The sequence below is a fragment of the Roseomonas sp. USHLN139 genome (genome assembly GCF_037145735.1).
Classification (GTDB): Bacteria; Pseudomonadota; Alphaproteobacteria; order Acetobacterales; family Acetobacteraceae; genus Pseudoroseomonas.
This window is the reverse complement of record NZ_JBBCWY010000012.1, coordinates 1-57671: the sequence shown is the minus strand read 5'-3', so window position 1 is coordinate 57671 and position 57671 is coordinate 1. Positions and strand designations below refer to the sequence as shown.

Sequence of the window (57671 nt, the reverse complement as noted above, 5' to 3'; positions counted from 1 at the left end):
GCAGTTCACCCTATTTCGAGGATTCCATCTTGCCACTGACGCTGGTGCCTTGGCAGAGCTCCAGCAACAAAGTGCGGGCACACGGCCGGACCGAGTGGCGGGACTCGCGCCACGCGATGTGAAGATGGTCGAGCGCACTCTTCTGCCGTACCTCTGCCCATGACGCCAACGCCGCCGCAGTGGGACGCAGTTCCGGCTTCGCAGCGGCCAAGCGCTACGCAAACACATTGGCGACAACAGAATCATCCAAGATGCCTAGGTCTTCCTGCATTGCCTTACAGTGCTGCAGATAGTCTTCAACCTGATCCACCTTGATCAGTAGTGCCCGGATGTCCAGGGCATAGCCAACGCGCACAATTTGGAGCCTTCCTCGCGGCAGTCAGCTTGCTTAGACGGGGGCTTCTTGGAGCGGCACTCGCCTCGCTACGTTCAATCTGAACCGGAACTTCCAGGCCCAAGGCGCCTCACGCGCCCGATGGATATCGGCCACATGAGGCGCTCGGATCCGCCGTTAGTCGTTGTAGGTAATTCCCCGCAGCGAGCGCACGTTGTCGCGGGTCATGTCGATGGTGATGCGGCGCTCTCCCGGCGTCAGGCGAAGCTGGTTCAGGTCCACCGCCACATACTTATCGGTGAGGCCGAGACGGTTCTCCACCTCGATGACGACGCTGACGATGCGGCCATTCGCGGGGTCGATCACCAAGTCTTCGACCTCGCCGACCTCGGTGTTGTCGGTGGTGTAGACGTCGCGGTCCATCAGCTGCTTGGCACGGATTTGGTTGGCCTCGATCCGCAAGCCTGCCTGCGTACCGGCAGCAGGAGCGGTCTGGGCGGTGGCTGCCAGCGGGGTGGCAAGCAGGGCCACGCCGGTGATGGCGGTGAGCAGATGCATGCGCATGGTGGTGGTCCTCCAGGTTTGCTGACCTGCAACGCCCGCATGTGCCATTTGGTTCATAAGAAAGCCAACTGGTGCTTAGTAGAGGCAAGTACTCTCAATCGCCTACGTTCCGGAACGATTTTGTGACCAGACCGTTAGAAGCCGCATGACCAAGGGCACCTGGCTTCCTGAACCCTACATCTTAGCCTTCACCTGCTTCGGCATTCTTATCGCCCTCGTTGCCTGGCTGCCGCTCGTCCTGAGGCGCCTGCCACTTTCCCTGCCAATCATCTGCATCGGCCTGGGGGCTGGGCTTTTTTCCTTGCCGCAGGTGGCGCTGAATCCGTCGCCATTGGCTCACCCCGAGATCGCCGAGCGGTTCACCGAGTTCGTGGTGATCATCGCGTTGATGGGCGCGGGTCTGAAGCTCGACCGCGTCTTCAGCTGGCGCCGGTGGGCTGTGACATGGCGCTTGCTGGGAATTACCATGCCACTCGGCATCGGCCTCATCGTGATTCTGCTGGCATGGGGACAGGCCTATCCTTGGGTCGCAGCCCTGCTGATGGCGGCCAGCCTCGCGCCGACCGACCCGGTCCTTGCTTCCGACGTACAGGTAGGCCCGCCGAAGACAGGACAGGAGGACGAGGTACGCTTTGGCCTAACCTCCGAAGCCGGGCTTAACGATGGCCTCGCCTTTCCGTTTGTGCACCTCGCCATCGCTCTCGGCGCCGCGGCCAGCAGCGGCGAGCCCTGGTTCATCGATTGGATTACCTACCGGGTGCTGTGGGAAATCGGTGGCGGCGTGGTAGCCGGTTGGGTGATCGGCCGCGCCTTCGGCTGGCTCACCTTCCACGTTCCGGCCAAGACCAAGTTGGCCAGGACGGGCGACGGGCTCATTGCGCTCTCCGCCACCCTCGTCTCGTACGGTTTGACCGAGATCATCCACTGCTACGGCTTCCTGGCCGTCTTCGTGACGGCGCTGACCTTCCGCAGTACGCACAGGGACCACGACTTCCAGGTCCAGATGCATGAGATGACAGAGCAGATCGAGCGCATCGCCATGATGGTTCTGCTCCTGCTCTTCGGCGGCGCGTTGGTGCGAGGGCTGCTCGCACCGGTCACCTGGACCGACGTCATTGTGGCAGTCGTGATCCTGCTGGTCATCCGCCCGCTGACCGGCCTCGTCGGCTTGCTCGGCTTCAAGGCTGCCCGCACCGAGAAACTGACGCTCGCCTTCTTCGGCATCCGCGGCGTCGGCTCGCTGTACTACCTGGCCTACGGGCTCAACCACATGAAATTGGCTGACACGGAGCAGCTGTGGGGGCTGGTCGCACTGATCGTGCTGCTGTCGGTTCTGCTGCACGGGCTGACTGTCACGCCGATCATGCGGTTTCTGGATCGCGTGCAGGGCCGCAATCCAGATGCGGAGGAGGCGACGCCACCTCCCGGGCTGAAGGGGCCCGCCGGAGCTTCGAAGTAGGCAAGTCGACGCCTCTGCCAGTCCATGTGCGTCATGCGCGTCCTAGAGGCTGTTGTGAACCTGTGGCCAGTCCGCGGCTTGCTTGAGCATGAGGCAGGCGAAGGCGATCAGGTGGAGGTCAGCGAGAGTACTGGCATAGCGCTCGTAGTCCTTGACCAGGCGGCGGAAGCGGGTGGCCCAGGCGAAGGAGCGCTCGACCACCCAGCGCCGCGGCAGCAGCACGAAGCCACGCTTGGCTTCGGGAAGCTTCACCACCTCGAGTTCGATGCCATGCGCCTTCGCGGCAGCGGCAGCACGCGCGCCGGTGAAGCCCTTATCAACGTAAGCGAGGTCCACGCTCTTTCCCATGCAGGCCTCCAGGGGGGAAAGCGTCGACCTCGCCTATGTCAATCAGGGCTTCAACGATGCGGGCGGTGCGACGGGTCGGTGGAGGCGCATTGACGAGGCTAACCATTCGTCGTTATTGAGAATGGTTCGCATTTAAGAGTGCTGTCGATCCGGTCACCCTGCCCGATCGACGACCTGACCATCTCTCGGGCGATTGAATGGGCTGCACCTTGGCGTGGGACATCCAGGCTCTTTTCCGTCGACATTCACAGGAGCTGCTGCGCTTCCTGCGGGGCCGCGGCGTCGCGCCTGATGTCGCGGCGGATATCAGCCAGGATGTCTTCCTTCGCCTGCTGACTGCGGCCCCCCAAGGGACGGTCCAGGGGGACCATCACGGGCAGCAGCCGGACAATCCCCGTGCCTACCTGTTCCAAACCACCCGCAACCTGCTGATCGACCACCGCCGCAGGGAAAGGTCTAAACTAACCACGACCGGGGCGCCCGAGGCGCTGGTCATGGCCATCGCAGACCCGACCCCCTCGGCCGATACGCAGCTCTATGACCGCGAGCGGTTGGCGTTGATGGAGGCCGCTCTGGCCGAGCTGCCGGACCGCACCCGCCGCGCCTTCGAGCTGCACCGGATGGAGCAGCTGACCGTAGCCCAGGTCGGCGAGCGGCTGGGCCTGTCGACCACCCGCAGCTGGACGCTTATCCGCGACGCCTACGCGCATCTCCGCAAGCGGCTGCGGCATTCCTGACCCCAGGCCTGCCGCGGCAGGCGGGCCGGAAAAGCGTCGCCCGCCACCCGAGGAGGGGCTATCACCGCTGCCGATGACCCAGACCGCCGCCGATGAGGATCGCCTGTTCGAGGAAGCGGTGGACCTGCTGATCCGTCTGCATGGCGATCCGCGGAACCCGGTCGCGCAGGAGGTTGCCCGCAGCTGGCTGGCCCGCAGCCCGGCGCATCGCCGGGTTTGGGAAGAGGCGGCCGAAATCCACGGCATGGCAGGCGTAGTGCTGCGTCCGCCCCCGAAGCCCGGCGCTTCCCGCCGCAGCCTGGTGGCGCTCGGCGGCCTGGGGCTTGGCGGCGCTTTGGCCGCAGGCACGCTCGGACCCGGCCTGGTCCGGCGCGCCCAGGCGGATGTGGTGACCAGCACGGGCGAGGTCCGGACCCTGACCTTGCCTGACGGCAGCCGGGCGACGCTGGGGCCCGAGACCGCGCTGGCCATCGATATGGGGCCCGGCCGCCGTGGCCTGGAGCTGCTGCAGGGCATGGTGCTGCTCGACATCGCTCAAGCCGGACCGCAGCCGCTCCAGGCAAGCTGTTCTGGCCTGGTGGCGACGTCGCGCTACGCCACACTCGAGATATCGCTGGAGGCAGGCCGCATCCGGGTCGCCGCTGCCTCCGGCCTGGTGGAAGTGACACCGCCGGGCGGGCGCCCACCGTTGTCCCTGGCCGAGCGGCAATGGATGGCCTTCCTGCTCGACAGTGGCGCTGTGGTCACCGGCCGCGACCTGCCGGGTGCGCCAGCCGCTTGGCGCCAGGGACAGATGGTGGTCGAGCAGGAGCCGCTGGCCGCGGTCCTCGGCCGCATCGCCCGCTGGCACGCGGGCCGCTGGGTGATCACCAGCGAGGCCTTCGGCGCCCTGCCGGTCAGCGGCGTCTTCGACCTCGGCCGCCCGGAGCTGGCACTGGAGGCGGTGGTGCATCCGCTCGGCGGCCGTATCCGGCGCTGGACGCCCTACCTGACGCTGATCTCGCCGCCCTGACGCTGTCGCCGAAAAAAACAGGGAAAATCCGCGAGGTCGGTCCGTTTCCGCAGGCAGGGGGGTGCTTCGACCCTCCAGGCCTTGAGGGAAGCGGCGACGATGCGACGGACAGACAAGCGGGCCAGCGGCCTGATGGGCAGGACCCTGGCGGGGTTGATGGTGCTGCCGCCAGCGGCGCTGCTGGCCGGGCTCGCCCCCCTCCCCGTCCAGGCGCAGGAAGCCGCCACCGGCTTCGCCATCCCGGCCGGTCCGCTGAACGAGGCGCTGGCCGCCTTTGGCAGGCAATCCGGGCTGCAGGTCACCTACGGCCCGGCGCTCGCGGCCGGAAAGCGCTCGCCGGGCTTCACCGGCCAGGCCAGCGCGTCGGAGGCTCTGCGCGGCCTGCTGCAGGGCACCGGCCTCGGCCATCGCTTCATCAACCCGCGCACCGTGACGCTGGCCGCCCAGGCGGAGCCCGGCGCCCTGCTGCTGCCGGACGTCAATGTCGCGGCCGGGCTGCAGCGCGGCTGGTCGCCGGTGCCCGGCTTCGTCGCTGAGGTCAGCGGCGCCGCCACCAAGACCGACACCCCGCTGATCGAGACGCCGCAATCGATCAGCGTCATTCCGCGCCAGCAGATCGACGCCCAACAGGCGCAGAGCGTCGGCCAGGCGCTGCGCTACACCGCGGGCGTCACCGGCGAGCAGCGCGGCGCCTATGGCACCGGCTTCGACTTCGGCAAGGCGCGCGGCTTCACCCTCGACTACTATCTCGACGGGATGCGGATCCCGACCGACAACGGCCCAACCGCGCCGCAGATCGACGGCTTCCTGCTGGAGCGGGTCGAGGTGCTGCGCGGCCCCTCCTCGGTGCTCTACGGCCAGGGCAATCCCGGCGGCGTGGTCAACCTGGTCAGCCGCCGCCCTGGCGAGACGGTCAGTGGCGAGGCGCGGCTGCAGATCGGCAGCTATGGGCGCGTGGCCAGCGGCTTCGACAGCACCGGCCCGCTGAATGCCGAGGGCACGCTGCTCTACCGCATCACCGGCAGCGCCGCCCATTCCGGCTCGCAGGTCGAGGACACGCGGTACCAGCGGATCGCCGTGGCGCCCGCCGTGACCTGGAAGCCGGATGCCGCCACCAGCTGGACGCTGCTCGGCAACTACCAGAACGACCCTTATGGCGGCTACATGAACTATCTGCCCGCCATCGGCACTTTCCTGGCCAACCCGAACGGGCAGCTCGACACCGGCCGCAACTACGGCAATCCCGAAAGCTTCAAGAACAGCCGCCTGGCCTATTCGCTCACCTCGCTGTTCGAACACCGCTTCGACGAAACCTGGACCTTCCGGCAGAACGCCCGCTACGGGCATCGCCGCGCCAGCTATGACGGCGCCTATATCCTCGGCTTTGCCGCAGACCGGCGCAGCCTGACGGGCGCCTATCTGTCGGGCAGCACGCATGACGACACCTTCCTGGTCGACAACCAGGCCGAGGCGCGCTTCAGCACGGGCCCGCTGCACCACACCCTGCTGGCGGGCTTCGACTACCAGCACAGTCAGACCCAGACGATCGCCTATTCGGCGGCGATCACCCCCTTCGATCCCTTCGCCGCCGACTACCGCGTGCCGAACAGCCCGGCCTATCGCGCACCGAATTCCAGCAGCAGCCAGTCGCTCAGCCGCTATGGCCTGTATCTGCAGGACCAGATCGCGTGGGGCCGTTGGCGGCTGCTGCTGGGCGGGCGGCAGGACTGGGTCGGCACCGACACCCGCAACCGCCTGACCGGCACGACCGCCGACAAGGACGACCAGGCCTTCACCGGCCGCGCCGGGCTGGTCTATCTGTTCGACATGGGGCTGGCCCCCTATGTCAGCTATGCGGAATCCTTCAGCCCGACCAGCGGCACCGGCCGCCAGGGCAACGCCTTCCGCCCGACCCGCGGCGTGCAATATGAGGCGGGGGTCAAGTACCAGCCGCCGGGCAGCGGGCTGCTGCTCACCGCCGCGGTCTATCAGCTGACGCAGCAGAACGTGCTGACCACCGACCCGGTCAATCCGAGCTTCAGCGTGCAGACCGGCGAGGTCCGTTCCCGTGGCATCGAGCTCGAGGCGCGCGCCAGCCGGGGCCGTCACCTGAACCTGGTCGCGGGCTATGCCTATACCGATGCCGAGGTGACCAAGGCGAACAACGCCACCCAGGGCAAGGCGCCGATCGAGACGCCGCGACATTCGGCGACGCTCTGGGCCGACTGGCGCTTCGACGAAGGCACCCTGGCCGGGTTCCGCCTGGGCGGCGGGCTGCGCTATCTGGGCAGCACCTGGGCGGATGCACAAAATACCGGCCGCACGCCGAGCGCCACCCTGGTCGATGCCGCCATCAGCTATGAGCTCGGCACGCTGGCGCCGCAGTTGCAGGGCATGCGGCTGGCGGTCAACGCCACCAACCTGACCGACAAGGAATATGTCCAGGGCTGCTTTGCGCTGACCGGCTGCTACATTGGCCTGCGCCGCACGGTCCTCGGCACGCTGAGCTACAGCTGGTGACGCCGATGCGGCGTCGCGACCTGCTGACCCTGGGGGCGACGGGTTTGGCCGCGCCCGCCCTGGGCAGCTCGGCCGCGGCGGTCGACATGCTGGGCCAGGCGGTGGTGCTGACGCGGCCGCCGCGGCGCATCCTGCTGGCCGAGGCCTCCGACCTGATCCCGCTGGCGCTGGCGCATGAAGACCCGCTGGCGCTGATCGCCGGATGGTCGGCGGCCGAGCGGCTGGGCGGCAACGGCCTGCTGCAGGCGCTGCAGAGCCGCCATCCCGAGGCAGCGGCGATCCCGTGGGTCGGCGGCATGGCGGCCGACAGCTTCTCGCTGGAGCGCGCGCTCGACCTGCGCCCAGACCTGGTGGTGCTGACCGCCTACCAGGAGCCTGGCCTGGCCGACGGCCCGCTGACGCGCGCCTTCCGCCGCGCGGGTGCTGCCGTGGTCTTCAGCACCGCGCCCGGCGACGGCGATGCCGACCATGCCCGGCGGCTGCGGCTGTTCGGCGCCATCGCCGGGCGCCCTGACCGTGCCGAGGCCTTCCTGTCATTCTCCGCCGCGCGTCGGGCGGAGATCGGCGCGGCACTGCAGGGCGCGACGCCGACCTCCGTCTTCGTGCACTTCTACGCCGATCCGGGCGCGCCCTGCTGCATGACTACCGGCCTGCCGCGCTGGCAGCGATTCCTGCGCGCCACGGGCGGCATCGCTGTCCCGCCCTTGTCGAGCCTGGCCCAGATCGCCGTCAGCCCGGAAGACATCCTGCTGGTGCAGCCGGAGGTGGTCGTCGCCGCCCGCACCCTGATCCCGCCTGCCGACCGGGCGAGCGCCGACTCTTTCGCCCTGGCATCACTGCGGCAGCGGCCGGGACTGCAAGGCCTGCACGCCGTAGCTCGGCAGCGGTTGCACGGCGTCTGGGCGGGTCTCGGCGAGCAACCGATCGACCTGCTGCTGATCGCTGCCATGGCGCATTGGCTGCACCCTTCCCGCATCCCCGCCGCCTTACCGGGCGAGCTGCTGACGGTGCTCCGGCGCGACTTCATCGCCGTCCCGCTTGAAGGCCGTTTCTGGAGCGACCTGCATGGCTGAGCTGCGCAGCCGGACGCGGATCTCCTTGTCCGAGACCGAGGGGGTGATCGAGGAGCTGACCACGCTCTTCACCGGCCATCATGCCGTTGTGGAGCCGCATGACGGTGCCCATCGCGCCAGGATCGACGACGCCGCCATCGACTTCGAGCTCGAAGGGACTGCCTTGTCCATGGTGGTGGAGGCGGCCGATCCTGTCGCGCTGAACGCAGCGCGGCACCTGGCGACCTCGATGGCGGCCTTCGTCACACGTGCGCAGGCCCCGGCGATTGCCTGGGAAGGCATGACAGAAGGCGCCGCGACCCGCCCACCGGATCTCCGCATCCTGCGTCTCCTCAGCCACGAGAACCTCACGCCCAGGATGCGGCGCTTCGTCTTCACGGGCGAAGACCTGAATCGCTTTGACACGCCGCTGCATCTGCATGCGCGGCTGCTCTTCCCGCCGCCTGGCGGGGTCGATCCGCAATGGCCGCTGCTGGGCGCGCAGGGAGAGGTGATCTGGCCGCGCGGCCATGCCCTGGCGCAGCGGCTGTTCACCATCCGCTGGATCGACGCGGCCAGAGAGCGCCTCGCCTTCGATGTCTTCCAGCATGGCCAAGGTGGTCCGGCCGAAGCCTGGTTCCACGCCGCAAGGCCAGGCGACCAGTTGGCGATGGTGGGGCCTGGCGGCCATGGGATGCGTTCGGCCAAGTCGCATCTTCTCTTCGGCGACGAGACCTGCTTGCCCGGGATGGCGCGCATCCTGGAGGCGCTTCCAGCAGATGCGCAGGGTGTCGCGATCATCGAAGTGCGGGACGCTGCTGACCAGATGCCGCTTGCCCATCCGTCCGGGATCTTGCTGCGGTGGCTGCATCGCGGCTCGGTCCGGGCGCCATCGGGTCGCCTTCTGGCCGATGCCGTGCTTGCCGCGATCCCTCCTGACTTGTCGACATCCATCTTCGTCTGGGGTGGAGGCGACGCCGCGACCTATCTACTTGTCAGGCGGCACCTGCGCGAAACGCTGCGACTGCCGAAGGATGCCTACGTGCTCTATCCGTATTGGAAGGCCGGGCGCCGCGGCGACCAGCTTGGCGAAGAATGAGGCGCCTTCCTTGCGCCTCGTCACCGCGGGCCATGCCCTGTGCCGTCGCTCAATCGGCGGGCGGCGCCATCCGCATCGGCCGAGCCGATATCGTGCCCCCCCCCAAGCCCAGTCCGCGCCCCAGCAACGCGCCCTCGCCGAAGCTGTGTTTGAGCCAGAGCGGGACCGTCATCGCGGGCATAATGGCGTAGGGCCGGTTGTCCTGGTCGACGCTGTTGCTGCGCGTTGTCTCCACTCCGATGTCAGGGAAGGCGCTGCTCCGATGTGGGCCGCCGCAGTAGAAGGCCCACGACACTCAGGTCCGCGATAAGGCGACCGGCGAACGCCTCAAGCGCGCCCAGGGTGGCCACGCGTTGCTCAGCGGGGAAGACGCCCGGCGGGCGCAGGGCGGGCAGCAGGCGGGATGCGGTAGCGTCCGCCATGTCGATGAGAGCCGATCGCCCATTTGCCAGAAGGCCTGACTCGCTGAACCTAGAGAGCGCGGCGTGTAGCGGAGGAAGGAGGTCCGGCCAAAGCGCCAAGTGCCGATAGAGGCTGGGAACGGCCCTTGCGCCCTCCTCCCCGTGCAAGGCCGCCAGCTTCCGTACCATCTGGGAGGTCGCGGGCTCCAATCTATCGAGCCGAGGCATGCCTGGCACGGAAGCGAGTGGGGTAGGAGCGCCGGATTGGCCTTCCACCAAGCGGCCGCCACCAGCGGCCTCACCGGCCACGACCTTCTTCAAAGCCGTGAGCAGCTGCAGGTTAGCGGTGTTGCCACGGTTGTAGATGTCCACAACGGCGGCCTGGTCAGCGGTGAGAGTTGGGAGCGTGTGCCGCATGTCGCCCACTAGCCGCCAAACCCGCTGGCCAATCCTGTCCTGTCCCTGCTGGACTTCGAGCGAGCGCGTGACAGGCCGGACTGTGGCCCGGGCCCAGGGCAGCACACCCGGCAGGGCTGCGAAGTGCCGCCAGATAAGGTTGACCAAGGGAAGCCCGAGCTCCTGGCGGAGCTCCGCATAGATTGCAGCGGTGTCTCCTACGGCCTCCACTTCATGGACTTCGGCAATCGCCATCGTGGCTCCTCCCCGGGTGTTTTGATGGACGGCCCATGCTGGCGCGCTGCGTCGCCGATTAGATGGGTACGGCTATCCAGGCCATCCAATCTCGCTAGCAGGAGCTTCCACGCTTCCTAGATTCTATTCAAGATTCGGAGCTGATTCCGCGCTCAAAATCAATCGGTTACGAGGCTCTTCCCCTACGGATCGCGCGGAACTTCCCTACGGATCGCGCCCGGAATGGTCCGGTTTCGACAGCTCTGCCACGGGCACATCGGGCGGCGCCTGGTTGCCGACCAATGCTGCAGGTTTACCGTGGAACTCTACGCCACACGCCCAAGCCGTGCTGACCGTGGAACTCGAGGCTATCGGCATTTTCCCACAGCATCGCCGGGGTCCCCCGGCTGGCAGATCATGCTCCCGGCGGGGGAGCTGAGCGGGACACTAGCCTGGGGCTGCCCGACCAGCGCCTATTGCTCAAGCCCTCGACCTTCTCGCCTTTCCAGTCGTTCCGCCCACCGGACCAGGCCGTTCTGGAAGCGACGCGCTACCTGGTGGCTTTGGCTTCCTCTTGCGCCCAACCTTCCTAGTGGCAGCCGCATCTGAACCGGACGCAACAGCTTCCCTGAGGTTGCTTAACACCTCGACCGGCGGATCCGTGACCTCTGGCATCGGAAACTCCTGTGCCCACGGCTGCCAGGTATCCAGCGGGGGACAGATCGTTTCCAAGGGACCACCCTTCCCTCTCTCAATGAGGATGGTTGCCGCGACGAGCAGGGCATCCTCCGCGCTCTGCAGGGTGCAATCCTGCACTTTCCTGCTCCTGACGGGGCGTTCCTCAACAAGGCGCCAGCTGACAATTTGGGGCGCCACCTTGAAGCCAGTCTTCTTGCCGTCCTGGAGAACGTTCCCCGCCGCATCGGTGCTGAAGACCGAGTCAGCCAGGAGGATCGACCCCCGCTTTGGTCCTTCTGGAGGCTTTGGGGCAGCACGATGCTTGTGCATCTCAAGCACATAGGCCTTTGAGCGGGCCTCGAGGTACTCCAGTTCCGGAGCAAACGCAGGCTCGAGACGCCGGATCGCGTCCAACGTCAGCTTCTTGGTTCCCCAGAACATCCAACCCAGATGATGGTGATCACCTAGCCGCTCCACGGCCCAAATGGCGGATCGCAGCGCTCCCACCAACTCCCTCGTCTCTTCTTCCAGGCGCTCTCGATACTTTGCCGTCCGTTTCGCACTGCTCGCAGGTCCCGCTGAAGGGTCACTTGGTGGCCGCCCTCGCCGCTTGGGAGCGCTGTCCTTCGAAGGCGATGCCTCACTGAAGCGAGTTGGCTTCTCAGCTGACACACCAGCCACCACCGAAGCTCCGGCAGATTTCGTGACGTCACGGATTTCGGAGGTTTGGTCCTTGGAGGCGCGGCGTTGCTTGGAGCTGCTCCTCAAGCTGCGGTTCGACGCCATCCGTGTGACCTCAATCCAATCCGTGACGTCACAATAATATCGCAACCTATCGTTTGTCGACCCTTGATTCGTGACGTCACAATAATCCGGCGCTCCATGGCGCTGGTTGCTTTCTGTGACGTCACGTTATTCTGGTGCTCAAGGCTGCGTGAGGACCATCGGACCCCGCTTCCCGGCCTATCGGAGACCAGCTGAAAGGATGACCGCATCAGGCTGCGCAGTGGGCTGCCTTCACCGACAGCGAAGTTCGGGGGCGGATGCCGGGTCGTGGCGCAGCGCCCCATTCAAGGCCGAGCTTGGGCTGCCTAGCGCCAGTCCGTCCGACTGATCCGAGCGGCGGCGAGTTTGCCGCGGTGGTTCAATCCGGGTCCTTCCGGTTGCCGCGGGACACGATGACCATATGGTCGTCCGGCAGGGGCCGCTGCAACTCGCTGGCGATTTCCCAGGGCGCCTCCAGCCAAGTGGTCATCTCGTCCGGCATCGTCAGCAGCACAGGGATGGCTTTCGGGTGGATCGCGCCGACGGTCGCGTTCGGGTCGCAGGTCAGAAAGCCCAAGAGTTCGTGCTCGCCCTCGACCGGGTTGACTTGGAGCCGCGCAATCCGGTTCACGGTGTCCATATCCCCGCGAAGGCGAAGAGCGGCCGCTCCGGCGCCAAGCCGAACCAGACCGGCGTCTTCTTGGGCTTCGTGTCGGCCCATTCCAAGAATGAGGTGGCAGGCACCCGGCAGCGGTGCGCGGGTCCGAGCCACCGGCGCCAGTGTGGGCTGCGGATGTTGCGGATGTTGGTCAGTGGTGGCCACCGTACTGCTCGGACCCCGGCATTCCCCACCGCATCATGGTCAGGTCCCGCTTTCCATCTCCGCTCTGCGCACGGTGGGGGCCATACTGTCGGGGTAGATGGCTGGGAATGCCGGGAGGTTTCCGATGCGGTCGTGCAGAGTTCCTGTCAGCTCCATGATGGCGCGCTGGTTGCTGGTCATGGAGAAGGTTGCACATGACCGTTCCCGCCTTTGCTACGTCGCGCCGCTGGCCATCACGCCCACGCCTAGAGGTTATCCGCTTGCGGAGTTCCGGCGGCGCGGGAAGTCCGACGGTCTTGCGAGCACGTCCCAGCTCGCCGACGCCGCTCCCGCCACAGCTCCCATGAGAGCCAGACGAAGCCGACTGTGCCCCCTGCCGTGGCGGCTCCGCCAGCCACCCACATGGCAACCACGATGGCCGCCTTACCGACGGTCGCCCCTGGATCCACGATGCCGTCCAGCCAGCCCGCGGGCATCGGCTCGCCGCTGAAAGCCAGCAGCGCGGCTGCTGGCGCCGTCACAGCGGCCATCTTCAAGGTGTAGGTTGCCAGGCTCATCGTCTGCTTCCCCTCCTCGACACCGGAACGTCCGGGCAGCATAGACCCTCCATCGGCACTTGCCAGCGTTGATGGCGCCAAGACTAGGCGGACCTGACGAGGAGTTCTAATCGTGCGCCCTACCGTGTCTATCCGGTTGTTGAAGCCGAGGCCCGCGGTGTCGTTTCGAAAGATCTCGACCGTGACATTGCAACGGCTGCCAAGTTGTTGGCCAAGCGCGGGCCCCACTGCCCCCATGGCAAGCTCTACCGCATTCGTTGGGTGGCGAACCAGTACCTCCGGGACGGCTACACCAGGGTGCCCGGCTTCAAGCCGCCGGTCGCCCTTCCGGTCATCCTGGGCTCGGACGTGTCCGGCGTGGTCGAGGTCGTCGCCAAGACTGTTCAGGGCTTGTCCGTTGTCCTCGCACCTCCTGAGGACCATCGGTATCTGAAGACTGTTGTGGTGGCGGCCTTCGAAGGCACCATCCATCAACGACCTGTTCGCTCGCGGGATGCCGTCCGATCCCATACGAGGGAGACATGGTCTGCGCCGTGGATCGAGCCGAGTGATCAGCCGCCTCGGCCGCCGGGCTCAACCTCGCCACTGGTCCGGCGGGGCGAGGCATGAGGCACCGCTTCATCTTGAACTCTGTTAGCATGCTTAGGACTTCACTTGCTGGGCGAGGACGGCTGAACAAATATCCTTGGCCCTCAGTGCAGCCTTGATCGGCGACATTCCGAAGTTGCTCGAGTGTCTCGATGCCTTCCGCGGTGGTGGCGATGCCGAGTGTCTGACACAGACCGGCGATTGCACGGATGATCGCCGCCCCTTGCGCGCGCTCATCCATCGCAAGGACGAAGCTTCTATCCACCTTGACCTTGTCGATGGGAAACTTGAGCAGTTAGCTCAACGAGGAATAGCCGGTTCCAAAGTCATCGAGCGAAATGGAGACGCCCAGCGTCCTGAGGCGGCGGAGGGTGGCGACCGTGTCCGCCGTCTCCCGCAGGAGTAAGGATTCAGTGATCTCTAGCTCCAGCCGCCTAGCGGGTAGAGCAGAAACGGCGAGGGCGCTTTCGACCGACGCTTCGAACCCGGCTTCACAGACTTGCGGAGCAGAAAGGTTCACTGCGACCTTCAGATCGGATGGCCAGCCAGCTGCATCGGTGCAAGCCTGTTCCAAGATCCACTTTCCTAGGGGCACGATAAGGCCCATCGCCTCTGCGACGGGGATGAACCTGTCGGGCGGCACGAGGCCCCTTTCTGGACACCGCCAACGCACGAGCGCCTCAAAACCAGTGATGCAATCATTGCGAAGGTTCACCAGCGGCTGGTAGTGCAGCTCGAATTCCCCTCGGCGGAATGCCTTGCACAGATCGGCCTCCAGGCAGCGGCGAGCCTGAGCCCGCGCCTGCATATCAGGCTCGAACATCTGGAACCGTCCACCGCCCGCCTGTTTTACGGCGTAGAGGGCCATGTCGTCGCGCAGTAGACGCGCACCTCTCAGGGTATCAATCTGCGTCAACTCGATGATCTGTCGCGCACCTCCAAAATGCCAGCCTGATGGCTAAACATGAGCCTTTTCTTATTTTCGGCACGACGAACAGACCGAAGGTCTGGAACCGGCTTCAGGCAGTATCATCAGGGTGCACAGCGCCTCGTGGTCCAGCGGTTCATTCTCGGCGAGACAAAGCCGAGCGTCTAGTACGCTACTCGGCGTCGCACGCTCTACACGCTTGCCCGAAACTCAGTCTCATCGTGGTTGCCACTTGTTTAATCCTGTTGCAAATCTATGCAGCCCTTCCGGTGTGCCGCCGAGCGTTACCCATGCTGAGCCGACTTACACGGGCGTATGGGTATCCTCATGCGCTTCGGCGACCCGTCGCCGGATGAAGGGTAATCAGGTCGGGCCTCCGGAAAGGAACGGCCTCGATGCACGATTTGGTGGAGGGGGCCGGGATGCCTGAGCGCTTCAGAGCGATGTTCGCGTACTTCAATGACGTTGTCCCTTTCCGTTTGAAGCCCGCCATCATCACGACCCTTTTCCTATTTGCTGTGCTGCTGGCGCCGGTTCCTGATGGCTTGACGCCGAAGGCCTGGGGCCTCGTCGCCATCTTCCTCACCACCATCCTCGCTATCATCCTGAAGGTCATGCCCATCGGCGTGATGGCGATGATGGCGATTGTCATCGTCTCGCTGTCACAGGTGACGAACACCACGTCACGCGGCGCGATGGCGGATGCGCTGGGCAGCCTGTCCAATCCGCTCATCTGGCTCATCGTCATCGCCATCATCATCTCGCGCGGATTGAAGAAGACCGGTCTGGGCGACCGGATCGGCCTGGTCTTCATTGCCTTGCTAGGCCGCCGCACCATCGGTATCGGCTATGGACTAGCGGTGTGCGAACTCCTGCTGGCACCGTTCACGCCAAGCAACACGGCCCGCGGCGGCGGCATTGTGCACCCAATAATGAAGTCGATAGCTTCGACCTTCGGCTCAGATCCGGCGAACGGTACCGAGCGGAAGATGGGCACCTACCTCTCCTTGGTGAACATCCATGCCAACACGATAACCTCGGGCATGTTCATCACCGCCACGGCACCCAATCCGCTGGTCGTCGACTATGTTGCGCGGGTGACGCAAGGGAATTTTCACCTCTCCTGGACGGACTGGGCGCTCTACATGTTCGTCCCCGCGATCACCTGCTTACTGGCAATGCCGTTGGTCATTGCCCTGCTGTCACCGCCAGAAGTGAAGGCCACGCCGGATGCCGTCAGCTATGCGCGCGACGAACTGGCGAAAATGGGCCCGCTTTCCGGCAAGGAGAAGGTGATGATTGGCACCTTCGGCCTCCTTCTCGTCCTCTGGGCAAATGTCCCTGCCATGATCCTGGGCGCGGCTTATACCCTGGACCCGACCGCAGTGGCGTTGGTCGGTCTCTTCGCGCTGATCATCACCGGCACGCTCAACTGGGATGACGTCCTCTCAGAAAAAAGCGCCTGGGACACCCTGATCTGGTTCGGCGCCCTGGTGATGATGGCCGAGCAACTCAACAAGGTCGGTGTGATCGCTTGGCTATCGGCCGGGCTGCAGAGCGGCATTGCGGCCGCCGGGCTGGGCTGGGAGCTTGCGGCTGCCCTGCTGGTGCTGCTCTTCGTCTTCTCTCACTACATGTTTGCCAGCACGACCGCCCATATCAGTGCCATGATGCTGGCCTTCCTTACCGTCGGCGTGCAGCTTGTGCCCGCAGACTACGTGGCGCTGTTTCTGATGATGATGGTCGCGGGGTCGACGATCATGATGACACTAACCCATTACGCGACCGGCACCTCGCCAATCATCTTCGGCAGCGGGTACGTATCGCTCGGGGAGTGGTGGAAGGTGGGCTTCGTAATGTGCGTGCTGGAGCTGCTGGTCTTCAGCCTGCTTGGCGGGCTGTGGTGGAAGATCCTAGGACTCTGGTAGTTTGAGGCATTGCCAGCAGGGGAGGCCGTCATGACCGAGCCGGGATCTGAAGCGCCGTCCGAGGTCGCTTTCACTTTCGATGGCCAGCCCATTCGCGTCCGCGCTGGCGCCACGCTGCTGCAGGCGTGGTCTGCCGCTGGGCTGCCACTGACGGAGAATGTCGGCTGCATGGGTCAGGGCGTCTGCGGCGCTTGCCGCGTCCTGGTGCGCCGCCCGGGTGAACGACTGGCGGGCACCGCCCTCGCCTGTGAAATGCAGGCTGAGGAGGGAATGCAGGTCTCCTTCGTGGATCACTTTCCCGCTCGCAGGTCGCATACCTACGATCTCCATGCGCTGACCGATAGCTGGACCGCGCTCGGGGAGATCGACCGGGTCTTCCCGGAGGCGCGGCATTGCCGCCACTGCGGCGGCTGCGATCACGCCTGCCCCAAGGGCATTGAGGTGCAGCGAATGGTGAACTTGGCCGCCGATGGTCAAGCCTTCGCGGCCGCCGCCCTGTTTGACCACTGCGTGCTGTGCAACCTCTGCGTGGCAGCCTGTCCGGAGCACATCGATCCCGCGCATCTCGGGCAGTTCGTCCGCCGCATGTCCGCCTCTCTGACACTGCGTCCTGCAGATCTGATTTCTCGGCTGCGAGAGATCGAGAATGGCGGCCAGCCCATCGATCTGGATGCCCCAGGCGCTAATCCAGGCGGGCCGTCGCAGCCATGACGGTTCCCTTCCACGAGGCGCTGTCCGCCTGGCGCCGCACGACGCCAGCCTCTTCGGTAGTAGGGACCTTGCCGACGCCAGAGCTGCTGGACCGCTTCCATCCGGACAGGCAGCCAGGGGCTATGGTGCCACTCACGCTGGGCCGCAGCATGGGCCAGCCCTGCCGCGCCGAGCTGGCTGCGCTGCTGCAATCTAATGCGCTAGTGGATGATGTCGACATTGCTGGAGCACCGGCACTGGACGCCGATGTGCTGGTCATTGGCGGCGGCGGCGCGGGCTGCGTCGCTGCGTTGACGGCGGCCCGGGCGGGAGCTCGTATCCTGCTGGCCACGAAGCTGCGTCTCGGCGACAGCAATACCGTGATGGCGGAAGGCGGCATCCAGGCTGCCGTGGGCGCAGAGGACAGCCTGCAGCGGCACTTCGAGGACACGCTGCGCTCCGGGCATTTCGTGGCCGACAAGGCTCTAGTCGCCGCCCTGGTATCGGATGGCCCGGCCGCGATCCGCTGGCTCATCCAGGAAGGCATGAGCTTCGACCTAGCCCCCGGCAGCGACCGGATGGGCGGCCAGCTGCTGCGCCGCAAACCCGGCGGGGCCACTGCGGCCCGCCTCCTCTCCTATCGCGACTTCACCGGTCTGGAGATGATGCGCGCCCTGCGCGAGGCGACTCTGCTGCAGCCTGGCATCACGCTGCTCGACCGGCATCCGGCGCTCGAGCTGCTGACCGATGACCGCGGCCGTTGCGCCGGGGCGGTGCTGCACGACTTGGCACAGGGCCGCCCTGTTCTCGCCCGGGCGGGCGCCACGGTGCTGGCCACCGGCGGCGCGGGCCGCCTCCATGCCGCGGGCTTCCCGACCTCTAATCACTATGGCGCCACGGCCGATGGCCTCGTGCTCGCCTATCGTGCGGGTGCCTCGCTGAGGGACATGGATAGCCTGCAGTATCACCCCACCGGTATCGCCTGGCCGCCGCATATGACCGGCGCGCTGGTCAGTGAGGCCGCACGCTCCTCCGGCGCCTTCCTGGTCAATGGCTTGGGCGGGCGCTTCGTGGACGAGCTCTCGACGCGCGATGTCGTGGCCGCCGCCATCATGCGCGAGGTCGCCGAGGGGCGCGGCGTCGGCCGCGACGGCGTCGAGGGCGTCTTCCTGGACACGCCGAGCCTGGAGGCACGCGAACCCGGCATTCTGGCAAAGCGGCTCGTGACGCTGATGCATCTTGCCCACCGCGCCGGGTTTGACGCGGCGCAAGAGCCGTTCCTGGTCTGCCCGACTTTGCACTACCAGAATGGCGGCGTAGCGATCGACGCGGCCGGTCGGACGGAGGTTCCTGGGCTTCTCTGCGCAGGGGAAGTGACGGGCGGCCTGCATGGGCGCAATCGGATGATGGGCAATGCGCTGCTGGAACTGGTGGTGTTCGGGCGCCGCAGCGGCCAGGCCGCGGCGGAGGATGCCCGGGGCGAAAGGCCGCGAACCATCGGGCTGAACCACTTGGCCGATTGGCGGCGCGCAATGATCGCGCAGGGCCTTTCCATGGCACGGAAAACGCCCATCCTGTTCCCACCTTATGGCAATTTCGATGCGACCGCAGATAGGAGCCGCGCGGCATGAGCGGGCCTTTGACCAGGCAGGAAGTTCAGGTCGGCGCGGACCTCGAGGCATGGATGGCGGTGGGGGGCGGCATGGCTCTCCGCCGCGGGCTGGAGAGCCCCGCCGATATCATTCCGGAGCTAGAGGAAGCGGGCTTGCGCGGCCTGGGTGGCGCCGGGTTTCCGACCTACCGCAAGTGGTCCGCCGTCGCTCATCAGCCCGGCCGGATGAAATGGGTTATCTGCAACGGAAACGAGGACGAGCCTGGCACCTTCAAGGACCGCTTCCTGCTGTCGCGCACGCCGCATCAAGTGATCGAGGGCGCCCTGGTGGCCGCCCTGGCTGTCGGCGCCACCAATGTCGCACTCTACGTCAACCGACGTGAGACGGCTTCCGTCGCCATGATGAAAGCTGCGGTGGAGGCCTGGGCGGGCCATGACCTGCTGCAACGGCTCTCCGACGCAGTGGGGGCATCCCTGCGGCTCGCGGTCTGCGAAGGCTCAGGCCTCTATATCGGCGGCGAGGAGACGGCAGCAGTCGCCAGCGTGATGGGCCGGTTCCCCTTCCCGTCGCTAAAGCCCCCCCTGCCTGTGGAACACGGCGTCGACGGCGCCCCTACCCTTGTAAACAATGTGGAAACCCTGGCCCACGCCGGGCTCGTTCTGCGGATCGGTGCGAATGCCTATCGCGCTCTCGGTTGCGGCGACGCCTCTGGCACCAAGCTCTACTCGCTGTCTGGCGACGTGCTACGACCAGGTCTTCACGAGCTACCCATGGGCGTCACTCTGCGCGAGCTGGTCTTCGACCATGGTGGCGGCATGCTGGCCGATCAGCGGTTCAAGGCGGTCTTCACTGGCGGGCCTTCCAACACACTGCTGACGGCGGCCGATATCGATGTGAGGCTGGACTTTGACAGCCTGCGCGCCCGCGGCTCTCGCCTAGGAACTGGCGCGATGATCGTCGTCGGCGAGGGCACCAGCATCCTGCGCAAGACGGCCGAATACGTCGCCTTCTTTGCCGCGAATTCCTGCGGCCAGTGCCCATCCTGCAAGGTCGGCACGCATCAGGTGTCGCGCATCCTGGAGCGGATCGAAGCCGGGTCCGGCCGTGCCGGTGACCTCGACGCACTGGATCATCTGACGAAACTGCTGCCCGGGAGCGGTCGATGTGGGCTGGTTGACGGCGCGGCGACAGTACTCGCCTCATCGCTCCAGACCTTTCCGGAGGAATATGCTCGAGCGCTTGATCCGCCGCGGCTGCGGTATGACCATCGCGGACCTTAGCACCCGGACCAGTCGAATCGCATCCTGCGCTCTGATGGAGCTATAGTCCAGAGTGGGCGCACGATGAAGTGCAGCAGCTGCTGCTGCCTCCTAACGCCTCGAGCCGAAGCGCCCCTGGATACGGTAATCGGGTCGGCGAGGTAGCGGATGCTACTGCGGCCGGATGTTCTTCCATGTGACCCTGTGGGGGTCATGAGCTGAGGGAGACACTGAGATGACCCACTAGGCCGGGATCGACGTCTCACTGGAGACGAGCAGCATCTGCATCGTAGACGCACAGGGTGCGATCCAGCGCGAGTTCAAGGTGGAGAGCGAGCCGGAGGCCATGGCCGCGGCCCTGATGGGCACCGGCCTTCCTTTCAGCCGTGTGGGCTTGGAGGCCGGACCCCTGTCGCAGTGGCTCCATGCGGGGTTGGCCAAGGCGGGCTTGTCGGTGGTGCTGCTCGAGACGCGTCAGCTGCGCGCCACGACCAAGGCGATGCCGGTCAAGACCGACCGGAACGACGCGCGGGCGATGGCGCAGGTAGTGCGTACTGGCTGGTATAAGGCGGTGCACGTGAAGTCGGAACTGTCGCAGGCGCTGCGCGCCTTGCTCAGTGGCCGCAAGCTGCTGGTGGCCAAGCTGCGCGACCTAGACAACGGTATTCGGGGCTTGCTGCGTGGTTTCGGGCTCAAGGTCGGGCAGGTCAGCGAGGCGGCTTTCCCTGGACGTGTGCGCGAACTTGCCGAGGGCCAGGCGGGACTGGAGGCGCTGATGGGACCGCTGTTGCAGGCCCGGGATGCGGTGCGGACCGAACGCGAGCGCCTGCACCGCCTGGTGCTTGCGGCGCTGCGCGACGATGACGTCTGTCGCAGGCTGATGACAGTGCCAGGCGTCGGACCAGTGACGGCGCTGACCTTCTGCTCCGCCGTCGATGATCCAACGCGGTTCAGCCGCTCGCGAGCCGTCGGCGCTCACTTTGGCCTGACGCCGAGACGCTACCAGTCGGGCGAGACCGATCGCGTCGGGCACATCAGCAAGCAGGGCGACAGCCTCGCACGACAGGCCCTCTATGAGGCCGCGAACGTGCTGCTGACCCGCACCGGCAAGTGGTCGGCGCTCAAGGCATGGGGCCTTGCTGTCGCTAGACGCACGGGCATGCGCCGAGCCAAGGTGGCCGTCGCCCGCAAGCTGGCCGTCGTGTTGCACCGGATGTGGCGCGACGGCACCGAGTTCTGCTGGAGCCGGGAGGTCATCGCGGCGTAGTCCGCCGACGCCTCTCCGTCGGACCAGCACCCGAAGTCCCGTCGCGGGGACGAGGCCGGATGAGGCCGCAACAGCCTCCGTGCCAGCATTCACTGAGCTCGCTTGCTAGATTGACCCGCCCAGCCTTCCTGACCGTAGCCTGTGGCGGCTTGGTGCCGACCACGAACAGAAGAGAGGCACCCGCGATGCGACGCCCCATCCGGCCGTTGACCGACCCGATTACAGAAGAGGCTGTTATGAACCGGCGGCCAGTCCCGCGGCCTGCTTGAGCATGAGGCAGGCGAATGCGACCAAGTGGAGATCGGCGAGAGTACTGGCATAGCGCTCGTAGTCTTTGACCAAGCGGCGGAAGCGGGTGGCCCAGGCGAAGGACCGTTCGACCACCCAGCGTCGTGGCAGCAGCACGAAGCCACGCTTGGCTTCGGAGAGCTTCACCACCTCAAGCTCGATGCCATGCGCTTTCGCGGCCGCGGCGGCACGCGCACCGGTGAAGCCCTGATCGACATAGGCGAGGTCGACGCTTTCCCCCGTGGAGGCCTGCACGGCCCGGGCCAGGCGCCCGACCTCGGCGCGATCGTCCGCGCTGGCGGGGGTGACGTGCAGCGCCAGCAGATGCCCCAGCGTATCGACCGCCAGATGCAGCTTCGAGCCCTTCTTCCGCTTGGCTCCGTCATACCCGGCGCGGGCGCCGCTCTCCGGCGAGGAGCGCAGCGTCCGGCTGTCGAGGATAGCAGCGCTGGGCTGAGCTTTCCGCCCCGCGGCGACACGCAGGACGCTGCGGAGGTCGTCGGCCAGGGCCTCGAAGCACCCTGCCACCAGCCAGCGCTGCGCCTGCTGATAGACCGCAGCCCAAGGTGGCAGGTCATTCGGCATCCAACGCCACGGCGCGCCGGTCTTGATGACATAGTGCAGTCCGTTGAACACTCGCGCAGCGCATGCTCGCGCTGACCGCTGCGGCATCAGAGTCAGCTAAGCACCGCCAGCGCCCAATCACTGTCAGAAACGTCGGGCGGGTAAGGCGTACGGGCAACCGTTCCTCTCAGCATGAGCGTTCCCTCAGTTGTAAGTCCATTACAGCTTCTAGTTGAAGAGGTGGCATCAGGGGAGGGCGGGCAACAGCCTTGCTCAACCCGCAACGAAAATTCAGACGTCGCCTTCGATCACCGCGCGTCGAATCGTTGACAAATTACCCCGACGTGAAAACCTTCAGCTAGACTATTGACGTCTCTGGCTGGTAGAGGATTGAATTGTGGCTAGATGTACAGCACCCGTGAGAGGCCATCATTCCGAGGCGGCTCGGGCGGAATGCCCTGTATGCCGTTACAGAGGGTTCGGCGGCTATCCAACGTATACGCCTCCCCCCCCCGCCCTCTTACACGCCCAGGCCATATAATCCGGCCCCGAGCAACGGCGGAAGCAGTGGGTCCGGAAGAAGTTTGAAGCCCCGTTGGTCTCGGGGAACTTCCGCGACGCTCTACACCTCAGTGCAGGTCCGCGCTCTAACGCCCATTCGAGACAACGTGGAGCGGCGGGCAAATGCTCAGCCTGATCTCCGTGACGTTTTCCTATGCCACGCTTGGGATGATAGAGGGGGCGCGGCGAAAGAACTTCACGATTTACTTGAAGCTCTTAGGGTCAAGGTTTGGTTCAGCGAGAAAGACGCTGGCCTTGGCACACTGCTAATGCGTGCAATTGATAGGGGTTTAGCCCACTCACGCATTGGCGTCGTACTTGTTACTCCTGCCCTCCTTCGCCGCCTTAAGTCTGAAGGCGTTGCTGACAAAGAGCTTGCAGTCCTTCTTTCAAGAGAACTTCTGGTTCCCATCGTTCACAATACTTCGTTTGAAGAACTTTACGAGGTCAGCCCTCTACTCGCATCGAGAGGTGGCTTGAACACGGCCGAGGAGCCTCTGGCCGACATTGCGGCTAAGCTCGCTGATTTGGTTGCCATCTAGGCCGGTTCCGGGGTCATGCGACTGGTGATCTCTTCCAGCGGAGATATGCAGTCGGGAACGACACAGACACGCAGTCGGTGTGACCCCTCATTTGGCTTGCACCTAGTCCGCGACTGCCATGGGGCGCCGACGTGGGCGATGAGTTCCTCCTCCGTCGCCTAAGGCCAAGCCGAAAAGCATATAGAAGGGCAGGAAAGCGGCCGCGACACCTTAGTTCGCACCGCCCTCCCTCTCCTGCCCATCCAAAACGAGCTAGGCAATGCCCTTCGCAAACGCGGATACCCGTAAGGGACGTGGGAGGCGACTCTGCAGGCGCATTCGAAAGGCATCGGCATGCCAGGCTCACGGCTACATACAGGCACAAACAGAAAGTGAGACCCATAAATATCAACTTGTGGTGACGAGGGTGCCGTGTATTTTGCGCTGCGGGTTCGTCTTCCAATCGGGATGCAGCATCGGCGGCTTCACGGATGACGGCTTGTTAGGCGGTACAAAGCCCCGTTCGCCCGAGAGCATGGGGAGCCCTCTTTGACGGAGTGAGCCTTGTCGCAGCCTACGCCTTACTGGGAGAGTAAGCCAAAGTATGATGGAGGCATATACGACCTCACCCATCTACAGCCGTGGAACACGACCATACTAGTGCCCAATATACCCAGCACCAGAAGTTTGGCTGGCCCCACCAAGGTTCAAATGCCAATTTGCTTCAAATTCAGCTATCACTGCTGCACAGACAAGGATTCAGCGAGCCTTGGTCTGGGTGACATCGTGGTTGAAAGCGAGCGCCCGGAGGAGAAGCGGCGCCTCTGCCCTGTGCGTTGGTTCATCAGCCAAAGCCTGAAAGACACGCTCCGAAAGGCCATGAGTAAGGATTTAGCTCCCATCCACAATTACCAATGGGTGCTGCAGTCAAAAGTGCCTGGCCTCTCGCATACCTGGGTAACGATTTTGAAATTCATGCCAGGCCCGGCCCAGGGCTGCGCTATTGCTAGCGTTGAAACATCGTACCTCACCGGCAGTCCAACACGGGGCGGGACGCCGGAGAGTTTCGCGTACATCGCGCAAAGAACGCGTAAGCTGGGACAACTTTACGGCGTCAAATAAACGAAAAAGCTTCGGGGTCAGGCCCGTCGGCCTGACCCCTCCACCACACTTATGTGCGAAAAACTACCCAATTTGATCCGCGATAGTGCCGCAGATACCCACTTTTATGGGCTGGGGCACCCGTTAGGGTCAAGTTTCATAACTCGACCCAGCGTTCCAGATGCCCACCTAACTTAGGCCAACATTGCACCCACGTCAACTGGCAAGGCGCATATTTAGACGCTTCTCCGGCGCCGTTCGTTGCTCCCCGCTAAATAGCCGTCGCAGCCTCCTGCATCCAATCGAACGCTGCCATCCCCACAATGCCGGTTGCGCCGCAGGCGGTTGTTCAGCCCGTAGCAAGGTCGACAGTTCGCGCTACCTACGTCTCCAGAGTGCCGAGACAAGGCGCGGGCCGCCAATGGAGGACTTGATGGTCAAAATCAGCTCGCGGACGCTGAAGCTGACCCGATGCCGATAGCGCACAGCGGCAACTACAACAGTGCAAGCATACACTGACCTCCGATTTCCTTCAGAACTCGCATGCAAATAGTACTCGGATAGTGAGGTAGAAGAATGGGCTGCCCAGCTGGCTGAGGCGGCTGCAAAGTAACGTTGCGAGCCGATTAATGATTTGAGAACTACGGTTAGCCCTATAGGGCAATGGACCTGCGCACAAAGGACCTGGGTGTGTTCAGGAAGCTGGCTGCCTGACCGCCGCATCATGCCGCATGGAGCTGGATGCCTGACCGGCCAAGCCTGGCACGACGCACTCCGCGCCTCTCGAGGCCGGTGACGCGCTGCCGGGATGGCCACCCAGGTGGCCCGCTTGGCCTGACATGCTAGACGACGCGGGATGAAGGTTTTTCAGGATCTCTCCATCGCCGGGCCAGCAGTGGCCCTCGATCGCCTTCCTGAACTCTTGGCTGGTGCAGCCGTGCCCCCCTGGTCACGGGATAGGGCCGCCGAGGAGCGTTCCCGCGACGTCGGCGCGGGATCAGACTTCCTCGTGTTCGTCCGTGCGGCAGACGGTGGCATGCCCGCCGCCAACCTCTTCCTGTCACGGGACGCGAACGCCTGGACCGTCTCCAACATCGTACCCGTGGAGAACGGCTCCCTGGGCGAGGAGACGTACAACCGCATCCTGCGGGAGTTCGAGCGGCTGCTCGCGCCTGTGGCCGGGGCGAACGACCTTCAGGTCAACGTTTCCCAGGCGGACGTCGGCGTCAATGACATGCTGTCGGATAGCGCCGCGAAACTGCTGCCGATTTTTTCCGCTTCCGCGAACACGGCGACCGGGTCGGCACACCCCATGGATTTTCGGCGGTGGGCCGCCTTCCTGGTTCAGGTGCACCGGGACGGGACCACGCTGTACGCCTCGGACCTGCGCCGCCTGCTGGTGGAGGAACTCCGGTGGCCGGAGGACACCGCGTCGAAGCTCCTGCTCGAGTACGAGTTCGCCCGCGACTTGCTGAAGGTCTACGACGAGGCATGATCGCCAGCGACCTTGCGGGCGCCGTGCTGGCGTTAGCTGGCCGCGGCGGACCCATCCTGATTCCCGACACCTGTTCCCTCCTCGACATCCTGCGGGCGCCCATCCGGCCGCAGTTCCGCGAGGATGACGTGGCGGCGGTCGCCAGGGTGCTCACCCTCACGGAAGCCGCCGAAGCCGGGGCAACGCTGGTTCTGACCGGCCAAGTACGCCGGGAACTCGAAACGAACACCCAGCTGGTCGCGGATGAGGTCGAGCGCGAGCTCAAGAAGACATCGGAAACGGTGCACTCGGGCCCTGGCGGCATGAAGCTCGCCCTCAGCGCCAGGCAGCGCGTCCTTGACTGGCCGTCGCGGGCAAGGTTCGCAGAGGTCAGACCACTCCGAAGGCGCCTGCCTGAAGGGTCCACGCGAGAGGCCAACGAAGCCTCTCGCCGGGAGCGTCCTTCCGCACTTCCTCGCCAGCCTCGCTGCTTCCACTCCTCGCTCTTTCGCCGGAGATCGCCGCCGACAGGCGAGCCGCCCCTTCGCGGCAGCGGCTTGCGCGAACGTCGCGCGGACCTGAAGCTGCTGTTCAGGATTTGGCGCCTCGGACACCCGGCCGCGGCTCCCTTCCTCACGCCGCGCCCGAGGCCCTCGTCATGATCGACCCGCTCCTGTCGCTCGCCCACACGATGCAATCGTCGAAGGGCGTGTACGCCCTGCTGCTTGGCTCCGGGGTGTCCCGCAGCGCCAGCGTGCCCACTGGCTGGGAGGTGACATTGGACCTCGTCCGGCGCGTCGCCAGACTGGAGGGCGAGGACGCAGGGCCCGACCCGGCCGCCTGGTACCAGGCCCGCCATGGCGCCGCGCCCGACTACTCGCGCCTGCTCGACACGATGGCCCCTGCCCCGGCCGACCGGCGCCAGGTGCTTCACGGCTACTTCGAACCGACCGGGGACGAGCGGGAGCAAGGCCTGAAGCTGCCCACGTCGGCCCACCGCGCCATCGCCCGGCTGGCGGCCAAGGGCTACATCAAGGTCATCCTGACCACGAACTTCGACCGCCTGATGGAGATCGCCCTGCGCGACGCGGGCGTCGAGCCGGTCATCATCTCCAACGCCGACGCCGCGGACGGCGCGGCACCGCTGGTCCACCAACGCTGCGTGGTCGTCAAGCTGCACGGCGACTACCTCGACGATCGCATCATGAACACCGAGGCGGAGCTCGCCGCCTACGAACCGCGCATGGATGCCTACCTCGACCGCGTGCTGGACGAGTTCGGCCTTGTGGTGTGCGGCTGGTCCGGCGAGTGGGATCCGGCCCTGCGGCGGTCGTTCGAGCGCTGCAAGTCGCGCCGCTACACCACGTGGTGGGCCGCGGTCGGGGAACCCGGCCCGCGCGCCGCCGCGCTGCTGGCGCTCAGGCAGGCGCGACTCGTGCGGACCACGGGCGCCGACTCCTTCTTCACCGCCGTCGAGGAAAAGGTCACCAGCCTGGAAGAACTGGCGGTCGAGCACCCGCTGACCGAGGCGGCCGCGGTCGCCAGCGTCAAGCGCTACGTGGCCGAGCCGAGGCACCGGATCCGCCTGCAGGACCTGCTCGCCAAAGAGGCGACGCGGGTGGCGCGGCGGCTGGCGGAAGAGCTGCCGGTGCAGGGTCCGCCGCAGCCGACGGAGGATGAGTTCCGGCGGCGCGTCGGATTGATCGACATGGCCACCAGAACGTTGCGGGCCATGTTCTTTCATACGGCGCTGTGGAGTGGCACTGACCAACGGGGCATCCTCGTTCGACCACTTAGGGCCATGCTCCCGGCGCACGATGGCAACGGTTGGAACCTGTGGCTCGAGATGCAAAGCTACCCGGCAGCGCTGCTTCTTTACGCGGCTGGCTTGGGCGCGGTCGCCGGTGGCAACTACGGAATGCTCGGTGACCTGCTGGACATGCGTTACCGCGTGTCCGGCCGTGACCGCTCCGCTCTGGCGAACCTGGTCGCAGCTCGAGCGATGGATCATGGTAATGCGAATCTGCTCTTTAAGCCGCAAAGGCGGTACTATCCCCTTAGCGAGCACCTCCTCACCGTGCTGTCTCCCCTCGCCGATTCTGCTTTGTGGGACGCTCCAGAGCTATTCGACAGGCTTGAGGTGTTGATGGCGCTCGCCACCATCGACGCGTCCCCAGAGATTTCAACCGAGCGGCAATTCATCCCGCCGGGTCCGTTCTGCTGGAAAGCCAATCGGGAAGACGATCATCCGGCGGCGCGCCTCTTGCAGGAGGCGCAGCAGCAGGGGGCTGGTTGGGCACCTCTGCGTGACGGCTTCTTCAAGGGGGGCGTGGATCGCTTCTCGGCCGTTCGCGCAGCGTTTGAGCAGGCACTCGCACGAGTTGCCCAGAGCCATTGGTAGCGTCTTGGCCCACCCGCGCCACCAGCTGTCGGCACGGGCAAGCGCCTGTCCTACCGGCCGACATCCACTTCGTGATCCCTCGAATGCGATGCCGTTGAACTGCAGATCAAGGATAGCTTGCAGCAGCCGCGTCATGAATCCTTGACCCAAGGAATTCTGTGCCTGCACCAACCCAGCACCACCTCGGAACGTCGCCTCAAGGGGGTCAGCGCCACTGTGCGCAGTTGGCTGTCCTATCCAGCAATGGGCCCCTCAGCCGGTTGGCGTAGCGGATGAGCATGGGCCTCACGCTCGAACGCGTCTCCTCATGCTGGCTGTTGGAGGCGCCATGGACCGGCGACGGGAAGCACCCAGGTCGCCTCCCCCGGGTCCGGACCCCGATCAAGGCGGGTCAGCTCCAACTCCAACTCGCCGGAGTTGTTCAGGTAGGTCTGCCAGATGTCGTTGGCGAAGAGGTAGAGCATGCCCACGGGCCGCTCGCTTCGGATGAGCACGCTGTCGCCCTTGGTGATCACGCGCTGCCCAATCGGCGCCACCTGCTCCAGCAGGGGCTCGGGATCGCGGACGAACAGGTAGGCGAAGGCTTCCCGCAGGGGCAGTTCGCGTAGGCGCCACCGCCTTGGCCCGGCGATCGTGGCGCACAGCGTCATCCAGGGAGCGTTGCGAACACGCCTCCGCCAGCGCGCCCAACGTCTCAGGTCGCTGACCAGGCCGCTATCCTCGCTGCCGCTGGGCCCGCAGGGTGGGCAGCTGGCGTCGCGCCACCCCCCTCCGACCCATCGCAGCCGGTAGTAAATCGGCTGCTCCCGACCCCCGTGGATGATCAGGCCGGTTCGGTCCCACTGGCGCTGCGCCTCCGCGCGGAAGGTCACCGTCTCGCCAGGCTGAAGACCATAGAGGTCGTGGCGCCCGGTTTCGGCATGAACCTGCCGCGCACGCTCGAAGAGGCTCTCGTGGACCGAGATGCCTGCGCCGGTGCTGGGCAGCTCGTCCAGCACCATCGCCCAGCGCGGCCAGGTCCCGATCCAGCTCCAGGAAGGCCGGTGCGCCGTCTCGTCGTGGAGGCGCGCCATTGGATTGGGGCACAGTGCCTCAAGGCTGCCCGGCTTCACCGCGAGGTCGTGCCGCACGGCCCGCTCCACCATCCACCCGAGGGTGATGTCGGACAGGCCGGTCTCCAGGTACCCCCCTCCGATGTCGGAGTGCACCCCGCGGAACCAGACCTGCTCCAGGGTCCGCGTCCACCCGGACCGAGTGCCTCCCTCTTTCCAGAACAGGGTCGGGAAGAAGGTGGCGCGACGCTCGTCCATGGCCAGGGCGTGATAGACGTGGATGCAGTTCGGCATCGGGCTCGTGTTCAGCGCCCGGCTTTCGTAGCCGCGCGGCTTGAACCACCATCCCCAGAGCGGAGCGCCGAGGGAGGCGACCGGGTCGAACACGCCCAGCATCTCGATGGGTACCCCGTGCCAAGCGAACTCGTCGCCGACGGGCACCCCCGTGATGATGCTTTCGCCCTTCCGGCCGCCCCGGGCGGAGTAGAGCGACACCACGGCGGGCGCGTAGCGGAGGTTGGAGGCCTTCAGGATGCCGCAGGTGCGGATGACCCCGGCAATGGCGCGGGCCGTGTAGGCGCCCCGGGAGAAGCCCAGGATGTAGATGCGGTCGCCCGGGCGGTACTGGCGGACGACCTCGATGTAGCCGTCCAGGATGTTATCGCCGATGCCCGTGCCGGTCAGTCCCTCCCAGGCCGTCCGGAGCCGTCCGGCGTACCCGAGCACCCTCGCGAGGGGCGTGAGCCACAGCCGCCCCGTCCACTGCTCCAGCGCCGCCGCCATCCGGGCGGGGCGCGACGTCCCCGTCGCGACCCCCGGGTCGTACCAGATGGTCTGGGTCTCGTCGTCGACCAGCGCCTGGCTGAGCTTCCAGATGTTGGTAGCGGCTGGGTCGTCGGCGCTGGGAGGCCGGTTCCCGGTCCCGTCACACAGGATGACGATGCGGCGACCTGACGCAGGTGGAGGCGAACTCGGCAATGGCTCCAGCGGGACCTCCATGGACCCACCGTCACCAGCACCTCGCCCATCTCCCGCACGTTCTGGAACGCTTCGCCACCTTGAACGTGGCCCAGAGCGACACGACCGCGGCAGGGATGGCGCCGTACCAGAAAGGCAGTTTCAGCAGCCGGGCGAGCCATCCGTCGAACATGGTGGCGACGGCCGTGATCGCGAGGGCAAGGAGGTACGCTTCGACGATGCGCCCAGATCGGCGTTCGGGAGAAAGCTGCCAAATGGAGCCCCGTCGTCGCAAGATGACCTGCAACGACCATGTGGCCAGCCAGGCAGTCGCGAGGATCAGGCCGACGCCGACCGACACGCGGGTAGCAAGGTCCAGGGCAGCGAACATGGTGCGCCTCCGTCAAGCTGCCGCCACGCTAAACGCACAACCAGGCCTCCGCCAAGCTGGCATTCGGTTGTGGAGCCGGGTCTTCGCGCCCGAGGTCTTCCGAGCTTGACTGGTCACTCGTCCAGTGTGCATCAAGGTCTTAATGACCTACGGCCGCCACGCCCACTCCGGCACACCCTGATCCTGCTTCAACTGCGCTCGCTGCAGCGCAATCGCCACCTGCACCTCAGTGCCGCTGACTACGCCACCGCCGCGAAGGCAGCTGCCTTGCTTCGAGCGCGCGCACGATCCAGGGAACCAGGATCGAGGTGGTACGATGGCGTTGACCGGAGATGAGTGGGCCACTCTTGCGCGGCCATGGAACGTAATCGGGCACAGCATGCATAGGGGAGACGTTGCCTCGGTCCGGCGACTGCTCGGCGACGTCGGACTGCGGGCGACCGTGAAGTCCCGCCTCGACGACGCGGAGGCGTTCCTCGCCTCGGCAGGCGCCTGGCTGGCCGAGGCGGAAGCCTACGAGGCGGCACATGGCCAGGGCAGCCGCTTGGTGCCCGACCATCCCTTCAACCTCGAGTTGGCCAGGCTGCGTAGGTTCGAGCAGCAGCAGGCCCGCTGGCGGACATGGGCGCTCTCACAGACCAGGGATGCCGGTCTGAATGTCGCTGGGATCCGGGGCGCCCAGCCCCTCTAGCAAGGCTGTCGCGAATTCACTGGCCGCCTTCCACTCGTGATCAACCGGTGTGGCCAGTCCCGACCCGGCCGTCTCGAAGAGGTAAGCCGTCGTGTTCCTGCGCACCACCGTCCAAAGGAGGAGGCGTCGGTCGCTCCCCAGGAAAGGCTGCTTGCTGACGAAGACGTCGGCAAGCGTCTCGAGGTGGAGGGTGTCGAGGTCCCGAAGCTGAGTTTCCCCGAGTTCCAGCCACCTGCAGCGCATGACGTGGGCAACGGCCGCGAGCGCTGCCCAGCGGGAGGCGAACACGCGAGGAATGACGCCTGCCGGGGTCCAGGCGAACCAACACGGCGCCCCTGCGACGAGCACGCCGCCGACTGCGCAGCCCTGCCCGAGTTCAACGACGAGGAGCTCCGTTTTCAGGAGACGGGTTTCAGGTTCGCTCATACGGTCCGTCGATAGTTGGTGATGGCGTCGCGATTAGGCCAAGCGACGCAGCGGGTGAAGAGGCTGTGTTGACATGCTCTTGCCTCGACACAACGAGCTCGGGCACGAAGCTGTCCACCATCTGACCACCGGCCACGACATGGCATTCGCCGCAGGGCGGACCGGGGGCCCGGCAGTTCGGCTGAACGATTACGGCCCGCGAGAGCGGCGGGAGCTCGAGGCCGAGGTGTTCGCCCGGGAGTTCGCATTGCCCCGGGACGTCGCACGCCGGATGCACCTCGTCGAGAAGATGACAGCGGCGTCCATCGTCACCGCGACCGGGCTCCCCCGCAGCATGGTGGAGAGCCAGCTGCTTGACTCCCTGCTGCTGCCGGACGTGGAGGCGCCCCGTCCCGCCGCCAAGGCTTCGTACGATCTGGATCGCTCCCAGGCGGCCGCGGTGTCGCACACTGGCGGGCCGCTGCTGCTGTCCGCCGGTCCGGGGACGGGGAAGACGCGCACGCTCGTGGAGCGCATCCTCCATCTCGTCCAAGCTGGTGCCGACCCGGCGTCAATCCTTGTCCTGACGTTTTCCGAACGCGCCGCCGCCGAGGCATCGGAAAGGATTTGCGCCGCACTGCCGGAGCACGGTACCCGCGTGTGGGTGGGCACCTTCCACCAGTTCGGCGCCGACATCATCCGCCGCCACGCGGACCGGCTGGGGCTGCCGGATCGGCCCGTCCTGATCGACAGGGCCTCAGCGGTCGACGCGCTGGAAGACCTGCTCGCCACCCTCGACCTCCATCACTACCGCAACCTGTGGTCCCCGGAGAGGCTCCTCAAGGACGTGCCGGGCGCCGTGTCACGCGCCAAGGACGAGGTCGTCGGACCTGCTCGCTATGCCGAGCTGGCGGCCGCCATGCGCGCCGCCGCTGAGGGCGACCCGGAGAAGCTGGCGGCCGCCGAGCGGGCCGAGGAGGTTGCGCGGGTCTACGAGGCCTACCAGGGCAGGCTGCACGCCCTGGGTGGCATCGACTACGGCGACATGATCATGCTGCCGACACTGCTGCTCGAAGACGACCCGACCGTGGCGGCGGGGCTCCGCCAGCGCCATAGCCACGTCCTGGTGGACGAGTACCAGGACGTCAACCGCGCGAGCATCAGGCTCCTGAAGGCGCTCGTCGGCCGGGGCGGGGCCATCTGGGCCGTGGGTGACTCCCGGCAGGCCATCTACCGCTTCCGGGGAGCGTCCTCCGCCAGCATGGCGCGGTTCGACGAGGACTTCGGGCCCCACGTGGCGCTGGAGCTGGAGAGGAACTACCGCTCATCCTCCGAAGTCGTCGACAGCTTCGCCGGGTTCTCGTCGTCCATGGCTGCTTCGTCCGAGAGCCTCCCACTGAACTTGAAGGCCCAGCGAGGCTCTGCAGGGCACCCGCCAAGGCTCAACGTCTGCCCGGACGACGACGCCGAACTCGCGGAAGTGGTGGCTAGCGTCCAGGAGCTGGCACAGCGAGGCGTGGGCTTTGGCCAACAAGCCGTCCTTTGCCGCACGAATGCCCGGGTTGAGAAACTGTCAGCCGCGCTTGAGGAAGCGGGTATCCCCGTGCTGCGCCTCGGCAACGTTCTGGAACGCGAGGAAGTCAGGGATCTCCTGAGCCTCCTCAGCCTCGCCGTCGATCCCACCGGCGCGGGCCTGTCACGCGTCGGTGCGCTGCCGCGGTACGACCTGACCCTGCAGGACGTCCGAATCTTGGCGCTCGCGCTGCGGTCCGCCGACCGGGCCGCGCTGGAGGCTTTGCCAGACCTGGCGGCCCTCCCCGGCCTGTCGACGCAGGGTGCGGCGGGCGTTGCCCGCCTGCGCGACGACCTGGCGGGATTGGGGACGTTCTCCACCCCTTGGGAATTCCTGACCTCTTACATCATGGACCGCACGAGGTGGCTGTCGGATCTGGCCGAGGGCGACGGCATCGACGGCACCATGCGCCGCCTCGCCGTCTGGAACCTCCTGGAGACAGTCCGCAAGCAGGCTCCGGGTGCGGCTCCGCCGCCCATCAGGCATTTCCTGCAGCGCCTCCGGCGGCTCGCGCTGCTTGGGGAGGCGAAGGGCCTGAGTGAGGTGCCGGAAACAGCCAGGCAAATCGACGCGATTCACGTGATGACCGTGCATGGGAGCAAGGGCCTCGAGTTCGAGGCGGTGCACCTGCCCGGTCTCACAGAGAAGGGCTTCCCGATGCCCGCGAAGCGCCAGGCCTGCCCGCCACCAGATGGCCTGGTGGAAGCCGCCGGAACGAGCTCCCCAGCCGAGGATGCCGCCGCTGAGGAGGAATGCCTGTTCTTCGTCGCGCTGTCGCGCGCGAAAACCCACTTGCGGCTGTACCGGAGCACCCAGACAACCGGCAAGCGGCCGCAGTCGCTCAGCCCGTCGCCCTTCCTGGCGAGCATCTTGCCCGCTCCACAGCTGAAGCACTCGCCCCCCGCCCCGCCCCCTGCACTCCTCGCCGAGAGGCTTGTTGCCGTCTCCTGGCGCGATGGCCGTGCAACGCTCCAGGGCATCAACTCGAGCTGTTCCAGCGTTGCCCGCGCCGCATGCTGCATACCGCCATGATTGGCATCGGCGCGGCACGGCAGAACGGGCCCTTCGCGATGACGCACGATTGCGTCCGGCGGCTTCTGAAGCAAATGACGGAGGACGATCCCGGCGATACCGGCCGGGCCGAACTTGAGGCGGCGTTCGAAGCCATCTGGCTGGAGCACGGTCCATGGGAGCACGGCTACGCGGAACACTACCGCGCCCTGGGCTCGAAGCTGCTCGACTCCCTTCATCGGCAGCTCAACGGTCGCACTTCCATGAGCTCCGCGGCCATACCGGTCCACCAGGGCGGTCTCGAGCTGCTCGTACATGCCGAGGATTCATGGTCCGGAGGAGGTGAGCGGGTCCTGCGCCGTATCCGGACCGGCAGCGGCGGCATGGATGACATGAGCGTCGGCCCCGCGCTCCTGCTGCTGGCGGCGCAGGAAGGTGCGGGCACCGGCCGTGCTGAAGTGGTCAGCCTGACCGATGACGCGGTGCACTCCGTTGATCTCAAGCCCACGAAACTGCGGAACAGGGTGAAAACGCTGGGTGAGTTCGGAGAGCAGATCCGCCAGGGGTCCTTTCCCGCTACTGGTAAGGCCGAGGACTGCCCACGATGCCCGCATTGGTTCGCCTGCGGCCGCCTGCCGCGCGGAGACCTGGCGTTGGGGGCGGGGTAAGCACGCGAGGGGTCAGCCCCCATGTTGTCCGAGCAGGCAGCAGATTGGTCCGTGCATCGAAGGTGCACGGCGCCTGAGCAGACATGCGTCGCTGTGCCACCTTTCACCTCGACCAAGCAGGGTGAGCGGGCAAGAAGCGCAGCTGGAAACGGTCAAGCCCACCAATTATGCCTCGTCCGCGAGCGTCTGCCAGGCCTGGTCGCAAAGGGGCGACGTTGAGTTCGACGGGTAGCGGCTCCTGGCCAAGAGCATTGAGGTCAAGGACAGCAACGGCACCACATTCGCGGCTGGCGGCCACGTCGCGAAGAAGATGACCCCTTTTCTGTATATCCCACGTCCCGAAACCTGCTCGATCCAAATATCAGTGCCACCAGGTCGGCAGCGATACCAAGCTAGGATTGCAGCAGGACAGTCTCTGCCGGGCTGAGCTTGAAGTGAGTCCGGCGCAGCATGGCCGTCATCTTGTCCTGCATGTCCCGCATTGCTCCCTGCTTTCCTTGATGATGGAGGCCACCAGTCTCCACCTGACCGCGGAGATTCGTGGTCCAACCGGATTGCCGGGGCGCAATGAACCTGCTTCGGTGCGGCAAACTTTGAGAAGATGGATGCAGCATATGCCCGAGACTGAGACTATCCTCGTGGAGTTCATCGAGGCGACGAAGACGAATATCGACTCACTGCACGAAGCGGTTTGCTCGTTCTCACGCCATCTTGCGGATGCAGCCGGAGACATTGCCTTGGCTGAAGATGTGAGGCAGAAGCTGGCCTTGATGGTCTATCACGCCCTGCTCGGTGACTGCGGCCAGTATCCTGAATACGATCTGACCATACTCCCAGAATGGATGAGGGGCATCATTCAGTCTTACGATCCAAGGGCTCCGGGCACGTAGCCGCTGCCACTTCAACCTCGCGTTCCAGGAGCACGACAAGCAGGGGCTTTCCGTCAGCCTGCGCGGCAATGCAACGCACAACCGACGAAGCGACGATGCAGTGCCCAGGTGCGTGCGGGACAACCATCGGACCTCGAAGCTCCGCGAAGGCTTTCTGAAGTTTGCGCGCTATCCCCGCCCCCACGCCGGGTCCTTGCGTGGGCGGCTCCGGGATCGTGAGTGCTCCCGTCCACCGGGAGCCGACCGCCGAGACGGTCACCACCACGGCCTTCTCGTTGTCGCTCTCAGGATGGGCGCGCACCGACACCGTTGCGGTCCAAGCGCCTCCCGCCTTACCGAGCCAACAGAGCCCTCGATAGGACATGGCCACGGTCCACCCGGCGAGTTCAGCAGCAAGCAGCATCTTCGAGAGGTGATTGGCAGCGACCATGGTTGCCCGGACGGACGCCTTGGTCGAGCCGGTTCCGATTGACACTCGCCTCGCTGGTGTCGGTTGATGGTTCCCCATGAAATCCTCCCGCCGAAAGCTCATTGTTGATCGTGTCGACGGCGGTGGGAGCCCTGCACATTCGGGAAGATGAAGCCCATACTTGGAGCAGCACCACTGCGGTCCACGACGCTGCCCCCTCCCTCTCGGACGGGCATTGTCCCAGCCAACCAGGACAAGAGCCGCAGTTGTCCTGGTCTGACGGGCGGCAGTTGCTTGGGCGAGCTTTGGCCGCCGATCAGCTGCTGCTGCCTAATGCCATGTTCCCTGACCCCGGGATGGGTGTAGCCAGCCTGCATCCAGGCCACCCTGCGTGATTGGAGGCCTGGGCAGCCGCCGCACGAAGGCCTCCGTTCGGCCTTGAGGCGGACAAGTCCTCCAGCGACGATGACAGCATCAGAGTTCCCCTTGGGAGGTTTGGATGCTTCGGCTCGGTTTCGCGTTGGCAGCCTCGGTCGCCTTGAGCGCGGTCACAATGGCTCTGTCCGGCGCTTCGGCGGCGCCTGTCGCAACAATCTCGGCTGGCGAGGCTGGCGGCGTCCACCAGGTGCAGTACTGGGACCAGAGGCCGTATGACGGCGAATGGGAACGGCGCGAGCAATCGCGCGAGTGGCGCCGGGAACGTGACGAGGCCCGCATCGCTGAGGCCGCCCGGCGCGAGGCTTGGCGCATCGAGCAGGAGCGCGAGCAACGCCGGGCTTGGAGGCACCAGAGCGGCTATGGGCCGCGTTACGGTCGCGGGTGGTGACGATAGGGAACAGCCATGGTGGTGGCGGAGCAGCTCTGCGGAACCCTCAATGATCGGTTCCGCCGTGCCTCCGTCGTCGGCCGCTCGCCGATGAAGCGCCAGTTGTTGGCGTAGGACCACCTTGGCTCCAGCGCGGTCCACCTTCAGCGGCGCGCAGACATCCACCGCGGCCGGTGGTAAGCACCAGCCATGACGAAAGCCTCTGATCGCGGGTGCCCCAAGCATTCCGAGGTACCGGCTCCTGTCCTGACGAAGCAGGACTGGAGCGGGCGCCTCATACCAACCCTGAACCGTCGCGCAGAGCGGCCGCCGGTACCCGAGCGCGTGTGGGACTTCGACGACTTCGGCTCCTGGCGCAGCATCGTCTGGGACATGACCGACGACATCCTGAACGATGACGTGCGCGAGGCGTTCCTGAAGTCGCCACCCCGCTTCATCGTCTCCGATGACCTCGGTTGGCTCGACGGCATCGTGCTGGCGGCCACAGACCGGCAGGTGAACACCCAGCACGTGATGATCGAGAAGCTGATGGACAGGTTCGATGCCGTGCGTTGCTGCCACGCCACGAACACCGCGGACGTGGGGACGTACTATGAGCGGGGCATCCTGCCGCTCGATTTGGAGCGGGCCCACCAAGCGGTGCGGGCCATCTATCTTGATGGCTCGTTCCCCGAGCTGAGCCCGGAGTACGTGGAACGGGCAATCGCCGCGGCCGACCCCGAGCAGCGGGTCGGCAAGGCATACTTCGAGGCCAGTGAAAGGCTCCTGGTCCACGAATGTGGCCACTACCTGCTCAACGGCAGCGAGTACATCGCCTACATCGCGAGGAACCTCTCCGGGCCTGGTCGTCGCGACTACCGGCGCATTCTCCGGGATCGGGGAAAGCCGACGATGTTTCTGTGCGACGTGCCCCCAAGGTGGCTGAGCACGACAATCGTCGAGGCAGCTGGCACGGTGCTGGAGAACATGTTCAAGGAGCTCCTCGAAGGGCCGGAGTTCGAGCCAGACTTCTACCGGGGCTTCGCGTTCTCGATCCCGTGGGCGCTTCCACCCGAGCGGATCGTCGGGCATTACCACCTGGCCAACGTGCGCGATCCGAACGCACGAGGCCGGTGACGCGCTGCCGAGATGGCCACCCAGGTGGCCCGCTTGGCCTGACATGCTAGAGGACGCGGGATGAAGGTTTTCCAGGATCTCTCCATCACCGGGCCAGCAACGGCCCTCGATCGCCTTCCTGAATTCTTGGCTGGTGTCGCCGTGCCTCCCTGGTCACGGGACAGGGCCGCCGAGGAGCGTTCCCGCGACATCGGCTCGGGATCGGACTTGCTCGTGTTCGTCCGAGCGGCAGACGGTGGCCTGCCCGCCGCCAACCTCTTCCTGTCACGGGACACAAACGCCTGGACCGTTTCCAACATCGTACCCGTAGAGAACGGCTCCCTGGGCGAGGAGACGTACAACCGCATCCTGCGGGAGTTCGAGCGGCTGTTAGCGCCCGTGGCCGGGGCGAACGACCTTCAAGCCAACGTCTCCCAGGCGGTCGTCGGCGTCGAGGACATGCTTTCGGACAGCGCCGCGAAACTGCTTCGGACCTTTTCTGCTTCCGCGAACATGGCGACCGGGTCGGCACACCCCATGGATTTTCGACGGTGGGCCGCCTTCCTGGTCCAGGTGCACCGGGACGGAACCACGCTGTACGCCTCCGACCTGGGCCGCCTGTTGGTGGAGGAACTCAGATGGCCGGAGGACACCGCCTCAAAGCTCTTGCTTGAGTACGAGTTCGCCCGCGACCTGCTGAAGGCCTACGACGAGGCATGAGCGCCATTGACCTTGCAGGCGCCGTGCTGGCGATGGCTGGCCGCGGCGGCCCTATCCTGATTCCTGATACCTGTTCCCTCCTCGACATCCTGCGGGCGCCCATACGACCGCAGTTCCACAAAAATGACATGGACGCGGTCGCCAGGTTGCTCACCCTCACGGAAGCCGTCGAGTCCGGAGCGACGCTGGTCCTGACCGGCCAAGTGCGCCGGGAACTTGAATCCAACACGCAGCCGGTCATTGACGAGGTCGAGCGCGAGCTCAGGAAGACATCGGAGACGGTGCACTCGATACTCGAACGCATGGCATGGCTCAGTGGCTCGGCCCCGCACCCTTCCGTTAGCTTCCACCAGGTTGGGCACCCGCAGGTTGGACGCGACCTGCTGGACCGGCTTCTGGCCAGAAGCTTGGAGGTAATGGACAGCAACGAAGCCATGGCGGCGGCCGGTGAACGCGTCGCAATGGACGTGGCGCCGTCCCGCAAGGGGAAGCAGTCCTACAAGGACTGCCTCGTCATCGAGACGACCCTTCGGGTCGCCGCCGCCTGCCGCGAGGGCGGGGTGCGCAGGCCCATTGTCTTCCTAACCGCCAACACCAGCGATTACTGCGAGGGAACCAGCTTGCGGCTGCGGCCGCCGCTCGACGGGCAGTTCGCCGCGGCGGGCCTCGAGTTCCAGCCAAGGTGGGCCGCCATTTACCGGCACATCGCATGACCGGCGAGATAGAGGGAGGCACCGAACGCCCAGCATGGCGCTCCGCACCGACCCGGCCAGCGATCGCGCAACGTCTACGTCTGCATCCGCAGAGATTTCTCCGTGGAGCGCGGCTCACATGCCCATCAAGCCGTTCTGGGACAATGGCTGAGCCTTCTACCCCAAGGAGGGATCCACCGACCCAGAAGCGGCTTGGGCTTTAAGGTCGTGCGTGGCATGGAGCCCCCAGTTTTGCTTCGGAGCAGACATGACTGTCAGGACAATTCGTGTCTCGGGTGTAGAGTTCTACTGCGGCCTCTCGTCAAGTGGCCACAGCACACGAACGTTTTCCGATCCACAGGACGCGGAGGCTGAGGAGAAGTGGCTTGACGAGAAATGGCAGCTTTGCGTCGCCCTTTGGGCCGGGTTGCCATCCCTGACCCCGTATGCGGCGCAGGACCGAGCCCTGGCAGCTTTGGAGGATGTGATGGCAGAGGCTCAGAAAGGGCTACGACCGCTTTTGGATCCGGAGTGCCCCAAAAATCTGGAACTCTTCCGTAGTGACGGGCCAGGCCAGGAGCCTCATCTCCTTGTCTTCGAAGGTGATCATGCCGTTGGAGAGTTCCGAGGTGAATCCTATTCCCAGATCCAGGGTGATCTTCGGCGGGTGCCCGGGAACGGCCCGCCGCGGCGCTGACAGTCCCCTTCAACCTCGAGGTGCCCGACCCAGAGCGTCTTACCTCCTGGTTCAGGCCGCCACTCGCCCGGGGGCAGCCCCTCGAAATATGCCGCCACCTTGGGTTCGACCTCGGCCAGGAGATCCAGGACATCGACCTGACCGGACGAAACCATCGCCTGACGGTGCCAGCACAGGATAATGTGGACGCCAAACCACTTGCCATCGTTCGCGAACTTCCGGATGCCACTCGTCGCTTGGTCGATGTTGCCGCGCTCCTGGCTGGATGGCGACCCCGAGTATGGCACGGCGAGTGGCCGCACACCTACTTCCCCCAATGGCTTCGTGCGGTCATCGGCCTCTAAGTCCATTGCCCACCTCCATCGACCTCGCCCGATTATCAGACGGAAACCTCTGAAAGGGAGCCCGTATTGGGTGCCGCTCGGCCGTCGGTACGCTGACGTTGTGGACGGCCTTGGGGTTCCGCAGGGTGATAGGCAACATGGGAGGGGGGAGACCGGAGCATACGTCTGGCCTTTCGTCGGCTTCCAAGTGGCGCCCGGCGCGGCAGGCGGGCTCGTCAACCGGGTGAGGCAGACTTTGGGGTGTCCGACGTGAGGCAAGCCTTCGATACCCAGACGCTGAACTCTGCCCGCTGTGTGTGGGCACGGGTCGACGAGGATGTGGCCTTCCAATTGGCGTCGCTTCCTGGTGGGCCGAAAGGGCAGCCTAGGAAGCTACCTCCTGCGAGTGCCCCGCTGGCCTGGCGAGTTCGACCTCTCCGCGCACTCGGCCGATTGGGCACGTGCTGAAGCATACGTGCGACGCGGATGACCGGCTTCTTGGCGCACCTCCGGCAAGGCTGCGCGATGTCTGGTTGCGATGCGGGCTCATCGACCTCTGCAACCTGCCAGCAAAGGATCACCTGCCACGCTGGGGCGACTTGGAGCCGATGGTGATCCAAGTTGCCCTCAAGCTCGTAGAGAACGGGTTGGAGGCATCAGGGGCAGCGGCCGCTTACCACGTGCACCTGACGAATGAGGAGGTCGATGCGGCCCTGTCACGGCATGCTTCAGCCCGCACGGAAGTCTTCGTCGGTGGGTTAGGCAGTTCTGCGTCAAGGACCGGCCCCCACTCCCGCAACCAGACGAGTGCGTGGTTGCAACTCCATGGCCGATCTCAATGGAAGCCTGCCCGTGCCCCGGGTCGACTATGGGGCTGCACAGAGTAGCTGGAATCCCAACCCGATCCCAAACTGGGGTTGATCCAAGAGCGTCAGCTCAGCCCAGATCCGTCGGGTAGCCCCGGCGCACAAGAACGCGCTGCGCCCGTGATGCTGCCGCAGCCTCAATGGCCACCCACGCATCGGCCATCTCCGACTGGCCCACGGCTGACTGGAGGAGGGTCAAAGCAACAGGCCACCTACAACGCGCAACCTCCGCGCGGGGCGGCTTTACGCAAGACTCGCGGGGCGGCAGATGTCGGGTCAGCGCCCGCAGTTCAGAATCGTCAGTCGGCCGCATCCTGGAGGTCGCCGAGGTCTTCGTCGCCCGCTTGCCCAGATTGTGCACTCGGCGCCGCAGCTGCGGCCTTCCTGGAAAGGATGATGGCCTCCAGCGCAGCGGCGACCATGCGCTTCTCCGCGCGGCTAAGGGCCTCCACGCCGTTCGCGAAGGTCCGCAGCTCCTGAGCCACGTCCAGAGCCACCTCGCCCAGCTTCTCAGCTTTGTAAAGCTCAAGCTGGCGCTGGCTATACCCGGGAAGCATGCTGAAGCTGAACGCTGTGAAACCTGTCTCGGACACCGGAAGACAAGGGACGCGGCCACACGGAAGGGCGAGTGTGTCACCGAAGTTCGGATCCGAGTTCAGGTACATGAAGCGGGCCACCCCTGCATCGTCGGCAATCTTAATGCAGAGGTGATACTTCTTGTATCCAGCAGTCGGCGCAAAAATCCTGACAATATCGCCGAGATCAAACATTCAACCGAGAACTCAGATATGGCGCGAAAGGAATGCCAATTCTTTGGCTCGATCGGCGTTCGGTTTCTCGAACAACTTACCGTAGTCCATCGGAAAGCTGCGTCGCCCCGCGTCCTCACGCCAAGCGTCCTTGTAGGCGGGATGCTCGTGGGTGTGGTCGCGCGTTCCGCCGAACCCGAGGGCCTTCACCTTCATAAGGGCATTGCCGAGGGCCTTCATGTCACTCAGGGAGAGGATGTCCTCATCCACCTCGCGCAGCGGGTTCTCGAATGAGTAGCAGCCCGGACCCAGCTCCGGCGCCCATCTACGCGTCCACGGAAGAGCGCCTCCGGCCTCAGCCACCGCGTCACGCGCCTCCTTCAGGAGGTCGTACGTCTTGCTGGGGACCGGGCCGTCCTTCATGGCGACGTAGTTGTCGAAGGTGATGGGGCGGCCATAGCGGGTCAGGTGCTCGACATCGGCCAGAAACAGTGACTTGACGACATCGTACTGTGTCACCCGGAAATTGGCTTTCCGCGCACGGTTGAGAACGTGGAGCACCGCTTCCACGATCCTAGGCATGCTCGCCTTTAACTCGGTCGCCATAGTCTACCTCTCGCAACGCTATCGATGACGTCGGCCATCACCGGACAGCACGGCGGACCACCTCCGGCTGACACGGTTCCTACATACCATGCCACCCCGCGGCGACCAACGGGATCATGCGGCCGGGTCGCCAGATGGCCATAGTCGACGACCCCGCGCCTCTACCGCCCGACTAGCGCCGCGTCAGGCCACGTCTTTTAGCAGCCAGCGCAAACTGCCCTCCGTGTACCCATCGACGATGGAGGTGAATAGCGTAAGTCCATCGAAATGCTGCTAGGAGCAACCGATACCCACCGTCCAACGTCGCCGCTGGCCATCCGCTTAACCCGGGTTCTAATCTGCAATTGCCGGGGCTTCGCCCTATGGCCTTAGCGCTTTGCGCCTAAGCTCAAGATTGCCCTGTGTCCCCGCCTGAGAACTGGGCGCCTTCAGCACCGGCGAATGGCGCCAGTCGCCCAGCGGGTCGGGACAGCTGCTTGGCAAGCGAACCCGCTGTGGAAGCAAAAAGCCATCCGTGACAAGCATCTGCTGGCCGCCGGTTGCGCGCCTAAGGCGCACTCAAGTATCGTTCGGCCCGCACTGAAGAAGAACTAGCCGCCTTGCGGACTGGGAAGGGCGCAGAGCAGCGTTGTGGGGGGAAGAATGGTTCGGGAACTGCGACTTGGGGGGTCGGTGAATTGCTAGCTCTCGGGATAGCATTGTGTATTGTCAACGGGTTAGCCTTGGGCGAAAGCTAGGTTTTGGCTGGGCTGACAGCTGTCGGCCTTCTCGCATAACCGAGCTTTGAACCCTTTCTTTCTCTGGGGGCGGCAAGAAGAAACCACATAGGACCAGCAAATCTTCGCAGTGCCGTGATATTGTATTCGTAGAGTGCACTGAAATTACCATGCGCGAAATTTTCGTAGGCAGCTCAATGCCAGATTAGTGACAGCAGAGCTACCCGAGGCGATTGCAAACCCGCCCACCCGCCGTGGATGCTACCTCCAGGAGTCAGTCGACCGCGCCTCCCGACCCCTGCCCTGGGATTCTCGGCGAGGCGAGGACGGCGGCGGCGTACGGTGGACCTCACGCTCTTGCTTGGCGGGCAAGCTGCGCAGGGTTCGGCGCCGCCTGCACCTCCGGCCGCACACGGAACCAGATCGCGTAGAGCGCGGGCAGGAAGACCAGGATCAGCACCGTGCCCACCGCCGTGCCGCCGATCAGCGTGTAGGCCATGGAGCCCCAGAAGACGGAATGCGTCAGCGGGATGAAGGCGAGCACCGCCGCGAGCGCGGTGAGGATCACCGGGCGCGAGCGCTGCACCGTCGCCTCGACGATGGCCTGATAGGGCGACAATCCCTCGGCCTCGTTGTCGTGGATCTGGCCGATCAGGATCAGCGTGTTGCGCATCAGGATGCCCGCCAGCCCGATCAGCCCGAGGATGGCGTTGAAGCCGAAGGGCTGGCCGAACAGCAGCAGCACCGGCACGGCGCCCACCAGGCCGAGCGGCGCCGTCAGCATCACCAGCGACGTGGCGGCGAAGGAGCGGACCTGCAGCATGATGACGGCCAGCATGAGCGCGATCATGATGGGGAAGACCGCCGCCAGCGCCGCGTTCGCCTTCGCCGATTCCTCGATATTGGCCGCCGTCTCGATCCGGTAGCCCGGCGGCAGGGAGGCCCGCAGCGGCGCCAGCGCCTCGATGATCTGCCGCGACACGTCGGGCGGCTGCAGCCCCTCCGCGATGTCGCCGCGCACGGTGACGGTCGGCACCCGGTCCCGCCGCCATTGCAGTGGGCTTTCCAGGCGCACCTCCAGCCGGCCGATCTGCTCCAGCGGAATGAGGCCGCCGCCGGGCGAGGTCAGCGTCAGCGCCCCGAGCTGCGCCGGATCGAGGCGCGTCGGCCCGGCGCTGCGGGCGACGACGTCCACGGTGCGGATGTCCTCGCGCATCCGCGTCACCGTGACGCCGGAGAGCAGGAACTGGAGCTGCTGTGCCGCCTCGGCCGGGGACAGGCCGATCAGCCGCAGGCGGTCCTGGTCGAGCACGAAGTGCGCGATGGGGCTGCGGGTGCCCCAATCCTGGTCCACCCGTCGCATATGCGGGTTCTGCCGCATGATCTCCTGCGCCTGCTCGGCGATGCGCAGCACTTCGGCCCCCTCCGGGCCCATGACGCGGAAGGCCACCGGGAAGGGCGAATAGGGGCCGAAGACCAGCTGGGTGACGCGCAGATCCGCCTCCGGCGCCAGGCCCGCGGCGATCCGCGCGCGCAGCCGGTGCTTCAGCGCCTCGCGCGCGCTGGCCGAGGGCGTCAGGATCACGATCTTCGCGAAGGCCGGATTCGGCAGCTCCGGTGACATGGAGAAGAAGAAGCGCGGCGCGCCCTGCCCGAGATAGCTGGTCACGATGCGGGCCTCCGGCTGCTGCCCCAGCCAGGCCTCGACCTTGGCGGCGGCCGCGCCGGTGGCGCCGATGCTGCTGCCCTCGGGCAGGCGGATTTCGACCAGGAGCTCGGGCCGGTCGGATTGCGGGAAGAACTGCTGCTTCAGGGCCCCCATCCCGGCGCCCGCCAGCCCCAGCGACAGGAGGACGAGCCCCGCCACCAGGAATTTGCGCCGCACCGCCCAGGCGATGGCCGCGCGCAGCCTCCGGTAGCCGCGCGTGTCGTAGAGCGCCGCGTGCCCGCCGGGCACCGGCGCGACCTTCGGCAGCATCACCACGCCCAGATAGGGCGTGAAGGTCACGGCCACGATCCAGGAGGCCATCAGGGCGAAGCCGACGATCCAGAAGATGTTGCCCGCATACTCGCCGGCCGCGGACTGGGCAAAGCCCACCGGCATCAGGCCGATCACCGTCACGACGGTGCCGGACAGCATGGGGGCGGCGGTATGGCTCCAGGCGAAGGCCGCGGCGCCGATGCGGTCCATGCCTTCCTCCATCTTCACCACCATGATCTCGATGGCGATGATGGCGTCGTCCACCAGCAGGCCGAGCGAGAGGATCAGCGCACCGAGGGTGATGCGGTCGAACACCCTGCCGGTGCTCATCATGACGACGAAGACGATGGCCAGGGTGAGCGGCACGGCGGCGGCGACGATGATGCCCGCGCGCCAGCCCAGGCTGAGGAAGCTGACCAGCAGCACCACGCCGAGCGCCATGACGAACTTCACCATGAACTCGCCGACGGCACCGTCGATATTGACGGCCTGGTCGCTGATCTTGCTGAGCGACAGGCCGAGCGGCAGGCCCTCCTGGATGGCGGCCACCTCCCGTTCCAGCGCCGCGCCGAGCGCCAGCCCGTTCCACCCCTCCTGCATGACCACGCCGAGCGCCATGGCGGGCTCGCCGTCATGGCGGATCAGGAAGGTTGCGGGATCCTCATAGCCGCGGCGAAGCTCGGCGACGTCGGACAGGCGCAGGTTGCGGCCGCCGACCACGATCGGCGTGGCGGCAACCGATTCGACGCTGTCATAGGCGCCGTCCAACCGGATTGGCACCTGAGGGCCCCGGGTCTCGATCGAACCGGCCGGAGCGACCAGGTTCTGCCGCTCCAGCGCGGCAAAGATGTCCTGCGCGGCGATGCCGAGCGCGGCCAGGCGCGGGTAGGAGAATTCGACGAAGATCCGCTCCGGCCGCTCCCCCAGGATGTCCACCTTCTTCACGCCGGGCACGTGCAGCAGCCGCTGGCGGATGGCCTCCGCCTGCCGCGTCAGCAGGCGCGGCGGCAGGCCGGGCGCCTTCAGCGCGTAAAGGCCGAAGGTGGTGTCCGAATACTCGTCGTTGACAAAGGGGCCGACGGCGCCGGGGGGCAGGCGGCGTGCCTCGTCGCCGAGCTTCTTGCGGGCCTGGTAGAACTGCTCCTGCACCGCCGCGGGCGGCGTGTTGTCGCGCAGCGTCAGCGTCATGAAGACCAGCCCGGGCCGCGTCATGGTCTCGACCCGGTCATACCAGCGCAGCTCCTGGAGGCGCTTCTCCAGCGGCTCGGCAACCAGGTCCTGCATCTGCTGCGCCGTGGCGCCGGGCCAGGCCGCCTGCACCGTCAGCACCTTGATGGTGAAGGCAGGGTCTTCCGCGCGGCCGAGCTTGAAGAAGGCGAAGGCCCCGGCAAAGGCGATCATCAGGATCAGGAACAGTGTCACCGACCGCTCGCGTACCGCGAGCGCCGACAGGTTCAGGCTCATCGCGCGGCCTCCCTGCCGTCCACCCGCACCGCCTGGCCCTCGCGCAGCAGCTGGGCGCCCAGCGCCGCGACCCGCTCGCCCGGCACCACGCCGTCGACGACCGCCTCTTCGGCGCCCAGCCGCCGCAGCTGCACCGGGCGGAAGCGCACGCTCTGGCCGGAAGCGTCCAACACCCAGACGCCGGTGGCCCGCCCGTCATCGCGAATGGCGCCCAAAGGCACGGTCGTGCCGCCGCCTGCCGTGGTGGAGGTGAGGCGCAGCGTCACCGTGCTGCCGAGCGGCGCCTGTGCCGCCGCGCCCTCCAGCACGAAACGCGCCTCATAGGTGCGGCTGGCCGGATCGGCGGCATCGGAAAGCTGGCGGAGGCGGGCGGGCGAGGCGGTGGTCGCAGCGGTGTCGGACACAGCATAGACAACGGCCTCTGCCGGCGTGCCGAGAGCGGGGCGGAGACCTTCCGGCAGGTTCACGACGGCTTCGCGCGGACCGGCCTGCGCCAGGCGGAGCACCGGCTGACCGGCGGCCACCACGGCGCCCGGCTCGGCCAGCACCTGGGTCACGACCCCCTCGGCATCGGCCCGCAGCGTGGCATAGGTGGCCTCATTGGCCGCGACCTCCGCCTCCGCCTCGGCCGCGGCCAGGGCCGCGCGGGCGGTGTCCCGGGCGGCGCGGGCGGCCTCGTATCGCTGGCGCGAGGCCCAGCCCTGGGCCAGCAACTGGCGGTACCGCCCTTCCTCGGCTTCGGCCTGCACGAGCGTCGCACGCGCGCTGAGGACGGCGTTGCGCCGGGCTAGCAGCGCGAGGGCCAGGTCCTTTTCGTCGAGTCGTGCCAGGATGTCCCCATGCCGGACGGCCTGGCCGACATCAACCAGGCGGGCCGTGACCTTGCCGCCGACGCGGAAGGCCAGGTCGCTCTGCACCCTCGCACCGAGAAGGCCGGTGAAGGACCGCTCGGCCAGCCCCGACCGTTGGGCGACAGCCACCATGATCAGGGGCGGCGCCTGCCGCGGGTCCTGGCCCGCCTGGCTGGGCTCCTGGGCCCCTGCAGGGTCGCCGGAGCGATCGGTCACGGCAAGCACGCCCGCCGCCACGGCCGTCGCGGCGGCGACGAAGCCAAGGGTGGCCCAGACAAGGTTCCGTCTCATAGGCTGTCTTCCTGGAAGCGGTCCGCGAGGCGCGGAGGAGCCATCGCTCCAACATTAAGATGTATATGCACTTATCTTGGTGCGGGTGTCTTCTTCGAGATGGCTGGTCATGACCTGGCCAGGCTTTCCAGGCCCTGCCACATCGCTGGGAAGGCCGCTGCCGGAACGGCCGCCTTCACCGCGTCATTGGTCCGGCGCCAGGCATCGAGCGCCTGGAGCAGCAGGTCACGCCCCCGCGGCGTCAGGGAGACACGCTTGACGCGGCCATCCTGCGGGTCCTGCGCCATCGACAACAGTTCCCGACGCTGCAGCACGGCCAGGTTCCTTGTCATCGTCGTGCGATCCATGCCCAGGAAGGTCGCCAGCTCGTTCACGCTCGCTGCCTCGGACGCCTCGATGGCGGCCAACAGGCTGAACTGCCAGTTGGTCAGGTCGAGATGGCGGAAGGCATCGTCGTAACGCCGCCCCACGGCACGGCTGGCGCGCTGCACGCGCAGGCAGACGCAGGACGCCTCCACCGCACGGAGAAGCAGAGGGTCGAGGGAGGGCGTGTCTTCCATCCCGGCATTTTAGTGCATATGCACTTTTCTGCAAGGCGGATGTGGGTTGGTTGGTGGCCTGCATGAGATGCCCCTCCTTCCCGGGCTTTCATGACGCAGGCTGATGTACCGAAGGAGACCCCCTGAGGCAGATGGGACGGATCGCGCGTTCCAGGTGGTGTTGTCACACTCGATGCGAGAGCTTCCCGCTGCGCGAAGCCAGGTCTTAGCCCCTGACACCACCCTCTAGTCGATGCGGAGCTCGGCGGTCAGCAGGTTCAGAAGCGCGTCGACCTTGGGGCTGAGCTGACGGCTCCTGGGCCACACCAGGTGAAGCGGCAATCCCTCGATGGCGAATTCGGGCAGCACCTCGACCAATTCGCCGCGGGCCAGCTCGTGCTGGATGAGCCAGGTGGCGAGCTGGGCAATACCGAACCCCGCCTTCACAGCCTCCACCTGCGCTTCCGCGCTCCCCAGTACGAGGCGGCCGCTGGCCGCCCTGTCCTCAGGCGCGTCGAGGCGCCATCCCGACGCGGTGCCGTCCGAGCGGCCATAGAGAATGCGGTCCAGCGCCAGCAGTTCGTCGCGATTGCCTGGGTGGCCTCGCCGCGCGAGATAGGCGGGCGCGGCGCAGAAGATCCGGCGCTCGGTGCCGAGGTGGCGCTGGGCCAGACCGTCACCGCGACCCTGTGCCAGTCCAATGCGGACGGCGACGTCGATCCCTTCCTCGATGATGTCCACATAGCGGTCGGTGAAGGTGACGTGCGGCCGCAGTCCCGGATACTGCTCGGCGAGGCGGAGCAGCAGGGGCATGACCCGCAGGCGACCGAAGGCAATGGGGAGGTCGACCTTGAGGCGCCCGACCGGTTCCGAACCATGCGACGCCAGCACCGCTTCCGCCTCGGCGAGGTCCGACAGCACCCGGCTGCAGGTGGCGTAGAAGGCCGCCCCCTCGCTGGTCAGGGCCAGCCTGCGCGTCGTGCGCTCGAACAGGCGGCTGTCGAGCCGCGCCTCCAGCCGCCCGACGCTCTTGCTGACAGCCGAGGTGGTCAGGTTCAGGCGTTCCGCCGCGGCGGTGAAGCTGCCGAGGTCGGCCGCGGCCACGAAGGCTTCGATGCCCTTCAGGCGTTCCGAGGGCAGCATCCAAACCCCTCCCCATTGTGGACTGGAATTCCATAATCATGGGAATTAATGCCGCAGGCAGGCAAGAATGGTCAACGCTAGAACAGTGCCAACCGTTCTGGAGAATATCGTGTCGTCGGCTACCCCTGCGCCCAACTCCGCCGCGGAGGGCACCTGCTCCGCGGCCAGTTCGCTCGCCGTCCTGCTCCTTGCGGTCTCGGCCTTCATCATTGTCACCACCGAATTCGTCATCGTCGGCATGCTGCCCAGCCTGGCGCGCGACCTCGGCGTCCCGGTTGCGACCGCCGGGTGGCTGGTCACGCTGTTCGCCTTCACCGTCATGCTGTTCGGCCCGCTGCTGACCGGCCTGCTGTCCCATCATGATCGCAAGCGGCTGTTCGTTGTCCTGCTGCTGGTATTCGCCGCCTCCAACGCGCTGGCGGCGCTCGCGCCGAACATCTGGGTGCTGGCGCTCGGACGCTTCCTGCCAGCCCTGGCGCTCCCGGTCTTCTGGGGCACCGCGAGCGAGACCGCGGCGGAAATCGCCGGTCCCGAGCGTGCCGGGAAGGCCGTGTCCCAGGTCTATCTCGGCATCTCGGGCGCCATGGTGTTCGGCATCCCGCTCGGCACGCTGGCCGGCGACGCCTTCGGCTGGCGCGGCACCTTCTGGGGCCTGGCCGTGCTGTCGCTGCTGATGGCGGTGCTGCTGGTCAAGGTGATGCCGACGCTGGCACGGCCGCAGCGCGTGCAGCTGTCGCACCAGATGCGCATCCTCAAGGACCCGGTGTTCCTGGCCAACATCGCGCTGTCGGTGGTGGTGTTCACCGCAATGTTCACCGCCTACACCTACCTTGCGGATCTGCTGGAGCAGGTGGCGCGGGTGCCTCCGGCCGCCGTGGGCTGGTGGCTGATGGGCTTCGGCGCGGTCGGCCTGGTCGGCAACTGGCTCGGCGGCCTCCTGGTGGACCGGAACCCGCTGCAGGCGACGCTGGGCGGCGCCCTGGTGCTCGCAGTCGGCATGGCGGCGACGGCACCCCTGGCGGGCCACCAGGCCGGGCTGGTCGTCGCCCTGGCCATCTGGGGCATTGCCAACACCGCGCTCTACCCGATCTGCCAGGTGCGTGTGATGCGTTCGGCATCGCATGCCCAGGCCTTGGCCGGGACGCTGAACGTCTCCATGGCCAATGCAGGCATCGGTCTCGGCGCCCTGATCGGCGGTGGCGCCATCAATCGCCTGGGCGTGGGCAGCGTCGGCACCATCGCCGCCGCCATCGCCGTCGTGGCGGTGCTGATGGTCCCCCTCATCGCAGGCATGAGCCGCCGATCGGCGGCCCGGTCTGCCCAGCGCCCCTGACGGCAGCGCCGCCGCCAGGTGCCCAGGCAACGAGAGCAGACCTTCGCAGGCCGAGCTGACTCTGCTTTGACCACTCCCGCGGCCGGGACTGCTCAGTCCTGGGCTGTAGGACGGATCACGATGCTGCCCACCTCGACCTCTGGCGGCTGCTCGATCGCAAAGGCAATGCCACGCGCGATGGCATCCGGCGACATGGCGATGGCGGCCAGCCTGTCCTGGATGGCCGCTTTCGCCGCTTCATCCGTCATGGAGTCCGCGAAGTCTGTTGCCACCATGCCGGGCGAAACTTCCGTGACCCGCAGCTGGGGGCCCGCCTCCTGCCGCAGTGCTTCGGTGATGGTGCGGACGGCATTCTTGGTCGCGGCATAGACGCCCATTGTCGGGACGATCTTCAGCCCCGCTGTCGACACGACATTGACGAGATGGCCGCTGCCCTGCCGCCGGAACACCGGGAGAGCGGCGGCAATGCCGTGCAGCACGCCCCGGATGTTGATGTCGATCATCGCATCCCAGTCCTCGACCTTCAGCGCATCGAAGCGGGAGATGGGACCGATGCCCGCATTGTTGACGAGGACGTCGAGGCGGCCAAAGCGGTCGCAGGCCAGGGCAACCAGGGCCTCCAGCGCCGCAGGCCGTGTGACATCCGCCCGGCGGAAGATCGCCAGGCCACCCGCGCTCTCGATCTCAGCGGCCACGGCGGCGAGTTGCGCCTCGCGGCGCCCGCCCAGCACGAGCCTGCAGCCGCGTGCCGCCAGCAGCATTGCCGTGGCGCGGCCGATGCCGCTGCCTGCGCCCGTGATAACGACGACCTTCTCCAGCTCCATGGCCAGCTCCTTCATGCAACGGCAGGAAGCTATGCATCCACTGCCGGACGATCTATGCTCGGGTCGCCATGGTATTGTCGTCATCGTCCAGAAGTGCCGGTGATCCCCTGTCCGACGTGCTGGCCGTGCTCGGCGCGCGCAGCGTTCGCCGCACCCGTCTGGAGGCGGCGGGAGAATGGGCGCTCCGCTTTCCAGCCCGGCCACGGCTGAAGTTCGTCGCGGTGCAACGGGGCGCCTGCTGGATCCTGGTGGCAGGGCGGCCTCCCCTGGCGCTCGGCGCCGGTGACACGCTCCTGCTCGGCGACACGGCCTACACGATCGCGAGCCATCCGGCGGTCGTGGCGGTGGATGGCCTCCCTCTGTTCGGCACGACCGGGCAGGACATCGTCCGCCTGGGCGGAGACGAGACCGTCACGGTCGGTGGCGGCATCGCCTTCGCGGATCAGGAGGCGGCTTTCGTGCTGGATGCGCTGCCGCGCTTCATGCACATCCCCCGGCAGGCACCCGCCGCTGCCGCCGTCCTGCGAACCCTCAGCCTGCTGGAGGCCGAGGCGGAGCAGCCTGGGCCGGGTGGCGCGCTCATCATGGCACGGCTGGCCGAGATCCTGCTGGTGGAGGCGATCCGCGCCTATCTTGCCGAGCATGGCGAGGAAAGCCGCGGCTGGATCGGCGCCCTGACGGACCGGCGGACGGGCGAGGCGCTGCGCCTGATGCACGGTGACATTGCCCATGCCTGGACCGTCGGGGCGCTGGCAGCCCGGGTCGGCATGTCGCGTTCGGCTTTTGCCTCGCTGTTCACCGGCCGGGTTGGCCGCCCGCCGCTGGACTACCTGACCTACTGGCGCATGACGCTGGCGCGGCGCCTGCTGGAGCAGGGCGGCATGGACGTGGGTACCGTCGCAACCCGCGTCGGCTACGCATCCCAGAGCGCCTTTGGTCATGCCTACAAGCGCATGATGGGTCATTCGCCGCGACGCGGCGCGCAGTAGGTCCAAAGCCAGGGGACCACCCTTCTCTCGCTCAATGAGGATGGTTGCCGCGACGAGCAGGGCTTCCCCCACGCTCTGCAGGGTGGAATCTTGCACTTTCCTGCTTCTGACAGGACGTTCCTCAGCCAGGCGCCAACTGACCATCTGAGGTGCCACCTTGAAGCCAGTCTTTTTGCTGTCCTGGAGAACGTAGCCCGCCGCATCGGTGCTGAAGACCGACTCAGCCAGGAGAATCGATCCCCGCTTCGGTCCTCTTGGAGGCTTGGGGGCGGCACGCTGCTTGTGCATCTCAGGCCAATAGGCCTTCGAGCGGGCCTCGCGGTATTCCAGCTCCGGAGCAAACGCAGGCTCGAGACGCCGGATCGCATCCAGCGTCAGCTTCTTGGTTCCCCGGAACATCCAACCCAGATGATGGCGATCACCGAGGCGATCCGCGGAGGGTTGACGCGGCTTCGTCCGGGCGCTGCGCTTGCTGCAGGCAACCTCGTCGGGATGCCCGGCTTACAATGGGCTCACGGCACCGCTCGAGGTCAGCTGGCATGCCGAGGCGCAGCAGCGGGGCTTCGGGAAAGTAATGGCCAGCTGAGAATGGAAGAGCGCCTTCTAAACGCGAGCTCGGCGAGGCAGACATGGCGCGTCAACAGGGCGTCACAGTAGCGCTCCGGCCATTGCACTCCGTCAAGCGACGCTTTACACATGCAGTTCTATGGTACACCCCTCCTCCATCCCGGATGTACCAACCTGTCCGGACCATCCGGGCGTGCTGCTGCGCGAGCAGATCCTGCCCTTCCTTGGACTTACCGTCAGCCAGGCCGCATCCGACCTTGTGACGACCCGGCAGAACCTGCATCGCATCCTCGCCGGGCAGAGTGCCATCAGCCCCGAGATGGCGGTGCGGCTGGAGCGGTTCTGTGGTGTTCCTGCCGCCTTCTGGCTCGACCGCCAGCAAACCTATGATCTGGCGAAAGCCTGGCGAGTGCTCTCAGGCTCGCTGCCCGGAATGGCGCATCATTCCCTTCCTGACGCAGTCTTGGTCCAGATAGGAGCGACCGATGGTCGATGACAGCAACCTCCTGGCCAAAGCTCGTACCGGCGTCACCGGTCTCGACGACGTTCTGGTCGGGGGCCTCGCACCGGGCCATCTGTTCCTGCTGGAAGGCAACCCTGGTACGGGCAAGACCACAGTCGCCCTCAGCTTCCTGCTCGAGGGTGCGCGACTGGGCGAGCAGGGCCTCTACATCACCCTCTCCGAGACCGACCGGGAATTGCGGGAGGGCGCCCGGTCGCATGGCTGGACCCTGCCGGACAACATCGAAGTTTTCGAGTTGGTGCCGCCCGAGAGCCTGCTGGATTCCACCCAGCAGCAGAGCCTGCTGTATTCGTCCGATCTTGAGCTTGGTGAGGCGACCAAGCAGATCTTTGAGACCTTTGAGCGGGTGAAGCCGACCCGCGTGGTGCTGGACAGCCTGTCCGAGATCCGCCTGCTGGCGCAGAGTTCGCTGCGGTACCGGCGGCAGATCCTGGCGTTGAAGCACTACTTTGCTCGCGTCGGCGCTACGGTGCTGCTGCTTGACGACCTGACGTCGGACACGCTCGACAAGACCGTGCACAGTGTTGTGCACGGCGTCATCCGTCTGGAGGAACTGGCGCCGGAATATGGCGCCGAGCGGCGCAGGCTGCGCGTGTTGAAGTACCGTGGCCAGTCCTTCCGGGGCGGCTTCCATGATTTCTCCATCAAGCATGGCGGGGTGCAGGTCTTCCCCAGGCTCGTCGCCTCCGAGCACCGGTCCGGCTTTGAGCGCCGCGCCATGACCAGTGACATCGCCGAACTGGACGCGCTGCTCGGCGGCGGCATCGAGCAGGGGTCGAGCGCCCTGGTGCTGGGTCCGGCCGGCACGGGCAAGAGCACCTTCGCCCTGCAATTCGTGGCCGCCGCGGTGAAGCGCGGCGAGAAGGCCGCGATCTTCGTGTTCGACGAGGAGCTCGGCCTGCTGTTCAACCGCACCCGCATCATGGGCTTCGACCTCGAGGCGATGCGGGACAGCGGCATGCTGCACATCGAGCAGGTGGATGCGGCCGAACTGTCCCCCGGCGAATTCGCGCACCGGGTGCGGGAGCGGGTGGATTTCGCCCAGGCCAAGACGGTCGTGATCGACAGCCTGAACGGCTACCAGGCCGCCATGCCGGACGAGAAGGCGCTGGTCCTGCATGTCCATGAGCTGCTGCAATACCTGAACCGCCAGGGTGCGACCACCTTCCTGACCATTGCGCAGCATGGGCTGGTCGGCGACATGCAGTCGCCGGTCGACATCACCTACCTGGCGGACACGGTGATCCTGCTCCGCTACTTCGAGGCGCTGGGCAAGGTCCGGCGCGCCGTGTCCGTCATCAAGAAGCGCACCGGCACGCATGAGGACACCATCCGGGAATACCGCATCGGACAACATGGGCTCAGCCTGGGTGCGTCGCTGAACCAGTTCCAGGGCATCCTCCGCGGCGTGCCGACCTTCGTTGGCGATGCGGCGCCCCTGCTCACCGCGCCCGCCGCTCCGTAGAGGCGCCTCGCCGTGCATCAGTTGCCGCAGGTATTGATCCACACGCCGCATGGCCGCGATGCCTCCCTCGCCGCAGCCTTGCTGCGGGAGGCGGGCGCCACCAGCCGGGTCTGCCCCGACCTGGCGAGCCTGGAGCAGGCCCTGGACGAGGATGCCCATTTCGTCCTGGTGACCGAGGAAGCGCTGCGAGGCGCCGACCTCGGCGGCATTGCGGCAAGGGTTGCGGCGCAGCCCAGCTGGTCTGACCTGCCCTTCATTGTCCTGACCCGCGGCGGCGGCGGCCCGGAACGCAACCCGGCCGCGGCGCAGCTGTCGGAGGTGCTGGGCAACGTCACCTTCCTGGAGCGTCCCTTTCATCCGACAACCCTCGTCAGCATTGCCCGCTCGGCCCTGAAAGGCCGCAGCCGCCAGTTCGAAGCGCGCGCCCGCATCGAGGAACTGCGCGAAAGCAAGGAACGCCTGCAGACAGCCTTGCTGGCCGGACGCCTGGGCTCTTGGGAATTCGATATCGAGGCTGGTGTCCTGACCAGTTCAGCCACCTGTAGGGCCGTTTTCGGCCGCGGGCCGGACATGCCGTTCACCTACAGCGACCTGCTGGCCAGCATCCACCCGCTGGACCGGGACCGGATGCAGGCCGCCGTGCGCGCCAGCATCACGGACGGCATCGACTATGCCATCGAGTACCGGACGCTCTGGCCGGATGGCACTACCCACTGGGCCGAGATCCGCGCGCGCGTTGTCTCCGATCGCCACGGCGCCAGGCCGCGCCTTATCGGCGTGTCATCGGACATCACGGACCGCAAGACGGCTGAAGATCGGCTCCGCCAGCTCAACGAGACGCTGGAGGACCGTGTGGCTCTCCGTACCGCGGAGCTGAGACGGGCGCACGACGCGACCCTGGTCGAGGTCGCGGAGCGCGAGCGGATGGAGGATCTGCTCCGCCAGTCACAGAAGATGGAAGCAGTCGGGCAGCTCACCGGCGGGCTGGCGCACGACTTCAACAACCTGCTGGCAGGAATCGCTGGCAGCCTGGAGTTGCTGCAGGCCCGTGTGCGGCAGGGCCGGACCGCCGAGCTGGATCGGTTCATCAGCATGGCCCAGGAGTCCGCCAGCCGGGCGGCGGCGCTGACCCACCGGCTGCTGGCCTTCTCGCGCCGGCAGACCCTGGACCCCCGGCCCACCGATGTCGCGCGCCTGGCCGCCGGGCTGGGCGACCTGGTCACCCGCACGGTGGGGCCTTCCATCAAGATCGAGATGACGAGTGCGCCGAACCTGTGGCCGACGTTGGTCGACGCGAACCAGCTTGAGAATGCGCTGCTGAACCTCTGCATCAACGCGCGTGATGCCATGCCGGATGGCGGGCGCATTCGGATCGAGGTGGAGAATGTCACCTTGGACCCTCGGCAGGCCGAGCCGCGTGGTCTGTCGCCGGGCGAATATGTGTCCCTCGGCGTGACCGATACGGGGACAGGAATGTCGCCGGACATCGTGGAACGCGCCTTTGATCCCTTCTTCACGACCAAGCCGATCGGCCAGGGCACTGGGCTGGGACTCTCGATGATCTATGGCTTCGCCCAGCAGTCCGGTGGTCAGGTCAGGATCCACTCGGAGGTCGGACACGGTACGACGGTCAGGCTTTACCTTCCGCGCCACCTGACCGGTGCCGCTGCCCCGGAGGAGGTTCTGCCCGACACCGGCCTGCCAACCCGGGCGGAGCCGGGCGAAACCGTTCTGGTGGTCGACGACGAGCCGAGCGTTCGCATGCTGGTCGTCGAGGTGCTGCGGGATCTCGGCTACGCCGCTGTCGAAGCCGAGGACGGCCGGTCCGGCCTGGAGATCCTCCGCTCGGCAGCACGCGTCGACCTCCTGGTCAGCGATGTCGGCCTTCCTGGAGGCATGAACGGCAGGCAACTCGCCGATGCCGGGCGCACCCTGAGGCCTGGCCTGAAGGTGCTGTTCATCACCGGTTACGCGGAGAGCGCCGTCATGGGAGCGCATCCCACTTCCGGCATGTCCGTCCTGACCAAACCGTTTGCGCTGGAAGGCCTCGCCGCCAAAATCAGGGCGCTGATCGCGGATGACCCGCTGCCAAGCTAGAGCATGATCCGACCTGTTTGACTCGGACGGGGATTCCCGGGCGGCTGGAAATCTGATTCACCCTGTTGGCCGGGAGGAGGCCGGTGGTGATGAGCAGAGCGCTGT

The 57671-nt window shown here is 66.2% G+C and carries 42 protein-coding genes and 3 pseudogenes; 26 read left to right on the top strand and 19 right to left on the bottom strand.

Annotated features, from left to right (window positions below; all coding sequences use genetic code 11):
- Positions 1–511 precede the first annotated feature (511 nt).
- Entirely contained in the window at positions 512–898 is a 387-nt protein-coding gene (locus WFI16_RS23455; RefSeq protein WP_419900279.1) for a PRC-barrel domain-containing protein, read from the bottom strand.
- A gap of 145 nt (positions 899–1043) precedes the next feature.
- Here WFI16_RS23455 and WFI16_RS23450 point away from each other — a divergent pair, with 145 nt between their 5' ends.
- On the top strand, positions 1044–2357 hold the full coding sequence (locus WFI16_RS23450; protein WP_419900278.1) for a cation:proton antiporter: 1314 nt from the start codon (positions 1044–1046) through the stop codon (positions 2355–2357).
- Between the two features lie 42 nt (positions 2358–2399).
- Here WFI16_RS23450 and WFI16_RS23445 read toward each other — a convergent pair.
- Positions 2400–2696: pseudogene (locus tag WFI16_RS23445) on the bottom strand (transposase); the annotation flags it as partial.
- Between the two features lie 206 nt (positions 2697–2902).
- On the opposite strand from WFI16_RS23445, the gene WFI16_RS23440 reads away from it, so the two are divergent.
- The 5 genes from WFI16_RS23440 (at position 2903) to WFI16_RS23420 (ending at position 9125) form a co-directional block, all read left to right on the top strand.
- Complete coding sequence (locus WFI16_RS23440; RefSeq protein WP_419900277.1) at positions 2903–3442, top strand: RNA polymerase sigma factor; 540 nt, start codon at positions 2903–2905, stop codon at positions 3440–3442.
- A gap of 73 nt (positions 3443–3515) precedes the next feature.
- Positions 3516–4454, top strand: coding sequence for a FecR family protein (locus WFI16_RS23435; protein ID WP_419900276.1), 939 nt, complete (start codon positions 3516–3518; stop codon positions 4452–4454).
- A gap of 99 nt (positions 4455–4553) precedes the next feature.
- Positions 4554–6974, top strand: coding sequence for a TonB-dependent siderophore receptor (locus WFI16_RS23430; RefSeq protein ID WP_419900275.1), 2421 nt, complete (start codon positions 4554–4556; stop codon positions 6972–6974).
- Between the two features lie 5 nt (positions 6975–6979).
- A complete protein-coding gene (locus tag WFI16_RS23425; protein WP_419900274.1) occupies positions 6980–8047 on the top strand; it encodes an ABC transporter substrate-binding protein in 1068 nt (355 codons plus the stop codon).
- On the top strand, positions 8040–9125 hold the full coding sequence (locus WFI16_RS23420; RefSeq protein ID WP_419900273.1) for a siderophore-interacting protein: 1086 nt from the start codon (positions 8040–8042) through the stop codon (positions 9123–9125). The genes WFI16_RS23425 and WFI16_RS23420 overlap by 8 nt, the downstream gene beginning before the upstream one ends.
- 242 nt (positions 9126–9367) lie before the next feature.
- Here the strand turns inward: WFI16_RS23420 and WFI16_RS23415 are convergent, their stop codons facing one another.
- The 6 genes and pseudogenes from WFI16_RS23415 to WFI16_RS23390 all read right to left on the bottom strand — a co-directional run.
- A complete protein-coding gene (locus WFI16_RS23415) occupies positions 9368–10177 on the bottom strand; it encodes a hypothetical protein (RefSeq protein WP_419900272.1) in 810 nt (269 codons plus the stop codon).
- A 459-nt stretch (positions 10178–10636) separates the two neighbouring features.
- The gene (locus WFI16_RS23410) at positions 10637–11248 is read right to left on the bottom strand and encodes a hypothetical protein (RefSeq protein ID WP_419900271.1); all 612 of its coding nucleotides are present in this window, start codon (positions 11246–11248) and stop codon (positions 10637–10639) included.
- 730 nt (positions 11249–11978) lie between these two features.
- Positions 11979–12230, bottom strand: coding sequence for a hypothetical protein (locus tag WFI16_RS23405; RefSeq protein ID WP_419900270.1), 252 nt, complete (start codon positions 12228–12230; stop codon positions 11979–11981).
- Positions 12227–12343, bottom strand: coding sequence for a hypothetical protein (locus tag WFI16_RS23400; protein WP_419900269.1), 117 nt, complete (start codon positions 12341–12343; stop codon positions 12227–12229). The genes WFI16_RS23405 and WFI16_RS23400 overlap by 4 nt, the downstream gene beginning before the upstream one ends.
- 324 nt (positions 12344–12667) lie before the next feature.
- On the bottom strand, positions 12668–13450 hold the full coding sequence (locus tag WFI16_RS23395) for a hypothetical protein (RefSeq protein WP_419900322.1): 783 nt from the start codon (positions 13448–13450) through the stop codon (positions 12668–12670).
- Between the two features lie 205 nt (positions 13451–13655).
- A pseudogene (locus WFI16_RS23390) lies at positions 13656–14375 on the bottom strand (putative bifunctional diguanylate cyclase/phosphodiesterase); the annotation flags it as partial.
- A 515-nt stretch (positions 14376–14890) separates the two neighbouring features.
- Between WFI16_RS23390 and WFI16_RS23385 the strand changes: the two are divergent.
- The 5 genes from WFI16_RS23385 (at position 14891) to WFI16_RS23365 (ending at position 21252) form a co-directional block, all read left to right on the top strand.
- Positions 14891–16423, top strand: a complete 1533-nt coding sequence (locus WFI16_RS23385) for a DASS family sodium-coupled anion symporter (RefSeq protein WP_419900268.1) — start codon at positions 14891–14893, stop codon at positions 16421–16423.
- 30 nt (positions 16424–16453) lie between these two features.
- Positions 16454–17134 (top strand): 2Fe-2S iron-sulfur cluster-binding protein, encoded by a 681-nt coding sequence (locus WFI16_RS23380; protein WP_419900267.1) that lies wholly within the window; start codon positions 16454–16456, stop codon positions 17132–17134.
- Entirely contained in the window at positions 17131–18744 is a 1614-nt protein-coding gene (locus WFI16_RS23375) for an FAD-binding protein (protein WP_419900266.1), read from the top strand. The genes WFI16_RS23380 and WFI16_RS23375 overlap by 4 nt, the downstream gene beginning before the upstream one ends.
- Entirely contained in the window at positions 18741–20006 is a 1266-nt protein-coding gene (locus WFI16_RS23370) for an NADH-ubiquinone oxidoreductase-F iron-sulfur binding region domain-containing protein (protein ID WP_419900265.1), read from the top strand. Before WFI16_RS23375 ends, WFI16_RS23370 begins: the two co-directional genes overlap by 4 nt.
- A gap of 232 nt (positions 20007–20238) precedes the next feature.
- Positions 20239–21252, top strand: coding sequence for an IS110 family transposase (locus tag WFI16_RS23365; RefSeq protein ID WP_419900318.1), 1014 nt, complete (start codon positions 20239–20241; stop codon positions 21250–21252).
- Between the two features lie 234 nt (positions 21253–21486).
- On the opposite strand, the pseudogene WFI16_RS23360 reads toward WFI16_RS23365, so the two are convergent.
- Positions 21487–22298, bottom strand: a pseudogene (locus tag WFI16_RS23360) (IS5 family transposase).
- 438 nt (positions 22299–22736) lie between these two features.
- Between WFI16_RS23360 and WFI16_RS26970 the strand changes: the two are divergent.
- From WFI16_RS26970 to WFI16_RS23345, 4 genes are all read left to right on the top strand, one after another.
- Complete coding sequence (locus tag WFI16_RS26970) at positions 22737–23207, top strand: toll/interleukin-1 receptor domain-containing protein (protein ID WP_442970728.1); 471 nt, start codon at positions 22737–22739, stop codon at positions 23205–23207.
- 1936 nt (positions 23208–25143) lie between these two features.
- Positions 25144–25782 (top strand): hypothetical protein, encoded by a 639-nt coding sequence (locus WFI16_RS23355; protein ID WP_419900264.1) that lies wholly within the window; start codon positions 25144–25146, stop codon positions 25780–25782.
- The gene (locus tag WFI16_RS23350; protein WP_419900263.1) at positions 25779–26423 is read left to right on the top strand and encodes a hypothetical protein; all 645 of its coding nucleotides are present in this window, start codon (positions 25779–25781) and stop codon (positions 26421–26423) included. The genes WFI16_RS23355 and WFI16_RS23350 overlap by 4 nt, the downstream gene beginning before the upstream one ends.
- Complete coding sequence (locus WFI16_RS23345; RefSeq protein WP_419900262.1) at positions 26420–28162, top strand: SIR2 family protein; 1743 nt, start codon at positions 26420–26422, stop codon at positions 28160–28162. The genes WFI16_RS23350 and WFI16_RS23345 overlap by 4 nt, the downstream gene beginning before the upstream one ends.
- Before the next feature lie 305 nt (positions 28163–28467).
- Here WFI16_RS23345 and WFI16_RS23340 read toward each other — a convergent pair whose 3' ends face one another.
- From WFI16_RS23340 to WFI16_RS23330, 3 genes are all read right to left on the bottom strand, one after another.
- Positions 28468–30213: a DUF2235 domain-containing protein gene (locus WFI16_RS23340; protein WP_419900261.1), complete on the bottom strand. Its 1746-nt coding sequence runs from the start codon at positions 30211–30213 to the stop codon at positions 28468–28470.
- Positions 30214–30223: 10 nt separating this feature from the next.
- Positions 30224–30562 (bottom strand): hypothetical protein, encoded by a 339-nt coding sequence (locus WFI16_RS23335; RefSeq protein ID WP_419900260.1) that lies wholly within the window; start codon positions 30560–30562, stop codon positions 30224–30226.
- 631 nt (positions 30563–31193) lie between these two features.
- A complete protein-coding gene (locus WFI16_RS23330; RefSeq protein ID WP_419900259.1) occupies positions 31194–31679 on the bottom strand; it encodes a hypothetical protein in 486 nt (161 codons plus the stop codon).
- Positions 31680–31752: 73 nt separating this feature from the next.
- On the opposite strand from WFI16_RS23330, the gene WFI16_RS23325 reads away from it, so the two are divergent.
- The 6 genes from WFI16_RS23325 (at position 31753) to WFI16_RS23300 (ending at position 39563) form a co-directional block, all read left to right on the top strand.
- A complete protein-coding gene (locus tag WFI16_RS23325) occupies positions 31753–34263 on the top strand; it encodes an ATP-dependent helicase (protein WP_419900258.1) in 2511 nt (836 codons plus the stop codon).
- Positions 34245–34910 carry a hypothetical protein gene (locus WFI16_RS23320; protein ID WP_419900257.1) on the top strand — a complete coding sequence of 222 codons (666 nt, stop codon included), beginning with the start codon at positions 34245–34247 and terminating at the stop codon, positions 34908–34910. The genes WFI16_RS23325 and WFI16_RS23320 overlap by 19 nt, the downstream gene beginning before the upstream one ends.
- A gap of 500 nt (positions 34911–35410) precedes the next feature.
- Positions 35411–35800, top strand: coding sequence for a hypothetical protein (locus WFI16_RS23315; RefSeq protein ID WP_419900256.1), 390 nt, complete (start codon positions 35411–35413; stop codon positions 35798–35800).
- A gap of 1607 nt (positions 35801–37407) precedes the next feature.
- Positions 37408–38151, top strand: a complete 744-nt coding sequence (locus tag WFI16_RS23310) for a hypothetical protein (RefSeq protein ID WP_419900255.1) — start codon at positions 37408–37410, stop codon at positions 38149–38151.
- Positions 38152–38211: 60 nt separating this feature from the next.
- Positions 38212–38850, top strand: coding sequence for a hypothetical protein (locus tag WFI16_RS23305; RefSeq protein ID WP_419900254.1), 639 nt, complete (start codon positions 38212–38214; stop codon positions 38848–38850).
- Positions 38847–39563 carry a PIN domain-containing protein gene (locus tag WFI16_RS23300; protein WP_419900253.1) on the top strand — a complete coding sequence of 239 codons (717 nt, stop codon included), beginning with the start codon at positions 38847–38849 and terminating at the stop codon, positions 39561–39563. The genes WFI16_RS23305 and WFI16_RS23300 overlap by 4 nt, the downstream gene beginning before the upstream one ends.
- A 2164-nt stretch (positions 39564–41727) precedes the next feature.
- Here WFI16_RS23300 and WFI16_RS23295 read toward each other — a convergent pair.
- The 6 genes from WFI16_RS23295 to WFI16_RS23270 form a co-directional block, all read right to left on the bottom strand.
- Positions 41728–42198, bottom strand: coding sequence for a hypothetical protein (locus WFI16_RS23295; protein WP_419900252.1), 471 nt, complete (start codon positions 42196–42198; stop codon positions 41728–41730).
- 12 nt (positions 42199–42210) lie between these two features.
- Positions 42211–42747 (bottom strand): Panacea domain-containing protein, encoded by a 537-nt coding sequence (locus WFI16_RS23290; RefSeq protein WP_419900251.1) that lies wholly within the window; start codon positions 42745–42747, stop codon positions 42211–42213.
- Between the two features lie 1101 nt (positions 42748–43848).
- Positions 43849–46944 carry an efflux RND transporter permease subunit gene (locus tag WFI16_RS23285; RefSeq protein WP_419900250.1) on the bottom strand — a complete coding sequence of 1032 codons (3096 nt, stop codon included), beginning with the start codon at positions 46942–46944 and terminating at the stop codon, positions 43849–43851.
- On the bottom strand, positions 46941–48086 hold the full coding sequence (locus WFI16_RS23280) for an efflux RND transporter periplasmic adaptor subunit (RefSeq protein ID WP_419900249.1): 1146 nt from the start codon (positions 48084–48086) through the stop codon (positions 46941–46943). The genes WFI16_RS23285 and WFI16_RS23280 overlap by 4 nt, the downstream gene beginning before the upstream one ends.
- A 107-nt stretch (positions 48087–48193) precedes the next feature.
- A complete protein-coding gene (locus tag WFI16_RS23275; RefSeq protein ID WP_419900248.1) occupies positions 48194–48646 on the bottom strand; it encodes a MarR family winged helix-turn-helix transcriptional regulator in 453 nt (150 codons plus the stop codon).
- A gap of 225 nt (positions 48647–48871) precedes the next feature.
- Positions 48872–49768, bottom strand: coding sequence for a LysR family transcriptional regulator (locus WFI16_RS23270; protein ID WP_419900247.1), 897 nt, complete (start codon positions 49766–49768; stop codon positions 48872–48874).
- Between the two features lie 67 nt (positions 49769–49835).
- On the opposite strand from WFI16_RS23270, the gene WFI16_RS23265 reads away from it, so the two are divergent.
- The gene (locus tag WFI16_RS23265; protein WP_419900246.1) at positions 49836–51101 is read left to right on the top strand and encodes an MFS transporter; all 1266 of its coding nucleotides are present in this window, start codon (positions 49836–49838) and stop codon (positions 51099–51101) included.
- A 92-nt stretch (positions 51102–51193) separates the two neighbouring features.
- Here the strand turns inward: WFI16_RS23265 and WFI16_RS23260 are convergent, their stop codons facing one another.
- On the bottom strand, positions 51194–51925 hold the full coding sequence (locus WFI16_RS23260) for an SDR family oxidoreductase (RefSeq protein ID WP_419900245.1): 732 nt from the start codon (positions 51923–51925) through the stop codon (positions 51194–51196).
- A gap of 68 nt (positions 51926–51993) precedes the next feature.
- Between WFI16_RS23260 and WFI16_RS23255 the strand changes: the two genes are divergently transcribed.
- The 4 genes from WFI16_RS23255 to WFI16_RS23240 all read left to right on the top strand — a co-directional run bounded on the left by WFI16_RS23255 (position 51994) and on the right by WFI16_RS23240 (position 57566).
- Positions 51994–52914, top strand: coding sequence for an AraC family transcriptional regulator (locus WFI16_RS23255; RefSeq protein WP_419900244.1), 921 nt, complete (start codon positions 51994–51996; stop codon positions 52912–52914).
- Positions 52915–53620: 706 nt separating this feature from the next.
- The gene (locus WFI16_RS23250) at positions 53621–53977 is read left to right on the top strand and encodes a HigA family addiction module antitoxin (protein WP_419900243.1); all 357 of its coding nucleotides are present in this window, start codon (positions 53621–53623) and stop codon (positions 53975–53977) included.
- Positions 53967–55469, top strand: coding sequence for an ATPase domain-containing protein (locus WFI16_RS23245; RefSeq protein ID WP_419900242.1), 1503 nt, complete (start codon positions 53967–53969; stop codon positions 55467–55469). The genes WFI16_RS23250 and WFI16_RS23245 overlap by 11 nt, the downstream gene beginning before the upstream one ends.
- 12 nt (positions 55470–55481) lie before the next feature.
- Complete coding sequence (locus tag WFI16_RS23240; protein ID WP_419900241.1) at positions 55482–57566, top strand: ATP-binding protein; 2085 nt, start codon at positions 55482–55484, stop codon at positions 57564–57566.
- The last annotated feature ends 105 nt before the right edge of the window (positions 57567–57671 follow it).

Coding starts and splice junctions, on each gene's coding strand:
- WFI16_RS23455 (WP_419900279.1), bottom strand. CDS start 898: ATGCGCATGCATCTGCTCACCGCCATCACCGGCGTGGCCCTGCTTGCC.
- WFI16_RS23450 (WP_419900278.1), top strand. CDS start 1,044: ATGACCAAGGGCACCTGGCTTCCTGAACCCTACATCTTAGCCTTCACC.
- WFI16_RS23440 (WP_419900277.1), top strand. CDS start 2,903: ATGGGCTGCACCTTGGCGTGGGACATCCAGGCTCTTTTCCGTCGACAT.
- WFI16_RS23435 (WP_419900276.1), top strand. CDS start 3,516: ATGACCCAGACCGCCGCCGATGAGGATCGCCTGTTCGAGGAAGCGGTG.
- WFI16_RS23430 (WP_419900275.1), top strand. CDS start 4,554: ATGCGACGGACAGACAAGCGGGCCAGCGGCCTGATGGGCAGGACCCTG.
- WFI16_RS23425 (WP_419900274.1), top strand. CDS start 6,980: ATGCGGCGTCGCGACCTGCTGACCCTGGGGGCGACGGGTTTGGCCGCG.
- WFI16_RS23420 (WP_419900273.1), top strand. CDS start 8,040: ATGGCTGAGCTGCGCAGCCGGACGCGGATCTCCTTGTCCGAGACCGAG.
- WFI16_RS23415 (WP_419900272.1), bottom strand. CDS start 10,177: ATGGCGATTGCCGAAGTCCATGAAGTGGAGGCCGTAGGAGACACCGCT.
- WFI16_RS23395 (WP_419900322.1), bottom strand. CDS start 13,450: ATGGATGGTGCCTTCGAAGGCCGCCACCACAACAGTCTTCAGATACCG.
- WFI16_RS23385 (WP_419900268.1), top strand. CDS start 14,891: ATGCACGATTTGGTGGAGGGGGCCGGGATGCCTGAGCGCTTCAGAGCG.
- WFI16_RS23380 (WP_419900267.1), top strand. CDS start 16,454: ATGACCGAGCCGGGATCTGAAGCGCCGTCCGAGGTCGCTTTCACTTTC.
- WFI16_RS23375 (WP_419900266.1), top strand. CDS start 17,131: ATGACGGTTCCCTTCCACGAGGCGCTGTCCGCCTGGCGCCGCACGACG.
- WFI16_RS23370 (WP_419900265.1), top strand. CDS start 18,741: ATGAGCGGGCCTTTGACCAGGCAGGAAGTTCAGGTCGGCGCGGACCTC.
- WFI16_RS23355 (WP_419900264.1), top strand. CDS start 25,144: ATGAAGGTTTTTCAGGATCTCTCCATCGCCGGGCCAGCAGTGGCCCTC.
- WFI16_RS23350 (WP_419900263.1), top strand. CDS start 25,779: ATGATCGCCAGCGACCTTGCGGGCGCCGTGCTGGCGTTAGCTGGCCGC.
- WFI16_RS23345 (WP_419900262.1), top strand. CDS start 26,420: ATGATCGACCCGCTCCTGTCGCTCGCCCACACGATGCAATCGTCGAAG.
- WFI16_RS23340 (WP_419900261.1), bottom strand. CDS start 30,213: ATGGAGGTCCCGCTGGAGCCATTGCCGAGTTCGCCTCCACCTGCGTCA.
- WFI16_RS23335 (WP_419900260.1), bottom strand. CDS start 30,562: ATGTTCGCTGCCCTGGACCTTGCTACCCGCGTGTCGGTCGGCGTCGGC.
- WFI16_RS23330 (WP_419900259.1), bottom strand. CDS start 31,679: ATGAGCGAACCTGAAACCCGTCTCCTGAAAACGGAGCTCCTCGTCGTT.
- WFI16_RS23325 (WP_419900258.1), top strand. CDS start 31,753: ATGCTCTTGCCTCGACACAACGAGCTCGGGCACGAAGCTGTCCACCAT.
- WFI16_RS23320 (WP_419900257.1), top strand. CDS start 34,245: ATGCTGCATACCGCCATGATTGGCATCGGCGCGGCACGGCAGAACGGG.
- WFI16_RS23315 (WP_419900256.1), top strand. CDS start 35,411: ATGATGGAGGCCACCAGTCTCCACCTGACCGCGGAGATTCGTGGTCCA.
- WFI16_RS23310 (WP_419900255.1), top strand. CDS start 37,408: ATGACCGACGACATCCTGAACGATGACGTGCGCGAGGCGTTCCTGAAG.
- WFI16_RS23305 (WP_419900254.1), top strand. CDS start 38,212: ATGAAGGTTTTCCAGGATCTCTCCATCACCGGGCCAGCAACGGCCCTC.
- WFI16_RS23300 (WP_419900253.1), top strand. CDS start 38,847: ATGAGCGCCATTGACCTTGCAGGCGCCGTGCTGGCGATGGCTGGCCGC.
- WFI16_RS23295 (WP_419900252.1), bottom strand. CDS start 42,198: ATGTTTGATCTCGGCGATATTGTCAGGATTTTTGCGCCGACTGCTGGA.
- WFI16_RS23285 (WP_419900250.1), bottom strand. CDS start 46,944: ATGAGCCTGAACCTGTCGGCGCTCGCGGTACGCGAGCGGTCGGTGACA.
- WFI16_RS23280 (WP_419900249.1), bottom strand. CDS start 48,086: ATGAGACGGAACCTTGTCTGGGCCACCCTTGGCTTCGTCGCCGCCGCG.
- WFI16_RS23275 (WP_419900248.1), bottom strand. CDS start 48,646: ATGGAAGACACGCCCTCCCTCGACCCTCTGCTTCTCCGTGCGGTGGAG.
- WFI16_RS23270 (WP_419900247.1), bottom strand. CDS start 49,768: ATGCTGCCCTCGGAACGCCTGAAGGGCATCGAAGCCTTCGTGGCCGCG.
- WFI16_RS23265 (WP_419900246.1), top strand. CDS start 49,836: ATGGTCAACGCTAGAACAGTGCCAACCGTTCTGGAGAATATCGTGTCG.
- WFI16_RS23260 (WP_419900245.1), bottom strand. CDS start 51,925: ATGGAGCTGGAGAAGGTCGTCGTTATCACGGGCGCAGGCAGCGGCATC.
- WFI16_RS23255 (WP_419900244.1), top strand. CDS start 51,994: ATGGTATTGTCGTCATCGTCCAGAAGTGCCGGTGATCCCCTGTCCGAC.
- WFI16_RS23250 (WP_419900243.1), top strand. CDS start 53,621: ATGGTACACCCCTCCTCCATCCCGGATGTACCAACCTGTCCGGACCAT.
- WFI16_RS23245 (WP_419900242.1), top strand. CDS start 53,967: ATGGTCGATGACAGCAACCTCCTGGCCAAAGCTCGTACCGGCGTCACC.